Origin of the sequence: Pontibacter beigongshangensis, from assembly GCF_014332515.1 — a bacterium.
Lineage (GTDB): Bacteria > Bacteroidota > Bacteroidia > Cytophagales > Hymenobacteraceae > Pontibacter > Pontibacter beigongshangensis.
Map to the genome: position 1 here is coordinate 115,344 of NZ_VFSD01000006.1, position 57,671 is coordinate 173,014.

General features: G+C 50.8%; 43 protein-coding genes and 1 tRNA gene (2 of these 44 cut by a window edge). 27 read left to right on the forward strand and 17 right to left on the reverse strand.

Annotated features, from left to right (window positions below):
* Nucleotides 1–282, reverse strand: the 5' portion of a protein-coding gene (locus tag FJM74_RS07290; protein WP_187261931.1) for a hypothetical protein. It extends 84 nt beyond the left edge of the window; 282 of the gene's 366 nt are visible here — the first part of the coding sequence; the start codon lies at nucleotides 280–282; its stop codon lies beyond the left edge, outside the window.
* Nucleotides 283–585: 303 nt separating this feature from the next.
* Between FJM74_RS07290 and FJM74_RS07295 the strand changes: the two genes are divergently transcribed.
* Entirely contained in the window at nucleotides 586–1,167 is a 582-nt protein-coding gene (locus tag FJM74_RS07295; protein ID WP_187261932.1) for a YMGG-like glycine zipper-containing protein, read from the forward strand.
* A 119-nt stretch (nucleotides 1,168–1,286) separates the two neighbouring features.
* On the forward strand, nucleotides 1,287–1,745 hold the full coding sequence (locus FJM74_RS07300) for a YybH family protein (RefSeq protein ID WP_187261933.1): 459 nt from the start codon (nucleotides 1,287–1,289) through the stop codon (nucleotides 1,743–1,745).
* Between the two features lie 242 nt (nucleotides 1,746–1,987).
* Here the strand turns inward: FJM74_RS07300 and FJM74_RS07305 are convergent, their stop codons facing one another.
* Nucleotides 1,988–2,815: a membrane or secreted protein gene (locus FJM74_RS07305; protein WP_241738984.1), complete on the reverse strand. Its 828-nt coding sequence runs from the start codon at nucleotides 2,813–2,815 to the stop codon at nucleotides 1,988–1,990.
* A 345-nt stretch (nucleotides 2,816–3,160) separates the two neighbouring features.
* Between FJM74_RS07305 and FJM74_RS07310 the strand changes: the two genes are divergently transcribed.
* A complete protein-coding gene (locus FJM74_RS07310; protein WP_187261934.1) occupies nucleotides 3,161–4,039 on the forward strand; it encodes an SMP-30/gluconolactonase/LRE family protein in 879 nt (292 codons plus the stop codon).
* A gap of 532 nt (nucleotides 4,040–4,571) precedes the next feature.
* Here the strand turns inward: FJM74_RS07310 and FJM74_RS07315 are convergent.
* Entirely contained in the window at nucleotides 4,572–5,042 is a 471-nt protein-coding gene (locus FJM74_RS07315; RefSeq protein WP_187261935.1) for an SRPBCC family protein, read from the reverse strand.
* 254 nt (nucleotides 5,043–5,296) lie between these two features.
* On the opposite strand from FJM74_RS07315, the gene FJM74_RS07320 reads away from it, so the two are divergent.
* From FJM74_RS07320 to FJM74_RS07335, 4 genes are all read left to right on the forward strand, one after another.
* Nucleotides 5,297–6,037, forward strand: a complete 741-nt coding sequence (locus tag FJM74_RS07320) for a hypothetical protein (RefSeq protein ID WP_187261936.1) — start codon at nucleotides 5,297–5,299, stop codon at nucleotides 6,035–6,037.
* A gap of 194 nt (nucleotides 6,038–6,231) precedes the next feature.
* Nucleotides 6,232–9,012, forward strand: coding sequence for a TonB-dependent receptor (locus FJM74_RS07325; protein ID WP_187261937.1), 2,781 nt, complete (start codon nucleotides 6,232–6,234; stop codon nucleotides 9,010–9,012).
* A 5-nt stretch (nucleotides 9,013–9,017) separates the two neighbouring features.
* A complete protein-coding gene (locus tag FJM74_RS07330) occupies nucleotides 9,018–10,172 on the forward strand; it encodes a DUF4249 domain-containing protein (protein WP_187261938.1) in 1,155 nt (384 codons plus the stop codon).
* A 17-nt stretch (nucleotides 10,173–10,189) separates the two neighbouring features.
* A complete protein-coding gene (locus FJM74_RS07335) occupies nucleotides 10,190–12,658 on the forward strand; it encodes a hypothetical protein (RefSeq protein WP_187261939.1) in 2,469 nt (822 codons plus the stop codon).
* 150 nt (nucleotides 12,659–12,808) lie between these two features.
* On the opposite strand, the gene FJM74_RS07340 is transcribed toward FJM74_RS07335, so the two are convergent.
* Nucleotides 12,809–13,054, reverse strand: coding sequence for a hypothetical protein (locus FJM74_RS07340; RefSeq protein ID WP_187261940.1), 246 nt, complete (start codon nucleotides 13,052–13,054; stop codon nucleotides 12,809–12,811).
* Between the two features lie 691 nt (nucleotides 13,055–13,745).
* Entirely contained in the window at nucleotides 13,746–14,024 is a 279-nt protein-coding gene (locus tag FJM74_RS07345; RefSeq protein WP_187261941.1) for a hypothetical protein, read from the reverse strand.
* An 895-nt stretch (nucleotides 14,025–14,919) separates the two neighbouring features.
* On the opposite strand from FJM74_RS07345, the gene FJM74_RS07350 reads away from it, so the two are divergent.
* The 4 genes from FJM74_RS07350 (at nucleotide 14,920) to FJM74_RS07365 (ending at nucleotide 24,984) form a co-directional block, all read left to right on the forward strand.
* Entirely contained in the window at nucleotides 14,920–19,443 is a 4,524-nt protein-coding gene (locus tag FJM74_RS07350) for a PAS domain-containing hybrid sensor histidine kinase/response regulator (RefSeq protein WP_187261942.1), read from the forward strand.
* A 385-nt stretch (nucleotides 19,444–19,828) separates the two neighbouring features.
* Complete coding sequence (locus tag FJM74_RS07355; protein ID WP_187261943.1) at nucleotides 19,829–23,227, forward strand: DEAD/DEAH box helicase; 3,399 nt, start codon at nucleotides 19,829–19,831, stop codon at nucleotides 23,225–23,227.
* A gap of 228 nt (nucleotides 23,228–23,455) precedes the next feature.
* The gene (locus tag FJM74_RS07360; protein WP_187261944.1) at nucleotides 23,456–24,097 is read left to right on the forward strand and encodes a phosphoribosyltransferase; all 642 of its coding nucleotides are present in this window, start codon (nucleotides 23,456–23,458) and stop codon (nucleotides 24,095–24,097) included.
* A 269-nt stretch (nucleotides 24,098–24,366) separates the two neighbouring features.
* Nucleotides 24,367–24,984, forward strand: a complete 618-nt coding sequence (locus FJM74_RS07365) for a trimeric intracellular cation channel family protein (RefSeq protein WP_187261945.1) — start codon at nucleotides 24,367–24,369, stop codon at nucleotides 24,982–24,984.
* A 212-nt stretch (nucleotides 24,985–25,196) separates the two neighbouring features.
* On the opposite strand, the gene FJM74_RS07370 is transcribed toward FJM74_RS07365, so the two are convergent.
* Nucleotides 25,197–25,376: a hypothetical protein gene (locus FJM74_RS07370; RefSeq protein ID WP_187261946.1), complete on the reverse strand. Its 180-nt coding sequence runs from the start codon at nucleotides 25,374–25,376 to the stop codon at nucleotides 25,197–25,199.
* A gap of 207 nt (nucleotides 25,377–25,583) precedes the next feature.
* Between FJM74_RS07370 and FJM74_RS07375 the strand changes: the two genes are divergently transcribed.
* From FJM74_RS07375 to FJM74_RS07405, 7 genes are all read left to right on the forward strand, one after another.
* The gene (locus FJM74_RS07375) at nucleotides 25,584–26,120 is read left to right on the forward strand and encodes a YceI family protein (protein WP_187261947.1); all 537 of its coding nucleotides are present in this window, start codon (nucleotides 25,584–25,586) and stop codon (nucleotides 26,118–26,120) included.
* Nucleotides 26,121–26,258: 138 nt separating this feature from the next.
* Nucleotides 26,259–27,194: a ring-cleaving dioxygenase gene (locus tag FJM74_RS07380; protein ID WP_187261948.1), complete on the forward strand. Its 936-nt coding sequence runs from the start codon at nucleotides 26,259–26,261 to the stop codon at nucleotides 27,192–27,194.
* 103 nt (nucleotides 27,195–27,297) lie between these two features.
* Complete coding sequence (locus tag FJM74_RS07385; RefSeq protein ID WP_187261949.1) at nucleotides 27,298–27,927, forward strand: alpha/beta hydrolase; 630 nt, start codon at nucleotides 27,298–27,300, stop codon at nucleotides 27,925–27,927.
* Nucleotides 27,928–28,030: 103 nt separating this feature from the next.
* A complete protein-coding gene (locus FJM74_RS22355; RefSeq protein WP_187261950.1) occupies nucleotides 28,031–28,939 on the forward strand; it encodes a DUF5996 family protein in 909 nt (302 codons plus the stop codon).
* A 549-nt stretch (nucleotides 28,940–29,488) separates the two neighbouring features.
* Nucleotides 29,489–29,728: a hypothetical protein gene (locus FJM74_RS07395; RefSeq protein WP_187261951.1), complete on the forward strand. Its 240-nt coding sequence runs from the start codon at nucleotides 29,489–29,491 to the stop codon at nucleotides 29,726–29,728.
* Nucleotides 29,729–30,032: 304 nt separating this feature from the next.
* Nucleotides 30,033–31,436, forward strand: coding sequence for an APC family permease (locus FJM74_RS07400; RefSeq protein WP_187261952.1), 1,404 nt, complete (start codon nucleotides 30,033–30,035; stop codon nucleotides 31,434–31,436).
* Between the two features lie 238 nt (nucleotides 31,437–31,674).
* A complete protein-coding gene (locus FJM74_RS07405) occupies nucleotides 31,675–32,229 on the forward strand; it encodes a class I SAM-dependent methyltransferase (protein ID WP_187261953.1) in 555 nt (184 codons plus the stop codon).
* 196 nt (nucleotides 32,230–32,425) lie between these two features.
* On the opposite strand, the gene FJM74_RS07410 is transcribed toward FJM74_RS07405, so the two are convergent.
* A complete protein-coding gene (locus FJM74_RS07410) occupies nucleotides 32,426–32,992 on the reverse strand; it encodes an NADPH-dependent FMN reductase (protein ID WP_187261954.1) in 567 nt (188 codons plus the stop codon).
* Between the two features lie 179 nt (nucleotides 32,993–33,171).
* Complete coding sequence (locus tag FJM74_RS07415) at nucleotides 33,172–35,388, reverse strand: DUF7133 domain-containing protein (protein ID WP_241738985.1); 2,217 nt, start codon at nucleotides 35,386–35,388, stop codon at nucleotides 33,172–33,174.
* 629 nt (nucleotides 35,389–36,017) lie between these two features.
* Between FJM74_RS07415 and FJM74_RS07420 the strand changes: the two genes are divergently transcribed.
* Together FJM74_RS07420 and FJM74_RS07425 are read left to right on the forward strand one after the other, a co-directional pair.
* Nucleotides 36,018–36,212, forward strand: coding sequence for a hypothetical protein (locus tag FJM74_RS07420; protein WP_187261956.1), 195 nt, complete (start codon nucleotides 36,018–36,020; stop codon nucleotides 36,210–36,212).
* Nucleotides 36,213–36,218: 6 nt separating this feature from the next.
* The gene (locus FJM74_RS07425; RefSeq protein WP_187261957.1) at nucleotides 36,219–36,389 is read left to right on the forward strand and encodes a hypothetical protein; all 171 of its coding nucleotides are present in this window, start codon (nucleotides 36,219–36,221) and stop codon (nucleotides 36,387–36,389) included.
* A 142-nt stretch (nucleotides 36,390–36,531) separates the two neighbouring features.
* Here FJM74_RS07425 and FJM74_RS07430 read toward each other — a convergent pair whose 3' ends face one another.
* Entirely contained in the window at nucleotides 36,532–37,893 is a 1,362-nt protein-coding gene (locus FJM74_RS07430) for a hypothetical protein (RefSeq protein WP_187261958.1), read from the reverse strand.
* A 166-nt stretch (nucleotides 37,894–38,059) separates the two neighbouring features.
* Complete coding sequence (locus tag FJM74_RS07435; RefSeq protein ID WP_187261959.1) at nucleotides 38,060–38,821, reverse strand: ABC transporter ATP-binding protein; 762 nt, start codon at nucleotides 38,819–38,821, stop codon at nucleotides 38,060–38,062.
* 352 nt (nucleotides 38,822–39,173) lie between these two features.
* Here FJM74_RS07435 and FJM74_RS07440 point away from each other — a divergent pair, with 352 nt between their 5' ends.
* The 3 genes from FJM74_RS07440 (at nucleotide 39,174) to FJM74_RS07450 (ending at nucleotide 42,968) form a co-directional block, all read left to right on the forward strand.
* Nucleotides 39,174–41,444 carry a TonB-dependent receptor gene (locus FJM74_RS07440; RefSeq protein WP_187261960.1) on the forward strand — a complete coding sequence of 757 codons (2,271 nt, stop codon included), beginning with the start codon at nucleotides 39,174–39,176 and terminating at the stop codon, nucleotides 41,442–41,444.
* A gap of 119 nt (nucleotides 41,445–41,563) precedes the next feature.
* Nucleotides 41,564–41,645 (forward strand) — tRNA-Leu (locus FJM74_RS07445).
* A gap of 261 nt (nucleotides 41,646–41,906) precedes the next feature.
* Nucleotides 41,907–42,968, forward strand: a complete 1,062-nt coding sequence (locus FJM74_RS07450) for a calcium:proton antiporter (protein WP_187261961.1) — start codon at nucleotides 41,907–41,909, stop codon at nucleotides 42,966–42,968.
* A gap of 186 nt (nucleotides 42,969–43,154) precedes the next feature.
* Here the strand turns inward: FJM74_RS07450 and FJM74_RS07455 are convergent, their stop codons facing one another.
* Nucleotides 43,155–44,516 (reverse strand): leucine-rich repeat-containing protein kinase family protein, encoded by a 1,362-nt coding sequence (locus FJM74_RS07455; protein ID WP_187261962.1) that lies wholly within the window; start codon nucleotides 44,514–44,516, stop codon nucleotides 43,155–43,157.
* A gap of 219 nt (nucleotides 44,517–44,735) precedes the next feature.
* On the opposite strand from FJM74_RS07455, the gene FJM74_RS07460 reads away from it, so the two are divergent.
* Together FJM74_RS07460 and FJM74_RS07465 are read left to right on the forward strand one after the other, a co-directional pair.
* A complete protein-coding gene (locus FJM74_RS07460; RefSeq protein WP_187261963.1) occupies nucleotides 44,736–45,215 on the forward strand; it encodes a GNAT family N-acetyltransferase in 480 nt (159 codons plus the stop codon).
* A gap of 55 nt (nucleotides 45,216–45,270) precedes the next feature.
* On the forward strand, nucleotides 45,271–45,813 hold the full coding sequence (locus FJM74_RS07465) for a succinate dehydrogenase assembly factor 2 (RefSeq protein WP_187261964.1): 543 nt from the start codon (nucleotides 45,271–45,273) through the stop codon (nucleotides 45,811–45,813).
* Nucleotides 45,814–46,044: 231 nt separating this feature from the next.
* Here FJM74_RS07465 and FJM74_RS07470 read toward each other — a convergent pair whose 3' ends face one another.
* The 5 genes from FJM74_RS07470 to FJM74_RS07490 form a co-directional block, all read right to left on the reverse strand.
* Nucleotides 46,045–47,616, reverse strand: coding sequence for an NFACT RNA binding domain-containing protein (locus FJM74_RS07470; RefSeq protein WP_187261965.1), 1,572 nt, complete (start codon nucleotides 47,614–47,616; stop codon nucleotides 46,045–46,047).
* 358 nt (nucleotides 47,617–47,974) lie between these two features.
* Nucleotides 47,975–48,736, reverse strand: a complete 762-nt coding sequence (locus FJM74_RS07475; RefSeq protein WP_187261966.1) for an MBL fold metallo-hydrolase — start codon at nucleotides 48,734–48,736, stop codon at nucleotides 47,975–47,977.
* Nucleotides 48,733–49,005, reverse strand: a complete 273-nt coding sequence (locus tag FJM74_RS07480; protein ID WP_187261967.1) for a hypothetical protein — start codon at nucleotides 49,003–49,005, stop codon at nucleotides 48,733–48,735. Before FJM74_RS07480 ends, FJM74_RS07475 begins: the two co-directional genes overlap by 4 nt.
* Nucleotides 49,006–49,015: 10 nt before the next feature.
* Entirely contained in the window at nucleotides 49,016–49,396 is a 381-nt protein-coding gene (locus tag FJM74_RS07485) for a response regulator (RefSeq protein WP_187261968.1), read from the reverse strand.
* An 8-nt stretch (nucleotides 49,397–49,404) separates the two neighbouring features.
* Nucleotides 49,405–54,639, reverse strand: a complete 5,235-nt coding sequence (locus FJM74_RS07490) for a PAS domain S-box protein (protein WP_187261969.1) — start codon at nucleotides 54,637–54,639, stop codon at nucleotides 49,405–49,407.
* A gap of 179 nt (nucleotides 54,640–54,818) precedes the next feature.
* Between FJM74_RS07490 and FJM74_RS07495 the strand changes: the two genes are divergently transcribed.
* Nucleotides 54,819–55,925 (forward strand): glycosyltransferase, encoded by a 1,107-nt coding sequence (locus FJM74_RS07495; RefSeq protein WP_206684011.1) that lies wholly within the window; start codon nucleotides 54,819–54,821, stop codon nucleotides 55,923–55,925.
* Nucleotides 55,895–56,821, forward strand: a complete 927-nt coding sequence (miaA, locus tag FJM74_RS07500) for a tRNA (adenosine(37)-N6)-dimethylallyltransferase MiaA (RefSeq protein ID WP_187261970.1) — start codon at nucleotides 55,895–55,897, stop codon at nucleotides 56,819–56,821. Before FJM74_RS07495 ends, miaA begins: the two co-directional genes overlap by 31 nt.
* 277 nt (nucleotides 56,822–57,098) lie before the next feature.
* Here miaA and pfkA read toward each other — a convergent pair whose 3' ends face one another.
* Nucleotides 57,099–57,671, reverse strand: the 3' portion of a protein-coding gene (gene pfkA, locus FJM74_RS07505) for a 6-phosphofructokinase (RefSeq protein ID WP_187261971.1). Its footprint extends 399 nt past the window's final position; 573 of the gene's 972 nt are visible here — the last part of the coding sequence; its start codon lies beyond the right edge, outside the window; the stop codon is at nucleotides 57,099–57,101.

The window sequence follows — 57,671 nt, forward strand, 5'->3', positions numbered from 1 at the left end:
ATCCTCGTTAACAACAAAGCCAGGGGCAGCCGGGTCAGCATCTATCGAATATTCCCCGCCATCTCCCTTAATCGATTCCATGGTCTTAGCGCCTGTTTTCTGCAGTAGTGCTCTGGCCCGCAGATCCAGCGCAGTCCAGACAAGTTTTTCGGCTTCAGACCTTGCCCTCATTTTTTCAGAGTGATTTTTCTGCGCCTCCGCCCGTACCGTTTCCGGGTCCAGTTCATTCACCTCGCAAATCTGCTTAAATATGGCCAGACCTTTATTTTGCTGATTTTCCATTGTTGGTAAAGTTTTTTAAAGTTCTTACGAAAGACCCGGCAGAAAGTCAGCTGAGACCTGCTTATGATCAGGAAATCACCTGTTTAAAGCCACGGCAGCAATTTGGTTCTGTAGCCTGAAGTTGTGGCCAACAACCGTTTATACCACAGTTTTGTTAGTGCTTTTTTTAGATTTAGCGGCGCTTTAAATTAGATTTAATGAAGATGTCCCTTGGTATGATAGTATAAAAAGAAGATTATGGCACGCCAATTGCAAATGCTCCGCTATATAGCAAATAAGTTTTTCAACTTAATGAATGATGTTATGAAAAAGGTCACCTTAATAATGAGTATGATGCTGATGGTAGCCATCGCAGGTACCAGTGATGTACAGGCTCAGGAAAAGAAAAAGTGGAGCCCCCAGGCAAAAGGTGCTGTAATAGGTGCCGGCACCGGCGCTGCGGCGGGTGCTGTTATCCATAAAAGAAACCGCGTGGTGGGTGGTGTTGTAGGTGGTGTGGTTGGCGGCGGCGCCGGGTATGCCATTGGCAAGCACATCGACAATAAAAATAAGGAAAAAGAAGCAGAGGCCGCCCGCATAGCCGCTGCCAACCGAGCCGCCGCCGATAGGGCTGCTGCAGAAAGAGCCAGGTCAAACAGGGCCGAAACCAGCCGGGCTGTGGCCACCAGCAAACCTGCCGCTCCAGCCAAAAATGTTTATACAAGCCAGGCCTATGCTGCTGCCCCAGCACAAGGGGAGTTCGAAATGGCCAATTTCACTTCTGTGTATGATGCTAATGGCAATATTGTGCCAAACATGCTAAGTGCAGCGTACCTGCCTAACCCAAACTATGGCGATCGCACCAAGCCTTATGCTAGCTCGGAGTACAGAAGGAAAAGCTGGTAAGCAGAAGTTTTACTATAGCGTTAGCCCAGGCGCGTGCGCCTGGGTTTTTGCATAGAGGCAGCTGCCGCCTTTCAATTAAGGTAGTAATCCTGCCTATTCTCAACTAACAACGTAATGTTATGAAATCAATACTCTATAGTTTCGTTATAGCCCTCGTTTTTGTATCCTGCTCCGGCAAAGAAGAAGCGGTGAATGTGCAGGCGCTGAACCAGCAGTTTATCAGCGCCTGGAATAATAAAGATGCCTCGGGTTTGGACGCCATGCTGGCAGATGATGTGCACTTTCTGCAGGGAGAGGTGCACTACCGGGGCAAGGCAGAAGTTGCGCAGCAGTGGGTGCGGGAAACAATTGGCACCATCACCGACCTGAAGACCAATGTCGTTAGCTCCGGAACCGATAGCCAGCTTGCCTACGAAGGAGGCACTTACTCTGTGGATGTACTACCTGCCGGACCAGATCAGCCTTATGGTATCGGGGAAGGGAATTATATCCTGCTCTGGAAAAAAGGAGCTGATGGCGCATGGAAACTCAGCTATGCCCAACTGGAAGGGCTGCCGGTGCAGGTTAAAAATCAATAAAGACACCTTGAACAGGAGAAAACGCATGGCACCAAAGGCATAGAAACATCTATGCAGGAGCGTCTACAACAGCAAAGGCCGGCATAATTGCCGGCCTTTGCTGTTGTAGACGCTCCTGTATGTGGCAGATACAAACGGCTACCGGTTAGGAAGAGAGTAACGAGGCAGGCTGCAGATGAATTATTCAAATAAAAATGCCCCTCCAGAGCTTATTCCTGCTGCACGATGCCGGTAATGCAAGACTACTTGGCTTCCTGCCGGCGTCCTGATTTTGATAGGCGCTGCCAGATTTCATTTATCTTGTTGCCGGTGCTGCTGAGGCCGCTGTGGTGCCAGTCGCCCTCTTTCAGGTCATAATCGAAGGTGAGTTGCTGGCCAACTCTGCTGGAGTCGCGGGAGAAGAACTCGATGTTTTCGGTGTACTTGCCATTACGGGTGGTGTAGGTGCCGCCGCCGGTACCAAAGAATCCTGCCGTTTCGGAGTTGAAGGCGATCCATTGGAACCTGTTGCCCGCCAGCATCTTAATAGTTTTGCGCGGGCCGGGGGTAATGGTGCCCATCTGGCCTTCCTTTGTTTCGCGGCCGTTGATGCGCCAGGCCCCTGTCAGCGGTGTCTGGTCGTTTCCAGCCGGAATTTTCTCCCAGGTTTCGGTGGTTCCCGCTCCTGAATTTTGCTGCAAACTGTTTTTTTGCAGCTTATACGAACTGGTAACGGTGTTGCCAACAGCGGTGGAGTCGAGGGTGTTGAATTCGAATTTTTCTATCAGCCTGCCATTCTCTACGGTATAGGTGCCGCCATAAGTGCCCTTGAAATTTTTCTGTTCCTTGTCGTAAATGGCCACCGAGAAGAAGCCGTCTGCCACCAGTTTTACCGCTGTTTCGCCGGCTGTAGCCTTGCCGTTGTTGCCTGTGCGATTGCTAAGTTTCCAGGCTCCCTCCAGTGCTGTGGCCGCTTTAGTGGACTGCTGTGTCGTGAGCAGGTTGTCTGGTGTTGCTACGGTTTCTTTTTCAGGCATGGTAAAGCCCATCAGCAGGACCAGGCACAGGCATAGCATCTTTTTAACGGGCATTCGTCTATAGGTTCTCATAAGAATATTTCAATTGGCTTTTAAGTACAACGAAACGAATACATTGAAGTTCGCTTATAGTACTGGTTTGCAACGATCTGTGTTGCCGCAGAACACGGCTGGGAAGACCGCCTGTCGAATTATTTAAATGAAACAGGGCCCCACGACCCTCTGATGCTGCTCCTGCCTGTAGACCCGTTAACAGTATGAGACGGCTTTTTGAGCTGGAGATTACCCGTGCCACCAGTGCGGGCGGCATAAGAATTAATATCTTTATTTTGCTATTTCTATTAACTGTTGGTAATATTATACATTGTTAATCTAAAAAGCTTTTTTTAAGACTTTGCTATGAAAAGAATATTTGTAATTGCTGTAGCTTCGGCTGTTTTCTATTCCTGCTCTACCCAAACCGAAAAGCAGGAAACAGAAGAGACAGCGGTGGCCGAATCGGAAACGCTCACGCCGACACTCACCAAAGTTTGGGAAACGGACAGTGTGATGACAACAGCTGAATCGACGCTGTACGACAAAGACTCCAAAATAATCTATGTCAGCAATATCAGTGGCAATTCGTCAGAGAAAGACGGGGTGGGGTTTATCTCTACCATGAAATCGGATGGTGCAATAACTGAGCATAAGTGGGTAACCGGCCTGAATGCCCCCAAAGGAATGGCACTAATGGGCGGCAAACTGTTTGTGACCGATATAGATGAGTTGGTTGAGATTGATGTAGCCAGCAGAAAAATAACCAAGCGCTACCCCGTGCAGGATGCTGTATTCCTGAACGATGCGGCTACAGACGGAAAAGTGGTTTATTTCTCTGATTCCAGAACAGGCAAGGTGCATTCGCTTGAGAACGGCACGGTGACGCTGGTGGCCGAGGGGCTGGAGAATATTAACGGACTCGCCTTTAACGACGAAGGACAACTGTTTCTGTTAGATGGAAAAGGGCTCCACCGCTACATAATGGCCGATGAAAACACCGAGACGCTGAACGAAGCCGTAACCGGCGGAGACGGTCTGGTGATTCTGGACGACAGCACCTTTATTGCCAGCCGCTGGGATGGCGAGGTTTATTTAATCCGCAACGGAAAAGAGCACCTCCTGCTCGACACCAAAGACCAGGGAGCCAACACAGCCGACATAGATTATATAGCAGACGAGCAACTGGTGCTGGTCCCTACCTTCCGAAACAACAAGGTGGTGGCCTATAAGCTCAGATACTAAGGTACTGCTAAAAGCTGAACAGCACTTTTGCTGCACAGGGGCTACCTAAGCGGAGGCAGCTGTTTACTAATTTTGCTCCAACAGGGCAGGCTATCTTGAGCCTGCCCTGTTGGCTTTTAGGCCTGTGAGTATAGGTATTCAATTCAAAGCAAAGGTGTTATTGAGAAGATGTCAGATAAAAGACTTCAGCCTTCCTTCTCGGATCCGGGAGCAATTATTCGAATGAATAAGGCCCTCCGGAGGATTTTTGGCATGTATGGCGCTAGATGCTTTTTGCCTGGACCTTTCTATAGGGTTCTACCCCAAAGATTTACAGGATTCTCAGGATTAGTGCAGCATAAGAGGTGCCGCAGCCTTCCAAAATTTCTAATTTGGCGTAGCCCCTAAGCGTAGCCTCGCTGAGATTGTTTTCAGCTGAAAACTGTACACGCTGTCGTACACCCGAAAAAAGACAAGTATTTCTTTAAGGCTGCCTGGTCATCCGTTTTCAAATTTTCACATCTTCAAGTGTCCAAATCGGGAAATCTTCAAATTAAAAAACTTCGTGCCATTTCCCGGTTTCGGCATATTCTTTAATCACCTGGTTTCTTTTCCTCAGCAGCCGGGTCATGTAGTGCTCCAGTAGAAGCTTGTCGGCCAGCGACCCTAACAGGCCTAAGGGGGAGGTGAAGTCGAAGATGTCGGTCATGCGGGTGCCGCCTGCCACCTGCTCGAACAGGTGCTGGTGCCGGAAACTTTTAAAAATGCCGCTGACCATTTCATCGGCGAAATAATAAGGCCTGTTGTAGGCTGTGATTTTACTTGTCAGGGTTTGCCAGATGCCAAAATGCCGTGCCCGCCAGGTTACGGTTTCGTGCAGCCCGATCAGGCCTGTGGTTACGCCAGCTATGGCACGCTCCCCTGTGTGCCTGGTAGAGATAACGTGCAGCTCAATGCTTCTGGAAAGGTCGAAGCAGATTTCAATAGGGGCGTTTACTATAAATTGCTGGGTAATGAGGGGCATCGTCGGTTTAAAGGTTACGGGCTGGTGAACCGAGCAGGTAGTGGCCGTTTTTGTGCAAATATACTACATAAACTCTTGTTCCGAACCCTGGCATGGCACCTTCCACCTATAGCTTCCTCTCCAAAGTAAAAAAAGAAATTATAAATTTTATGAATATTCGTCCGGATACTATTTTTGCTAATAAAAATTAAATTCATATATTCACAAGTTCCTAGCAAATGTTTGTTCAAGATAGAGCATGATATCAGCAGATTATGAAGGTTAAAATCTCCTGTTCTTTCGGAAGCCTGGTGGCAGCGGTTTTGGCGGTGCATGCCGCTTTTGCGCAGTCTGCCGCACCCGACACAGCTTTTTTAAGTCCGGCAAAGGCGCAGGCCCTGGCGGTGTACCGGCAGGCGGTGGGGGAGCAGTCGCATCTCTTTAATGGGCCGGCGTATATCAACCACAGCAAGCACTACTTCAGAGATCACCAGTTTTTCATAACAGATTCGCTTTCGGAAGGGGCTGCTTTTTACGACGGGGCCTGGCACACCGGGGTTCCTTTGCTCTACGACCTCATAACAGACGAGGTGATAACGGCCAATCAAGGTGCCCTGCAAAAGCTGCTGCCTGAGAAACTGACTTCCTTTTCTATAAAAGGTCACACCTTTGTGCACTTGCCGAAAGACAGCCTGGCAAATACGCCACTCCAGCCTGGCATGTATGAGCTGCTGTACAGCCAAACTACAAAAGTATATGCCAAACGCTCCAAGCAGCCGCAGGAACTGGTGGAAAAAGGGCAAATGACCGGCTTTTATGTACCGGTAAACAAATATTATATCCTGAAAGACGGCCGCTACCACCCGGTAGGCAGCCAAAGCGCTGTGCTGAAAGTGTTTAAAGACGAGAAGAAGCCGCTGAAAAAGCACCTGAACGCTCAGAAACTACGGTTCAGCAAGCAAAAAGAGGCAGCCATAATAGAAGCTGCTACATTTTATGATGCGCAGCAGCTATAGCATGCAGGGCCTGCCACGCAATTATTCTAATGAAAACGGCCCTCCCGAGGTAAATGTAGCTGCTGCTGTACCTCTGGTCGCTCAATTATTCTAATAAAAACAACCCTCCGGAGGCAAAAGCTGCTGCTGATGCACCTCCGGTTTTTAGTAAGCAAAACACTTTTTTTAGAAGATACTACTTTCTGAAACGCTACATGAGGCAATTCTACAGAGGCATTTTACTGCTCCTACTTACAGCTATCAGCTGCCTTCCGCACGCCTTTGCCCAGGAGGCGAAGCAGCCGCCAGTAAGTGTAAGCCTGAACCAGCAGCCATTCCCGGAGTTTGTCAGGGCAGTAGAGGCTGCCACAGACTACCGCTTTTTCTACAACCCTGCCTATTTAGACAGCCTGACAGTGACGGTGCAGGTGAAGGATAAGCCGCTGGAAACGGTGCTGGAGCAGGTGCTTGGGAACACAGCCTTTAAATTTGCGATCGATGCCCAGAATAAGGTGTACATCACCAAAGGGAAGCAGATACAGGTGAACCTGCCGGAAGGCTTCTTCGAAATACAAACAGGAACCACGGAGAAACGGCCAGTGTTGGCGTCAGACTTTATGCCTGCTGATGTGGGGAGCAGACGAAGGGCATCTTCTGAACTAAAACTTTATGAGGTCGGCGTCAGATCAGCTAAAGCGGCTGGTAAAGCAACTCTGTCGGGGCGCCTGCACAATGCCGCCACCGGAGAGCCTGTGATTGGGGTGTCGGTGTACCTGGAGTCTCCCATGATCGGCACCGTGTCGGATCAGGATGGGTTCTACACGCTCAGTTTGCCGGTGGGCCGCCATCAACTGATCATAAAAGGGATGGGCATGCAAGCCACCAAACGCCAGATACTGCTCCACTCCGACGGCAAGTTAGACATAGCCCTGGAAGAAGATGCCCGAATGCTGAAGGAGGTGCTGGTGGAGGCCGACAAAGACAAAAACGTAACGGGCCTGCAGATGGGGGTGGAGAAACTCGATATCAGAACCATCAAACAGGTACCGACTGCCTTCGGCGAATCCGATATTCTGCGGGTGGTGCTTACCTTGCCCGGTGTGAAATCAGTGGGAGAGGGCAGTACTGGTATGAATGTGCGGGGCGGGTCCACCGACCAGAACCTGATTCTCTTTAACGGTGCCACTATTTACAACCCCTCGCATTTGTTCGGTTTCTTCTCGGCTTTTAACCCCGATATTGTTCAGTCGGCCGAGTTGTTTAAAAGCGCTATTCCGGCTCGCTATGGCGGGCGGCTGGCTTCTGTGCTCGAAATTAAAACACGCGAAGGAAACAAGAAGAAACTGGCAGGCGCTGGTGGCATCGGGCTATTAACGAGCCGGCTCACCCTGGAAGGGCCTATCGTATCAGACAAAACATCCTTTATTATAGGAGGCCGAAGCACCTACTCCAACTGGCTGCTCCGGCAGTTGCCCAGCGATTCTTTTAACAGCAGCACCGCCTCTTTTTATGATGTAAATGCACACATAAGCCACGAGATCGATGAAAAGAACAGCCTCAGCGTGACCGGCTATACCAGCAAAGACGCCTTCCGGCTCAGCGCCGATACCTTGTACCGGTTCTCAAATCATAATGCCAGCGTTAAGTGGAACCGCACCTTTGACGAAAAGCTGTTTGGGGAGTTTACAGGAGCCTTCAGCCATTACGGCTACGGCATTACCAGCAACAAAAACCCTGAGAATGCTTTTGAGCTGGACTTTGGCATGAACCAGGGCAATGTGCAGGCAGACTTTACGTATTTCCCGAATCCGAAGCGAACAATCAATTTTGGCATCAACTCCATTCTATACAGTGTCTCTCCAGGCAGCTTTATGCCGAACAGCCCAGAATCGTTGGTAGCTCCCGATAAGCTGCAGAACGAGAAGGCATTGGAAACAGCCATTTACCTGTCGGAGAAGTTTGATCTCACCGATCGTCTTTCGGTGGAGGCAGGACTCCGTTATTCGCTTTATAATGCCCTGGGGCCGAGGAGGGTGCTGAGCTACGCCACCGATGCGCCCCGAACAGAAACTACCGTGCAGGACACTGCCTACTACAAAGCCGGCGATCCGTTTGCCACTTACCATGGCCCGGAGTACCGGCTCTCAGCCCGCTACGGGCTGTCAGATAATTCGTCGGTAAAACTGAGCTATAACCGGCTGCGGCAGTACATCCACATGCTCTCCAACACCGTGTCTATGTCGCCTACAGATGTCTGGAAGCTGAGCGACTCCAATATACGGCCGCAGGTGGGCAACCAGGTGGCATTGGGCTATTACCAGAATTTCAGAGCGAACACGCTGGAGCTGTCGGTAGAGGGCTATTACAAAACCATGCGCGACTTTCTGGATTATAAAAGCGGAGCTTCCCTTTTTATGAACCACCACATAGAAACCGACGTGGTAAACGCGCAGGGCAAAGCCTACGGCGCCGAAGTGATGCTGAAAAAACTGTCGGGCAGGCTCAACGGCTGGATCAGCTATACCTACTCCCGCACCCTGATCCGGGTAAACACCTCGGCAACGGCCGAGGTGATCAACAACGGCGCCTACTACCCGAGCAATTTCGACAAGCCGCACGATTTTACCCTGATCAGCAACTACCAGTTCAGCAAGCGCATCAGCACCTCGTTTAACTTCACCTACAGCACCGGCCGGCCCATTACGCTGCCCATAGCCAGATACCAGTACGGCAACAGCCAGCGCGTACTTTATTCCGACCGCAACGCTTACCGCGTGCCAGACTATTACCGCGCCGACATCGCCATTAACCTGGAAGGAAACCACCGCATCCAGAAACTGGCCCACAGCTCCTGGACACTGGCCGTTTATAACCTGACCGGGCGTAAAAATCCTTACTCTGTTTTCTTTAAAGCAGAAGAGGGTGAGATCAGAGGGTACCAGCTCTCTATTTTCGGCCAGCCTATCCCGACTTTAACCTATAACTTTAAATTTTAAGCCGCATGAATATTCAGCTTCGCACGCCTGTTCTCTGGCTCTTCCTGCTGCTGCTTGGCAGCTGCATCGATCCGTTTCAGCCGGAGGTGGTAGAGCGGCCAAATAATTACCTGGTAGTAGATGGCTATATTAACAGCGGCGGCGAACTGACCACCTTCCGGCTATCGCGCACCCAGAACCTGACGGAGAAAGGGGAGCCTGCTGCAGAATCAGGTGCCACGGTAGTGGTAGAAGAGGAGGGAGGCGCAGGGTATGCGTTGCCGGAGCTAACGGCAGGTGTGTATGCTGCCAGGCTTCAGTCGCTAAACCCGGAGCGGCAGTACCGACTTTACATTAAAACAACTAACGGCCGGGAATATGCCTCCGACTTTGTACCCGCTACGCCTACACCCCAGATAGATGAGGTGGCCTGGCAGGCAGAGAGCGATGGCCTGCTGATAACCGTCAGCACGCACGACGATCAGAACAACACCGGCTATTACCGCTGGGAGTACGAAGAAACCTGGGAGTTTACAGCAGCGGAGAAAGCCACCGTGGAAATAGTAAACGGCCAGGTTCGGGACATTACGCCTGAGAGCGAAAATATTTATACCTGCTGGAGAACGGAGCCGTCTACCACTATTCGTTTGGGTACTACTACAAAAAATGCCAGTGATATTCTCCGCAATTTCCCAGTTCATAAAATCGCGTCAGATTCAGATAAGCTGCGCATCGGGTACAGCATTCTGGTGAGGCAGTTTGCACAGACCCGTGCGGCATACGAGTACTGGGAAAACCTGAAGCGAAACACAGAAGACATCGGGAGCCTTTTCGACCCGCTGCCATCGCAGCTCACAGGTAATATCCAAAGTCTTTCGGAGCCGGACGAACTGGTGATAGGATTTGTGAGTGCTAATTCTGCAACAGAGAAGCGGATGTTTGTGAGTAAATCGGAGCTGCCGAAAAACTGGCAGGCGCCCCGCCTTCTCTGCGTGGCAGATTCGACTAATCTGCCAGTAAATGGCGCCGTAGAAAAAATGAAAAACGAAAAATATTATGTGTTGAAAAAGCGAATTTTGGGCGAAGGCAATGTGCTGTTGGGCTATCAGGCCAAGTTCAGAGGCTGTGTGGATTGCAGAGAATACGGCACCAATGTAAGGCCTGAATTCTGGCCGCAGTAATTTCTAACCTGATAACCATGAAGGCGAATTTAATCTCTCAAATAATAGCACGCGCAAGTAAACCTGTCAGCCGTCACTCTCTGAAGTTAATCAGGTGCCTGCTCTTTCTTGTTGCCTTTTGTGCTACAGGTAGCAGGACGGTTGGCCAGGGGGCGAACCCGCTTACAAGCATCGTCAGCAGTTTCGACAAGCACCGAAAAGAGATAATGCAGGAAAAGCTGTTCCTGCACATCGATAGGCCGTCGTATGTAAGCGGAGAAACCATGTGGCTTAAGCTTTACAACCTGGACGGGACGCTGCACCAGCCCCTGGACCTGAGCAAAGTTGCGTACGTGGAAGTGCTTGATACTGCCAACCAACCGGTGCTGCAGGCAAAAATAGCCCTTAGAGAGGGTATAGGGCATGGTTCTTTTGTGCTTCCTCTCACACTTGCCTCCGGCAACTACAACGTGCGGGCGTACACAAGCTGGATGAAGAACTTTAGCCCGGATTTCTATTTCGAGCAGCCTGTAACCATCGTAAATACGTTTACTAACCTTGGCTTAAAACCAGTTAAAGACACAGCGGCTTTTGCCCTGCAGTTTTTCCCGGAAGGCGGCCACCTGGTAAGCGGCGTAGAAAGTAAGGTCGCTTTTAAGGCAGTAGACCAAAAGACTGGAAAGGGCCTAAACTGCGAGGGAGAGGTGGTAAACCAGGAAGGAGAAGTAGTAGCCCGGTTCCGGACACTGAAATTTGGCATGGGGAGCTTTTTGTTTACGCCAGCCGATAACCAGACGTACACAGCCCTTGTTAAGATGCCGTTAAGGGGGGCGATGCTTACACAAGCCTTACCTGCAGCCAGCGCGCATGGTTACGCGGTTCAGGTAGAAGACGCATCTGCCACAGACCTTAAGGTAACGGTGCAGGCTACCAGCCAGCAGGCGGAGCCGGTGTATCTGTTGGGCCATGCCCGGCAAATGATAGCCGTAGCGGAGGCAGGAATGCTTGCCGGCGGTAAGGCCAGCTTTACGGTAAAGAAAGCTGCGCTGGCAGATGGAATAACACACTTTACTGCATTTAATGCGTTGAAGAAGCCGGTAAGTGAGCGTCTGTATTTTAAAAGGCCGGCCACCAAACTCGAAATAGAAGCAAAGGCTGAAAAAAGTTACTTCAACACACGCGATAAAGTGACGCTGGAGCTCCTGACCACAGCCGGTGCCGGAAAAGCAACACCAGCCAATCTTTCCATGGCAGTTTACCGCTTGGATCAGTTGCCAACCGTTGCTACGCCAGCCGATATCAGCAGTTTTATCTGGCTCACCTCCGACCTGAAAGGAACGATCGAGAACCCGGCCTACTACCTGACCGCAACAGGCCCGGAGGCTGACGAAGCACTCGACAACCTGATGCTGACACATGGCTGGAGCCGTTTCCGCTGGGAAGATGTGCTGGCAGATAAAACGCCTGCCTTTGCGTTTGCACCTGAATACGACGGACATTTTATCCGGGGCAAGGTGACGCATAAAGTTACGGATGGCCCTGCCCCAGGAGTTACCGCCTACCTGGCTGCTCCTGGCCGGCACGTGCGCCATTATAATGCCACGAGCTCCGCCGATGGCACCATACAGTTTGAGGTAAAAGACTTTTTTGGCCCTAAAGAAATTGTGGTGCAAACCAATACCTTGCACGACAGCAGCTACCAGCTACAGGTGCTGAGTCCTTTTTCGGAGCAGTACAGTTTTACAAAGCTCCCTGCCTTTGCCGTTTCAGCACGCCAGGAGCAGGAACTGGTGCAACGGCACTTGGAGGTGCAGGTGCAGCAGGCTTTTTACGAGGACAAACAGCACATTTTCCGCACCCCAGGAGTAGATAGCACCGCTTTCTTCGGTACTCCGGCTGAGCGTTATCTGCTGGATGATTACACACGTTTTAAGCAGCTGGAGGAGGTGCTGCACGAATACGTGACCGCCGTGCGGGCCCGTAAACGCAGAGGCGACTATCACCTTACCGTGCTGGACCGGCCGGGCAACACCATTTTTGCCGATAACCCGCTGGTGCTGCTCGATGGCGTTCCGGTATTTGATATGAACAAGGCAATGGCCATCGACCCGCTTAAACTACAAAAGCTGGAGGTGGTGGCTGAAAAGTATTTTCATGGCCCCATGGTGTATAAAGGTATCGTGAGCCTCTCTACCTACCAGGGCGACCTGGAAGGTTTTCAGCTGGACCCGCGCTCGCTGCTGCTCGAATATGAAGGCCTGCAGCTGCAGCGGGAGTTTTATGCGCCAGCTTATGCCTCCGAACCTGAACAGCGGAGCCGCCTGGCAGACCAGCGCAAACTGCTGCACTGGGCTCCAGACATTGCAACAGGTGAAAACGGGAAGGCAACGCTTGAGTTCTCTACATCAGATCAGGCAGGAACTTACCTGGTAGTGCTGCAGGGTATATCGAAAGCGGGACTGGCAGGAAGCAAAATATTTTCAATAGAGGTAAAGCAACCGTTATAGGAGGCAACTGAAGCCACAGATCTTTTTATGCCCGCTGTGCTGGTTAGCGGGCATAAAAAGAGGGAGCAGATGCGTAGGCTCTGCTCCCTCTTTTTTGCCAGTAGCTCCGGAGCAGGATGCTTCAGAGCTACTGGTAAATGACCAGAAAAATCAATTCTTGCGGTCATCACGGTCGCGCTCACGTTCCGGATCTACGGTACGCCTTCTGGTGGTTGTGTCGTACTCCACCACCGTTTCCTCCACATCATACTCGGTCACGATAGTGTCGCGGGCAACTACTTTTTTATTGTCTTCATCGTCCAGCACGGTTGCGTCATCGCCTCTGCCTTGTCTCTCGCACGAAAAAAGAAATATGGCACCAAGCGCAAAAAAACCCGATAATAATATATTTTTCATATGCTCTTAACTAAGTTAAACGATATGTGAAAGGTAGCAGGATCTCAGTTGAAACAGACCTGTTCACAATTTCCTATAGTACGGCATTAGGCCAGGAAATGATTTGAGCCCCTGTTTAGGTGTTAGTGTAAGGCAGCAGCGTTCCGCATGATTTTTTATGTATGGCGGTTCAGGGAATAATGTTGTGGAGAAGGGTAAGCCTGATGCCTTTCGGGTACGGAGGATCTGGGTATGGACCATATTGCTGGTAGGGCAGCTCCGTTATTATCCCGAAACCATAATCAGACAGATTGCCATTCCGGTTTCGGGGATGTCAGGGCCAATCTGCAGCACTCGGGCCTTAACTCATTAGCTGATGTTACGCACCTTGATCAATAGCTTCCTTTTCAGGCAATTATTTGAATGAAAGAGGCCCTCGGGAGGCTACTGTTGCTCTCTGCAGCGGCGTCTCCCTGTAACGTGGTTGGATAATGAACCAATGCGCGATCTGTTCTGGGAAATGATTTGATACCCACGCAAGCTCCAACAGCTAAGGCTAAACGGCTTCGGCCTTACAAGGTAAGACCGCTACAGCAGGACTTCCTGATAATTGGTGCGTACCATTTGTTTCTAATTTGGAGCAGCACTAGAAAAAAGCACTTCCAAAATTTCTTTTGAAAGTGCTCTAGAAAGGACATTATTGACCGGGAAATTATACCAGTTGTTCTTTTAAGGCAGGAATCAGCATGTTTCTGGCTACAGACTCCATCAGGTTTGCCTCGTGAGAATATGGCTGCACGCCCTCCATAAAAGTGTAGGTGATTTTCTCGAACTCCACCGCTCTTTCCGTGATTTTACTCACGGCCATGGTACGGATATCTGTGCATTGACCTACCAGCACTGCTTTGCCATTTAAATATAAAGCATAAACATATGTGCCTTCGCCTGGCGTATCGTTTTTTCGTTTGTTTTCGTTTGAGCTAATGATCATAAACAGGTTATATTTTGAAGGAGAATTGTTTAATCAATTGAAATACATTCGTCGACATTTTTAAGTTCAAGCAAACTCATAATTTTTTAAGGAAAAATGATGTTATAACTGCAAGTAAATCTGAATCTTAGAACTTGATTTGTTGTACACAGTAGCTTTCTTGTACTTGCATAATTCGACATAAATATATTAAAAAATGATTAAATAGTATGCATGTTGAAAAATAATCAGTAGAAACACTAGAAGTTTGGTTGTTTCGTAATCTAATTAAGATTCAACGCTCCGTATTCTTAGGTACTTATATAATTAGTGTTTTTTATACGTTAAATCAAAGAGCTGGACTGCTGAATAAAATAATCCGAAACAAAAGGAAGCGAAAATGAATTAAAAGCAAAGTTTAGAAAGTATGCTAACACAGGGTGCATAATTATTCAAATCAAACTGCCCCTCCGGAGGTTTCTGCTGCTGCTCCCAAGGCACCTGGGTTTCCTGCAGCTCAGAAGAGAACAGCACTTTTATTAGTCTCACTCTACTAGTAAGGTAAGCTATGTATAGATTAAATTATGTTAAAATTAGATAAAAAAGGGAGTGTGGGAAGGTGCCTGCTTTGAAGCAGGTAGTGGATCTTTTATAGGCAGGCATGTGCAGGCGGTACAGAATCAGGCTAGATTGACAGTTTGTCTGGTTATGGGTAAAGAAGCTAAGTGATTTCCTTTCAACTGTTTAATTTTTCAATTTAAAATAACTTACTTTGTACATTGCGATAATTGCATTTACTGAAGTTCCTTTAAAAGAAAAAATCAGAAGGTACGGGTGGGCAGGAGAGAAAAAAATTGGACAGGGCAAATGTAATTTCTCAATAGTAACTCAACCAGTCAGGCTGTCTCAAAACGCTATGCTTAATCAAGATCAGAATCAGAACGATGCGCTTCTGGCAATGCTTTTTCGAAAACTACAGTATGGCGCCCTGGTAACAGATGCCAGTGGCAGGATTGTATTAATGAATGCGGAACTCGTCGGCTACCTTGGCCTGCCACATCCGGCCAGCTATTATGCGGGGCTTCCAATAAGCTCGCTTGCTGCGTATGCCTTCCTGGCGACACCCCCTAAAGTTACTTTTAGCGAAGCAGCCGAAGCGAAAGATTATGTATCTGTGGGTGCCCGTACCTTTGAGCGTGAAAGGATGGCCAACATGCAGCTGCCAGGCTTCGGCCAGACCGGAACAGCCTGGCTGTTCCGGCAAGTTCCTTCGGCACATGCGCAACCACCAAAAACTGCCGGCCCGGCAAGTGAGTTTGCCGGCAACCGCCCCAACCCGATCCTGAGCCTGAGCAACCACGGCAAACTGGTACACCGCAACGCTGCTGCCCAACTGCTGGTGCAGCAACTTTCTCCTAAACGGCAGGAGGCATTCGGGAAACTGTTGCTCCGCAAGATACAGCAGGCTGATGTAACCCTGAAAGCCGGCAAGTTTGTGGTTTGCTCCGCCCGCCAGTTCTTTAATGTTTCGCTGACCCACGATCCGGCAAATAGCCTTATCTGGCTATACCTGACGGACATTACAAACAACAGATCAGCGCAGCTGGCGCTAAAGGAAAGTCAGAAGCTGCTAGACAGTATTACCCGGACCTTTCCGGGCATTATTTATATTTATGAGCTCCCTGCGGGAAAAACGCTGTATACGAACAGCTACATGGAACATGTGCTGGGTTATAACAGCCACGAGGTGGAAGCCAAGGGAGGGCCTTTCCTTTTCAGGGTTTTAAGTGAGGAGGAAAAGGAGCGGGCGGAGCATCATCTGGCAAAAATGGTCCGGGTGCCTTCCGGCCAGGTGGTCAGTAATTCCTACAAAGTCAGAGATAAGCAGGGCCGGGCAAAATGGCTCGAGTGCCGGGAGACGGTGTTTGCCCGAAACAAGGCCGGTGAGGTTACACAGGTTTTAGGCACTGCTGTAGATATAACGGAGCAGAAACTGCAACACCAGCAACTAGACCGGCAAAAGGCCTTCTACGAATCTATCCTGGACACAGTTCCTTCAGAGATTGTTGTTTTTGACAGCGAGCTCCGGTACAAATATGTTAATCCTGCCGCTGTAAACGAGAAAGAGATACGGGAATGGATGCTGGACAAAGCATATGGAGCCTATGCCGCGCACAGAAACCTTCCGAAAGAGCGGTTTTATAACCGGGCCAGACATCTCCAGAAGGCGTTGGAACAGAAAATCTCTGTGCAGATGACGGAAACCATCCACGACCCGGAAGGAAATCCCTTACACTTTATTCGCGAAATATCCCCGCTACTAGATGAGCAGGGGCAGGTGAAACTGTTGGTTTCTTCGGGGCAGGAGATTACAGCTCTTCGTAACGCGCAGGAAGAGGCGCTGGCCAGCGAGGCCAGCAACAGGGCCATTCTACAGGCCATTCCTGACTTGGTGTTCATCCTGAACCGGGAGGGAAAATTTACAGGCATCAACAAATCGGCCCATACGCCGCTTGCACTACCGGAAAACAAGGTCATCGGCAAAAACATACGGGCATTTACAACGGTGGAACTGGCTAATAAGATGCTTACCACTTTCCAACAGGTGCTGCAGACCGGGCGACTCGCCAGCATCGAATATGAAACCAACGAGCCGGAGGGGCTGCAGTTCTGGGAATCGCGCATCATCAAGTACAGCGATGACCAGGTGATGATGATGAGCCGCAACATCACGGAACAGCGCGAAAACGAGCTCTTGCTAAAGGAGAAAGATGAGCTGCTCCGTCAGATCATGGATACCAGCTTTAACCTGATTTACGTGAAAGACTCCCAGGGCTATTACTCGTACGCCAACACCACTTTCTCTGAGTACGCAGGCTATCCGGTAGAAGAGATCATCGGGAAAAAGGAAAAGGATTTGCTCCCACTGCTTCATGATTCGGCCGTTATAAGCAGAACAGACCAATTGGTATTAGATACTTTGCAAAGTCATACCCTCGAGCAGCTTTTCACACTGAAAGATGGGCGGCAGGTATGGCTCCGGATAGTGAAAAAGCCCCTTTTCATGCGCTCCGGTAAAGTACATGTGCTGAGCATTGGGTCTAATGTTACCGCAGAAAAGCAAGCCAAGGAAGAACTGCAGAAAAGCGAGGAGTTATACCGGCTGCTTTCCGAAAACTCTAAAGACATTGTTTGCCTGCATGAGACAGACGGCACCATTATTTTCATTTCCAGGTCGGTAGAAGATATGTACGGCTACACGCAGGCGCAAATGGTGGGTACATCTCCCTTCGATATCATGCACCCCAACGATGTGCAGATGGTGCAGGAAGAAGGTTTGAAAAAAGTGCTGGAGAAAAAAACCAACGTGGTGCTGGAGCTGCGCCAGAGAAAAAAGAATGGCGAATATGTGTGGGTGGAGGCTGTCATTAAACCAATTCTGAAGAACGGCGAGGTGTATAAAATCCAATCCTCCATACGGGACATATCGGAGCGTAGAAAAGCCGGTGAAGCCCTGAAGAGAAGCGAGAAAAAATACAGGGAACTGATAAAGCACAGCCAGGCTTACATCCTGACGCACGATCTGCAGGGCCATATCCTGACGGTGAACCCTTACATGCTGCACCAGCTGGGGCTCCCTGAAGAGGCGGTGCTTGGCAGGCATTTTCAGGAGTTCTTTTCTTTTACCGGTTCCGGCAGCTTTAACGAGTACCTGCAGGAATTTGAGCTGGAGGCTGCCGCCGAAGGTTTACTGACCCTGGTAGACAAAGAAAATGAAAAGCGCTACCTCTACTGCCAGAACTACAAGGTGCAGGAGCAGGGCGAGTTGCCCTACGTAATCGCCATTGCCCAGGATATAACCGAGCGCATCCTGATTGAGGAGGAGCTGAAAAAGGCAAAAGAAGTTGCTGAGGAGTCGGCAAGGGTAAAGGAAAATTTCCTGGCCAATATGAGCCACGAGATCAGAACCCCCATGAACGGCATTTTGGGCATGGCCGGGCTGCTCGGAAAAACGGAGTTGAACGCCATCCAGCAAAATTACCTCAACATTATCAGGCGCTCCTCCGATAACCTGCTGGTCGTGATCAACGACATCCTGGATTTCTCTAAGCTGGAGGCCGGAAAAATTTGTCTGGAGCGGATTCCTTTCCGCCTGACAGACACGGTGACACAGACCTACGAAACGCTGCGGTATAAAGCCGAGGAAAGGGATATCAGCTATACCTTGCAGCCTTTCCCATTCGATGACTTAACCGTGTGGGGCGATCCGTACCGGCTGAACCAGATTTTGCTGAACCTGCTGAACAATGCCATCAAGTTCACCGAAGAAGGACGTGTGGAGCTCTCGGTGCAATTGCTGGAAGAGACAGCGGAAATGGTCCGGCTTGAGTTTAAAGTGCAGGACACCGGCATCGGCATTCCGGAAGATAAACGGGAGAGCATTTTTGAAGGGTTCACGCAGGCCTATAGCAGCACCACCCGCAAGTATGGGGGCACAGGGCTTGGGCTGAACATTAGCAAAGCCCTGGTGGAGCTTCAGGGCGGCCGCATCTGGGTGGAAAGCAGAGAGAAAATAGGCAGCACCTTCCTGTTTACCATCACCTACCAAAAGAGCCAGCTGCCGGTAGAGCAGGCCCCCCTGGCAGAGCCAGTCTTTATGCAACTCAAAGACCTGAGGGTATTGCTGGCCGAAGACAACGACATCAATGTTTTTCTGGCGCAGGCTATCATAGAAGGATGGGGGGCCACGGTAGACATTGCCCTGAACGGTGCGATGGCCGTAGAGATGGCCGCCGGAAATTGCTATGATGTTATTCTGATGGATATTCAGATGCCCGAATTAAATGGACTGGATGCCACGCAGCAGATCAGGCAGTTTTCAGACCAGAAAAAGGCTGGCGTCCCAATAATCGCGCTCACTGCCAATGTGATCAAAGGCGATGCCGAAAAGTACCTCGATGCCGGCATGAACGACTTTGTGTCGAAGCCGTTTCAGGAAGCTGAGTTGTATCAGAAAATAAAACACGTGCTGCCGGCAGCCTTACCCGATGAGGCAAAAGAACAGCCCTTGCCGGTTGCAGAGAAGCCTAAAGCAGAAACAAACCTGCCGCTCTACAACTTGTCGCTGCTGGAAAAGATGACACGCAGCAACGAAACCATGATCAGGAAGACCAAACAAATATTTGTAGATACGGTGCTCCAGACAGTAAGGGAGCTGGAGCAAAAGTACCAGGCGGCAGACTGGCCCGGCGTGAGCCGGGCGGCCCATAAACTGAAACCGACCTACGACCTGATAGGTGTTGAAAAACTCCACAAGGTAATTCGTGAAATTGAGCAAAATGCCATGGAGCAGACAAACCTCTCCCGTATGGGGGAGCAGATTCAGCTGGTTGCCAGCGTATCGGAGCAGGTGGTGGCGCAACTACAGAAAGAACTGTGACCTGGTTGTTGGTTGTTGATGGACTTTTAAGTGATGGACTTCTATAATTAACAACCTTAGCAATTCAGAAAGCAATTATTCTAATGAAAAACGACCTCCGGAGCTGATCTGATAGTCTGCTGCTCCTGCTGCTCCTTTTCGATATTAGATTTGAGAGGAAAGACTGTTTTTGTCAGAATCAGAATTTACAGAATTAAAGAATGTGCAGAATGATCTTTACTGTGCCTATATTGAATAAATTTAGCTGTGCGTAGTCGGAAACTAGGTACAGCGAGAGATGGAATTTATCTTTAAATTTTCAAATTGACAGACCTTCAAATTGAAATATCTCCAAATTGAAGAATTAGCACATCAGCACATTAACTCATTAGCACATTAAGTACACATGTCAGAGAAGCAGCCGGATTTAGAGCAGGAGCAACAGGAGAAGGAGCATCCGTTTGTGTATGTGCTGGAGGATTTTTCATTTGCGAGCCTTAGCAGCACCTACCTGCTGCATCACAGCCTGGAGCCGGTTTCGACAGATGCCAGAGATGTAGCCGGTATCCATCCGCAGTTTATCGAGGTGAATTTCGGCTCCTTTACCAGCCCCTCCAGCACCGTCTATTTCCCGATGGTAGAAGTGAGCCGGCAGGAGAGGGCGCTGGTCTTTACCTGCGGCTGCAGAACTCCGAAAAGGAAACTGTGCGAGCACCAGGCACAGGTACTCCTGCTCATCATGAGCCGGAACGAGATCCGGGTGTTTTTTGATGAGGACCTGCGCGAGCAGAAATTCAGGCAGGCAGCGCTCAGCTACGGACTCGAAAAGGAAGCCAACCTGAGCGATTTCTTTGAACTGGAATATGCCGGCCGGACGCTCCAGGTAAAGCCCCGGCTCAAGGAGTTGCTATCTTCTGATAAGCTGAACGAGGCCTATCTGAAAGAGCGCTTACTGCCAAAGCAGCAAAGTCAGGGGCCTGAAGTCGGGCAAAAGGAAAGCACGCGCATGGTAGCTGTCCTGAGCGAACACCGGTACTACAGCCACCTCTGCGTGGAGCTCTTCGAGGCTCATCTCACCCGCGACGGGAAAGTTAAAAATCCGCTGAAACCCGTCGACCCGCTGGATCTGATCTGGGGCACCGACAAAAGCGAGGAGTTGAAATTTTACACAGGAATTTCCAAATTTCATAAAAACTACACCACCGGCAAGCCCGCCTCAGACCTCGAGGCGCTTAAGGCCATTGTTCGGAACCCGCTCCAGCTCGATTTCTTCTGCCACAACCTGAGCGCCTCAGCAAACATTACGGCGGCCTCTGTGGTGCCGGTGCGGCTCACAAACCAGCCTGTCAATCTCCGCCTGGCCGTGAAGGTTAAGGAAAGCTTTTATGAGGTGACGGGGCAGCTGGAACTGGAGGGTAACACCTACAATCTGGAGAAGCTGCAACTCCGCTACGATTTTTTTGTGCTGCTGCAGGGCAGGCTGCACCTGGTCGATAACCCTCACTTTCTGCGCATCATCGGGTTCTTTAAACAGCACCACAACAAGCTGCTGCTGCACAAGTCTAAGTTCGAGGCCTTCCGGCAGCAGATTCTTTCCGAGCTCGAAAGCCGGGTGCACATTTCCTACTCCTACCTGAAACCGGCCACACCCAGGCAGCTGGAGCAGCAGGGGTATACAAAAGCCCCGGAGAAGATCATCTATCTTTCCGATTCAGAAAACTATGTGCTGCTGACACCTGTGCTGCGCTATGGCCACACAGAAATTCCCGTGCTTTCCAAAAAACAGGTGCACGCCATAGACGACCAGGGGAACGCCTTTCTGGTGGAACGTGATGTGGAGCAGGAGCTGCATTTAACCACCACCCTGCTGCTGCAGCACCCCGACTTTGAGGAGCAGCTGCACCGCGACCACTTCTCGCTGCACAAAAAACATTTCCTGGATGAGGATTGGTTTTTAAATGCTTTTGAAGTGTGGCAAAATCAGAATATCACCATCCTCGGCTTTAACGAGATCAGTAAGAACAAGCTGAACCCGAACAAGGCCAGGATCTCCATTATCGTGACCAGCGGCGTAGACTGGTTCGATACTTCTATTGAGGTGCGGTACGGGAAACAGCGAGTGGCGCTGAAACACCTGCACAGAGCCATCCGGAACAGGAGCAAATACGTGCCCTTAGGCGACGGAACCATGGGCATACTGCCGGAAGAGTGGCTGGAGAAATTCGCTGGCTATTTCAAAACCGGCGACATCGTGGAGGAGCATCTGCGCATTCCTAAAATCAACTTCTCCGGCATTTCCGACCTGTACCAGGAGGAGCAGCTGACAGAGGAGGTAAAGGAGCAACTGGCCTTGTACCGCTCCAGGTTCTCCGGCTTCGAAGCCATACGGGAGGTGGAGGTGCCCCGGGAGCTGAACGCCACGCTGCGGGAGTACCAGAAGCAGGGGCTGAACTGGCTGAACTTTCTGGATGAGTTTAACTTTGGCGGTTGCCTGGCCGACGACATGGGCCTGGGGAAAACGGTGCAGGTACTGGCCTTTATATTGTCGCAGCGGGCAAGGCAGCAGCACAATACCAACCTGGTAGTAGTGCCAACATCGCTCATCTTTAACTGGCAGGCCGAAATAGAAAAGTTTGCGCCCTCCCTGAGGCTGCTCACCTTTTATGGCGCTGGCAGAGCCAAAGGATCAGTCGAATTCAGCCAGTACGAAATCGTGCTCACCTCTTATGGCGCCCTACTCTCTGATGTCCGCTTGCTGAAGCAGTACCGGTTTAACTACATTTTTCTGGATGAGTCGCAAAACATCAAGAATCCGGAATCGCAGCGGTTTAGGGCGGTGCGGCTGCTGCAGGCACGCAACAGAATTGTGCTCACCGGCACCCCGGTCGAGAACAACACCTTCGATCTGTTCGGGCAGTTCGCTTTTGCCTGTCCCGGTTTGCTCGGTAGCAAGCAGCATTTCAAGGAGCACTATTCCGCGCCCATCGATAAATTTAAAGACAGCCAAAGAGCTCGGGAACTGCAGCAAAAGATAAGGCCGTTCCTGTTACGAAGAACCAAGCAGCAGGTAGCCTCCGAACTCCCCGATAAAACAGAAATGGTGCTATACTGTGAGATGGGAGAGGAGCAACGAAAAGTGTATGATGCCTGCGAAAAAGAGATACGCGATTTCCTGACAGACCAAAGCGAGGAGAACCTCCCGAAAACGAGCATGCAGGTGCTGCAGGGGCTCACCAAGCTCCGGCAGATCTGCAATTCTCCGGCCTTGCTCCCTGACGAGCATTTTTACGGAAACACATCAGCCAAAATGGAGGTGCTGCTGGAGCAGATCGAGAGCAAGTCAGGGCAGCACAAAATCCTGGTTTTTTCGCAGTTCGTCTCCATGCTCAACCTGATTGAAAAGGAGCTGGCAGCCAGGGGTATTGCCTATGAGTTCCTGACCGGTAAGACCCGCAACCGAGCAGCCACTGTAGCGGAGTTTCAGGGCAACCCTGCTGTGCGTGTTTTCCTTGTCAGCCTGAAAGCCGGTGGCACTGGCCTCAATTTAACCGAGGCTGATTATGTGTACCTGGTGGATCCCTGGTGGAACCCCGCTGTGGAGAACCAGGCCATAGACCGCACCTACCGCATCGGGCAGAAAAAGAATGTGGTGGCGGTGCGCCTGATCTGCCCCAATACCATCGAAGAGAAAATCATGAAGCTGCAGGAGGCTAAAAAGCAGCTGGTGCAGGACCTGGTAAAATCGGATGCCTCAGTGTTTAAATCGCTCACAAAGCAGGATCTGCTGAGCCTGGTAACACGTTAGTGCTCCGCCAACCTGATTTTGTGGAAAGGTTCGCTGCTTGTAAAGCAGCCAGAAAGCATAGCTGCCACTATTTCTACTTTTGAATTTCAGGTTTATAATTTAGACAAGCACAAGATAGTTGAAAGTTGAAAAGCCTGAGTTAGATAAGGTTTTGTGTATCAGTATGATACATCAATTCCTTTGTTTATTCGTACAGATTAGATAGAGTTTTATCCAACTTGCAGGCCTATGTTATTCAGCAGCAGAGAAGAGGCTGGCCTTGTGCTGGCACAGCATTTATCTAAATACCGGGGCACAAGTTCGGTAGTAGTCGCTCTGCCGAGAGGCGGTGTGCCATTAGGCCATATTATTGCCCAGGAACTTCACTTTCCGCTAGATATCATCCTGATTAAAAAAATTGCCTACCCCGGGCATCCAGAGTACGCCATAGGCGCCGTTAGTCTGCAGAGCATGGTCCTGAACCCGGACATCGACCTGCCGGAAGACTACTATCTTGAACAGACCGAAAACATCCGGTCTGAGCTGCAGAAGCGGTATGAGCTCTATAAAGGCGCCCGCCACTCGATCGACCTGAAAGGCAAGACTGTATTGCTGGTGGATGATGGCATTGCCACCGGCTACACCATAATGGCAGCGGCCCAGCTCATTCGTGCGGCTGAGCCGGCCAGCATTGTTATCGCCGTGCCGGTCGCCTCTCCCAGTGTCCTGGATAAGCTCTCGGAACTTGTGGAAGAAATTATTTGCGTTTATGCACCCTCAGAGTTTAAGGCAGTAGGGCAGTTCTACCAGGATTTCTCTGAAGTGACCCACGACGAAGTAATCCGGCTGCTGGCAGACCGCGACATAGAGCAGGACGAAGGAGACTATTGATTAAATTTAATATGCCTCCACCTGGTTTGACCGGTCGGATAAGGCAATAGGGGGCCGCCGCGCCAGACTGCAGAGGAAAACTGCAGGTGCTAGCTTGGGCTGGCGACATAGCTATGGTTTACATGGAGCCCGGAAACAGGACCTCTGCCGGCTGCAGGGTAATAAGAATCATTCTATCCGCTTAATCTCCATTAGTGATGTACCAAAAGTCTTAATACTTTTGTGCCTTACAGCAGATGGGCGCCATAGTGCCTTATTCCTGAGTTACAATGAGTATACAACTGATTTTTGAGTTTCTGGGAACATTTGTTTTTGCCATGTCTGGCGCGCTGGCCGTGGGGGAGAAGGGGCAGGAGCACGACTGGTTCGGGGCCAGTTTTATCGGCTTTGTAACTGCGATTGGCGGGGGCAGCCTCCGTGATGTGTTGCTGGGAAGTTACCCGCTGGTGTGGGTGCAGGATGTGCGGCTGCTGTATATTATTCTGGCAGGCATTGTGAGTGCCGGTCTCTTCTACCCGGTAGTAGTGAAACTTAAGCGCACTTTTCAGCTGTTCGATACGCTTGGCATTGCCCTTTTTACCATTGTAGGAACCGAAAAGGCCATTAGCTTGGGCTTTAGTGCTGAGGTGGCCGTGATTATGGGGATGTTCTCTGCCGTAATGGGAGGCGTATTGCGCGATATGCTTACGAACGAAATTCCGGTGCTCTTCCGGAAAGAAATCTATGCCAGTGCCTGTATGATGGGCGCTATTATTTACCTGGTGCTCATGGACCTGGGGGTTGAACGCAATACAACTTTTCTGGCAGCGGTTATCTTCATCATCATCACCAGGCTGGTCGCCATCAAATACAACCTGAGCCTGCCAAAATTCGGGCGCCAGGTGTAGAAACTAATTAAGTCAGAAATTCAAAATCAGCACCTACTACAGCCTGCGACTTAACTTTCCGGAATCATACAGGGCATCACCCTGAGAAAAACGACGCACGTTTCACGATACATGACATTTTATTAGCTGTCTAAAAGGTGAAGCAAATTCCGGTAAGTGGTGCCGCTGTCTATATTTAAAAAAAATCAAATTCAATAAAACCAATCATACCACTACTCTTCGTACGGGCAGGTCGGGACCTGTTCAATCATTTCCCAAAATTCTTCCCCAAAAATCCTTCCTCCATAAAATTTCCTTATAAACTTCCCTGCAAACATTATCCTCCATGGCAGCAGGATAGCAGAAACAGCAGCAGCAGCAAAGCATTCTAGCGTCCGGAGGTCTATTTTCATTAGAATAATTTCTTCATGTGCCAGGTGGGGCGTGTGCTGATGTACTTGTTTTATAACCTCTGCTTTCCTTTCCTCTGTTCCAACGTGCTTTCTCGGTGAAAAAGAAAATTATGAATCTTTTTGCTTTAATACTTGTATATACATTAAATGTACATACATTTGTGCATCAGATTAAAAAATTAGTTTTATAACCTAAAGAAAAATATCATGGCAAATGTTAAATGGGCAGTAGACCCCACCCACTCCGAAGTTCAGTTTAAAGTAAAGCACCTGATGATCACAACAGTGACAGGTTATTTTGAGAAATTCGACGTGGAGGCGGAATCAGAAGATGAGCAGTTCAGCAACCCGCAGAATGTGGTCTTTACAGCCGATGTGAACTCAATCAGCACCAACAACGAGCAACGCGACACGCACCTGAAATCAGCCGATTTCTTTGAAGCGGAGAATTACGGCGAGATCCGCTTCAACGGAACCAAGTATGAGCAGGTAGATGGCAGCAATTACAAACTGCACGGCGACCTTACCATTAAAGGCACTACCAAACCAGTAATCGTGCATGTTGAGTTTGGCGGCATCGTGGTAGACCCCTATGGCCAGACAAAGGCAGGATTTACTGTTTCAGGCAAGATTAGCCGCAAAGAGTTTGGCCTTACCTGGAACGCTGTAACGGAGGCTGGCAGTGTAGTGGTTAGCGACGAGATTAAGCTGCAGGCAGAAATACAGCTGGTGAAGCAGGCGTAGTAAGAGTAGTAGCAGTAGCGGCGGAGGTTTTTTCGGCTGCTGCTACACTAATTTTTTTTGGACGGCAGTCAGTTGTTCAACCGAATGTGAGGCTTACGTATTACTAAATATGACCTGACAACCAAGGAGATATAGATTATGGAAAACAGAATTTTAGGCCTGCACCATATTACGGCAATTGCCGGCAAGGCCAGACAAAACCTGGAGTTTTATACCAACGTGCTGGGGCTGCGGCTTCTTAAGAAGACAGTTAACTTCGATGATCCGGGCACCTATCACCTCTACTACGGCGATGAGGTGGGCAGTGCAGGCACGATTATCACGTTCTTCCCGTATGAGGGCGCGCGGCTGGGCACAGCAGGCGCAGGTATGGCCACGCACATCAGCTATACCGTGCCAGAAGGAAGCCTCGGTTTCTGGAAAAAGCGTTTCGACGATTTCAGGATAAGTGCTGGGGAGCCGGCAGAAAAGTTTGGGGAGAAATACCTGCCTTTCACAGACCCTGACGGGCTGCAACTGGAGTTGGTGGTGCCGAAAAACGGCGATAGTCGTACACCCTGGTCTACCCAAGAGGTTCCTGCTGAGGTGGCTATCCGAGGTTTCCATGCCGTAACGCTTACGCTGCGAAACATCAAAGCCACCGCTGCTATCCTGACAGATATTTTTGAGTACCAGTTGCAGGAGCAGGAGGGCAACCGCTACCGCTACATAACCAATGCCGTGGAAAATGCCGCTATCATAGACCTGATAGAGGCGCCTGACGCAAATAGAGGAGAAGGCGGAGCAGGCACTAACCATCATATCGCCTTCCGGGTGAAAAATGAGGAGGTGCTGATGCAGTTCCGGAAAAAAGTGGCCGGCAGCGGGTTTAACATCACCGAAAAAATAGACCGCAACTATTTCTACTCCCTCTACTTCAGAGAGCCGGGCGGCGTGCTCTTCGAAATAGCCACCGATAACCCCGGTTTCGGCATCGATGAGCCTTTCGACCAGTTGGGGTCGAGCCTGCTGTTGCCTCCGCAGTACGAATCAAGGCGGGCCAATATTGAAGCGGTACTGCCAAAGCTGGATTAGACCCGATCAGGTGAGAATAGGTCGGGGAGCACCTGGCACTTTTTAATACAGTTTCTGCTTCTGGTTCTATCCAGGAATTTACCGGAACCTCATTTACTCTAGCATGTACACACACGAAATAAACATTAAAACGTATGGCAGGCCACTAGAAGAAACCGGCAAGGCCATGGTACTGGTGCATGGCCGGGGGGCTACAGCCGAGAGCATCCTGACGCTGCGTCAGAACCTGGATGTGGCCGACTTCTCTCTTTTGGCCCCACAGGCTACCAACCATAGCTGGTATCCGTATAGCTTTATGGCCCCGGTGAGTCAGAACCAGCCAGCGCTTGACTCGGCGCTGGCGCTGCTCGATGAGACGGTGCAACGCATAAAGGCGGCCGGCATAAAGAGCGAGCATATTTTCCTGCTCGGCTTTTCGCAGGGGGCCTGCCTTAGCGCAGAATTTGCGGCCAGGCAGGCGCAGCGATTTGGGGGCCTGCTGCTTTTTACGGGTGGCCTGATAGGCGAAAAGATACATACAGACAACTACAAAGGCAGCTTTGAGGGAACTCCTGTATTAATCACCACCGGCGACCCGGACCCCCATGTTCCCGTTAGCCGGGTAAACGAATCAGTGCGGATTCTGGAGGAGATGGGGGCTGTAGTTACTAAAAAGATCTACAAAGGCAGACCGCATACTATCCTGCAGGAAGAACTGGATCTGGCAAAAGAGATCCTTTCAGGAGCCCGTTAGAAAAAGGCTGTACTTACCTACCTAAAGGTGCAGGCCGGGTTCATGAGGAGAGCGCATGAAAGCTGAGGAAAAGCGACCTGTTTAAACTTTTAATGTACTAATCATGAAAAACGAATGGCCCACGCTTTCTTATGCAGATGCTAAGGACACCTACCAGACACTGCACCTCTTAACCCAGATCGTTGGGAAGATTAAGCTCGCTAAAATGCCTTGGGTAAATCATTCCTGGCACGTAACGCTCCTGGTAACCCCCACCGGACTTTCTACAGCCGACATAGCAGACGGCGACAAGCATTTCCAGATTGATTTCGACTTTTTGCAGCACCAGCTACAGCTCAGGACCAGCGCCGGGCAAACACGCTCCTTCGACCTGGAAAAGCTATCGGTGGCCAGTTGCTACGAAAAAATAATAAAGGCCCTGGCTGACTGCGATATCCAGGTGAAGCTGAACCCGGTTCCAAACGAGCTCGAGAACCCTATTCCATTTCATAAGGATCATCTGCATGCCACCTATAATCCGGACCACGCTGCCCGGCTGCATAAGGCCCTGCTGCTGACGCAGGGCGTGCTGCAACAGTTCCGGGCAAAGTTCAGAGGCAAGAGCAGTCCGGTTCATTTTTTCTGGGGAAGTTTTGACCTGGCTGTGTCACGCTTTTCGGGTCGGGAGGCGCCCAGGCACCCGGGTGGGGTTCCGAACCTGCCCGACTGGGTAACCCAGGAGGCCTACTCGCATGAGGTGAGCAGCTGCGGATTCTGGCCCGGAAACGAGGCGGTGCCATTTGCCGCCTTTTATGCCTACATCTACCCTGAACCGGAAGGGTATAAAGAGGCCGCCGTGCGCCCGGCACAAGCCTACTACCACCAGGAAATGAGGGAGTTCATATTGCCCTACGAGGCCGTGCAGCAGGCGGAGAACCCGGCCGGCATGCTCCTGGAGTTCCTGGGCAGCACCTATGAGGCGGCCGCCAACCTGGCGCAGTGGGAGAGGAAGGCCTTAGAGGTAAGTAGCTGATGTTTAATGCATCCTGATTTATTGAGTGCACCAAACCCTGCACAGGCAGCAGACGTTTTTCCATCTGAAGGCCTGTTTTGATTAGAATAATTTGGTGGTTGGTTGTTGAATGGTTGATTAAGACTTTGAGGATGACCAGCGAAATATTATTAAAATCTCAACTCTTAACTTTAGAAAAGTCTTAAGTCTAAACAGGCTCCGGAGGGCTGTTTTCATTAGAATAATTGCCTGTGGGGTCGTGCCGCAGCGGAGGGTCCTGTTTATTTGGCCTGATTCTAAATTAATCAATTGAATTAGGCACTTGTTTAATAAGATTCAAATAGCTATAAATCAAATATTTAACATAAAATCTCAGAGCCAGTGTTAAACCAATATACACATTGAGGGTGGTCCTCAAAACCAGTAGTTTGGTAATTTTTTAAAGAAGGCACTATTGGCTATTAACTAAGTGCCTAATTCAATTAATCAAAAAGCAGGTCATGCCTACATCCATTTCGGCAGATTGGCGGTATACTTCACTGTAACAAATGTCTCATTTAAAAAAACGTTATGGAAGCGACCTGCAATCATTGCACCCACTGGGAGCAAGACCCCAATAAGGTAGAGATTCAAAGCAAGGACTTTGGTGTTTGTGACGAGTTAACCGGGCAACATGCCATGGATCCGGAGTATGTGCTGCCACTGGTGCACGAAGTATCGGGCACCGACAACAAGCCGAAACAGTTCGAGATGATTACAGGAGCCATGTTTGGCTGCAATCATTTTTCCGAACGTAAACGTTGGGTATAAAGCCTAAACAGTAAAGAATATAGTAAAACACACATCTCCCTGTGCGACTGCTTCTGGTTTTTTTATCAGAGCAGGCAGTCGCACAGGGAGATGTGTGTTTTATCCTTGCCATGAACTGCAGCAACAGTTGTGCCTTTGGGCGCCAGCCAGGCGGACTTTCCGGCTCCAGCTTTTGCTGCCATTTGCATGCCTGCCGGGTAGTGCACCTGGCACCATTTCCTGATAACGCAGCGAGGGTATCTTCTTTTTGGTCAACATCTTATAAAAAAAAACGTACCTATAGCCCACTTCCAAACACGAGCTTATGTATAGAGAATCAGGCTTCCCGAACAGAGACGTGAAGAAAAACGAGGCGATCCGGCAGGCAGAGCCCAAACCTGCCCTGGGCATGACCGACGCCATTTCGATGATTGTGGGCATCGTGGTAGGGGCAGGCATTTTCCGGACTCCCTCGCTGGTGGCTGCCAATGTGGAGGGGAGCGGCATGTTTCTGCTGGCCTGGGTGTTGGGTGGTGTAGTGTCGCTAATAGGAGCACTTTGCTATGCCGAGCTTACCACCACCTATCCACACACGGGCGGCGATTATCATTTTCTGACAAGGGCATTCGGTAAGCGGGTGTCCTTTCTTTTTGCCTGGGCCCGCATGAGCATTATCCAGACGGGTTCTATTGCCTTGCTGGCTTTTATTATCGGCGATTATGTAGCCCAGATCTACAGCTTCGGCCAGTTTTCGTCGGTGGTTTATGCGGCCCTGGTGGTGGTGGTGCTCACGGGCATCAATATTATCGGCGTTAAGTCGGGGGCGGCCACTCAGAAACTATTGATTGTCCTGGAAATTATCGGGATTCTGCTCATTGTAGTGGCAGGTCTGTTTTTTGCCCCTGACCCGGCTACCGGCGCTGCTGTGGCTCCTGAGGCATCGGCAAGCGGAAACTCCCTTGGGTTAGCCATGGTGTTTGTGCTGCTTACGTTTGGTGGCTGGAACGAGGCCGCCTATATTTCTGCAGAGTTGCGCTCCGGTCGTAAAGGCATGGCCAAAGCACTGATCCTGAGCATCTTTATTATTACGGCGATTTACCTGCTCATTAACCTGTCTATGCTCCGTGCGCTGGGCCTGGAGGGCATGGCGCAATCGAGTGCCGTAGCAGGCGATCTGATGCTGGTAACCTTTGGAGAGGGTGGGCTTGTGCTGATCGGGATTATAGTGGCTGTGGCGGCACTTACGTCTGTTAACGCCACCATTTTTACCGGAGCCCGCACAAATTATGCCTTAGGCAAAGATTTTCCGGTCTTCGGTGCGCTGGGCAAATGGAATGCCCGCACCTCCTCGCCCGTTAATGCTTTTTTGGTGCAAGGAGCCATTTCGCTTACACTTATCGGGCTGGCACTGTTTACCCGCAATGGCTTCGAAACAATTGTGGAGTACACCGCGCCTGTGTTCTGGTTTTTCCTGCTGCTGGTGGGGGTGGCGCTGTTCGTCCTGCGCCGAAAGGAGCCTCAGCGGGAGCGACCCTTCCCGGTGCCGCTCTACCCGCTAACCCCCCTGGTCTTTTGCCTGACGAGCGCCTACCTGCTTTACTCCAGCCTGGCCTATACCGGACTTGGCGCCCTGGTAGGGGTAGGAGTACTGCTGGTGGGCGTGCTACTGCTGATGGCACTGCCTACCTTAGAGAAGTGGCTGCACCGGCAGCCGGGAAATCTTGTTTAGCTGGTGGCCCCCTGAAAAAAAATACAGGAATTTCAGCTAATTGTATAACTGAAATTTAGCGCCATTCGTAGTAATATGATTTATTGTAGAGGTGCCGTTAGAAGGAAAAGATCCAGGATGCAGGTAGCAGGTTGCAGCCTAACCTGTTGCGCTGTGCCATATTCATAATATGATGCTATAGCTTAATTATTAAATTGAATTCTGACTATATTATTGGTAAAAACTTAACGCTACAAAAATGAGAATTTTCAAAAATACACTGTGCACTTTGCTCTTTGCAATTGTTGCCGTATCTTTTGTGCAGGCCCAGACTACTACGGCCAGCCGCCCTGTACTGGATGTTCCGTATGTGCCTACACGCCAGGTAGTAGTAGATGCGATGCTCGAATTAGCGAAAGTTTCTAAAAATGATGTGTTGTATGACTTGGGTTGCGGCGATGGCCGAATAGTGATCACAGCGGCCAAAAAGCACGGCGCAACCGGCACGGGGGTAGACATTGATCCTGAGCGCATAAAAGAGGCAAACGAAAACGCACGCAAGGCTAATGTAACCGGCAAAGTTAATTTCGTGGAAGGCAACTTGTTTGATATGGACTTTAGCAAAGCCTCTGTCGTGACGCTTTACCTGCTGCCCGACATTAACCTGAAATTGCGCCCGCAGCTTTTGGAGCAGTTAAAGCCAGGAACCCGCATCGTGTCGCACGCCTTTGAGATGGGCGATTGGAAGCCGGAGCAGACCGTGAATGTAGACGGAGCCACCATTTACCTCTGGACAGTACCCCAGAAGAAATAATAAAAAGGACACAACTAACAGGACACAGGATATGAGAGTCGTTTATCAGAAGAAGTTATATCACGTGGTGGCCTCTGTCATGAATCACCAGGATACATAAAAGCCCGGTTAGAGATAAGAAAACAGCGCTGCCTGGTACTTCATTGTACCAGGCAGCGCTGTTTTGGTTTATAAGATCCTACTGCCTTACTTATGCTCAGGAGTCGTTATCCATCTTGCCTTTGGCATCGATGCACCACCGCATCTCCTCCATAAAAATAGCTGCATGCTTTTCGGTGTTGGCTCTATCGGTCGGGGTACCGTCTATGGCGTAGTTCTCCTGCACTTTTGAAACCGGGAATTTGGCCGGTACCACCCAGGCCCGTATTTTCCAGAGGGTAAATTGGAGGGAGGCCATTACCTGTGTGCCGCCAAACTGTCCATCCGATACAGTAACCAGCCCGATCGGCTTCCGGTACCACTCTTGGTAGAGCAGGTCTACCACATTTTTGAGGCTGGCCGGGTAGCCGCCATTATACTCGGGTGTGGCAATGATAACACCGTCTGCCTTCTTTATGCTGGCAGCGAAATCCAACACCTGCTCTGTTGGCTCCTGTAGGTGTTGGAGTCGTTCCTCAAATATCGGGAAGTTGTACTCCTTCAGATCAAGCAGCTCAACGGTGGCGAGGTTGTTTTCGGTAATATATTTTTGAAAGAACAGGGCTACGCGGTGTGTGTTACGACCAGTTCGTACACTGGAAGAAATGATGGCAATGTGCGGCATATAGAGCTAGGGTTGGTGTTGAGATAGATGGTACGGTTCCTGTTTGGCAGAGTTATATGTCCGGAGGCTGCGCAAACCTGTTCGTAATTTGGCAGAGCCTGTTCCTTCAGCAGCAAGGCAGGTTACTGAAAGGCAATTATGCTAATGAAATGAGGCCTCCGGAGGCGCTGCTACTCCAACTACGGCAGCGCATTTAACTCTTCCATGGTAAAAGCCTCTTGCCGGTCTTTATACTTTTCGCGTGTTTTCCTGATCTCTTCTGTTGTTACACGGTCCGCCTGGTTGTTCCACGACCTTCGGATATAGCTGGTAAGTTCTGCCAGGTCCGCATCGCTGAGCTCGCTGTTTTGCGCTACGCCCGGCATGTCTCCATTTATTTCTGGGGCCTGGTACAGTTTGTTGTTTACCAAAATGGGGCCCGTTAAGCCATAGAGTATAATAGGTAAAAGCCTGCTTTTCGGCCCGACCACCCACTCTGAGTTATTGAGAGGTGGTGCCAGCGCTTTCATACCGCCGCCGTCGGCACCGTGGCAGGACTGGCAGATGGTGGTGTACAAGGCAGCTCCGCGCGGGAACTCCCGGGCGAGCAGTTCCTGGTTTCTTCTTGTTTTAGCATTAGCAATGGCTTGTAGCACCTTCTTAAACTGCACTTGCATGGCCAGGCTGGTATCAGGATGAAGCGCCTGCACTTTTTTGTAGAAAAGTTCTTCACGCCCCTGCAGATTGCTGATCACGGCATCGGCCACCAGGTTGTTATCGGGGTGCTGTTTCATCAGGACCTCTAACCATCGATCTGCCGTTGCCTTGCTGAACGGGCGGACAGAGCGGGCAAGGAGGGCGATGTAAGGAGCCGCCAGCGTATCCTGTTGCTGCACCAGTTGCTCCAGGGCGGGCAAATAGTTGCGGTAGCTAGCTTTTGTCATCACAGATGGCAGCACAGCCAGCGCCTGCATGCGCACAGGCCAGTCAAGGTGCCGGAGTAGGGGTAGTACGTCGGCTGTACGCAAGGCTCCCAGCCCTTCCAGCGTCCAGAGGGCGTGCAGGCGGGCCAGGGGCTGGTCCTGCTGTTGCAGCAGCTGGCGTAAGGCGGGTATGGCTTGTGTCTGTTCTTTGTCGATGAGCAGTTGTTGGGCCTTGTCGCGCACCCAGCCATTGGGGTGCTGCAGCAGGAGCACCAGCTGTCCGGGAACTTGAGGCAGCACCACCGGCATCGCTTTTTTTCCCTTCGGCACAATCCTGTAAATGCGGCCGCAGGACAAAGGCTGTTGCAGCCCCCGGTTCGTAATTTCGTGGGCCAGGTAGTCTGTTAAAAAGTGTTTGTGTTGGATAATGCCCCTGTACATATCCAGTACATACAAGGCGCCGTCGGGGCCACTGTAGAGATTAACCGGCCTGAAGCGTTCGTCTTCGCTTGCCAGGAATTCCCGCCCGGCATATGCCTGCTCTCCCAGCACCTCAAAGCCCTGTTGCCAGATAATGTTCCTTTTGATCAGGTTGGCGGCAGGCTCTGCCACAAAGGCGTTCTGGTAGTACTCCTTGCCAAACAGCTCCCCACGGTACAGGGTCGGGCCGCAGGCAGCCGTCACGTTTACCAGGCGCAGCCCCTCATCCAGGATCCCCTCCATGTAGCCCCGGTTAACGCCGGTGGTCGGGCGGGCAGGGTACACGCGGTTGTCTGGCACTATATTTTCGTTGTAGCCTGCCATGCTGCGCTGGTTGCGGTTGGCGGGTCCAAAGCCCGGAGCCAGATAGTCGCCGAGCAGGTTCTGGGAGTTGTTGTTGTAGAAGAGACGGCCATAGTCGTCCTGGGCAATGCCCCACTGGCCCCTGAAGTGGGTGTCTTCCACAAGCCACTCGCTGCCTTTCTTTCTGTACCTGGTGCTCGATTTGGCATTGTAGATCCAGTTGTCGAGGGCGCGCAGCAGGCCGTTGGGCTCGTGCTCCACATTACCGCCCGAGGAGAATTTGTTGTCTACGAGCGTCTTTTTGCCGGGGCGGTCGTTGCGGATCTCCACAAACCACAGGTTGGGCGGCTCCGCCACCAGCAGGCCATCCTCTATCAGGCAAAGGGCGCGGGGGAGCACCAGCGAATCCAGAAAAACTTTGCGGTTATCGTAGAGGCCGTCGCCGTTCAGGTCTTCCAGTATCACGACCTTGCCGGTTGGCAGGTCCTCGCCGGTGCCGGCTGTGTCGGGCATGTAGTTCATCATTTCCACTACCCACATGCGGCCGCGCTCGTCGAAGGTCATGGCAACAGGGGCGATCACCAGCGGCTCTGCAGCGGCAAGCTCTACTCTGAAGCCATCTTCCAGGTGCATCTTTTCCATAGAAGCAGCAGGAGAAAGCACCGGCGACGAAGCATACATCTGGCGGATCGCCAGGGAATCGGGCTCCATGGGGGCAGGCGGAGTGGCTGCTTCTGTTCCTTCGCTTGTGGACCGGTTCTCAGGCTGGCAGCCCTGCCATAATAATAAGACGGAAATTGAAAATAACAATACAGCGATAATGCGTTTCATGCCAAGCGTTAAATAGCCAGTCCCTCATCAACCTTTTTAAAGCTGCCGCCTACCTGGCGGAAGCCTAAAAGCTCTAACAAGCGTTAGGGGCTAAAATAAGTGATTTTCCGGACTTAGGGCAGTTTGTCAGGAAAATAATATGGCGGGGCAGTCATTTTCTATGAACTGTAAGGTGCCACAGCTGACAGCAGTATTGCCTCCGGAGGGCTGTTTTCATTGGAATAATTTGATATGTGATGATGATGAGGGTATTTAGATGCGGGCAGGCAAAAGACCCTGCCTGCGTTTTGTGTCTCAGGCATTTCTTCTGCATCCCTGCTTTGCAAGGTTGATTTTTCAGGCGGCTAAAAGATAACCTTCTCTATCTGCTGTTTCGTATGGAAGGAAGTACTGCAGTTGCTGGCCGGAATAAAGCTTGTCTGCTGTTCTCAGGTAAATGTGGAAAGTGCAATATATGCCAGGCTAACATTCCGGCAGCCAAACATTCACGAAACACTAACTAAACACAAATGGACAACAAGAAAAAAATCAAGCCGCTATCTAGCCTGCTCCAAAACCCTTCTGAAATCCTGGAAATTGCTAAAAATCCGGGTAAATATGGTCTGGATACCTTCCGGTCGCTCTCTAACCAGCAAAAGCAGTATGTGGCCTTTGCCGCTGCGGCAGGCCTTGTGATCTACGGCTTTATGGTAAACCGAAAATAGACCGGTATGACTGCTTTAAAAGCCATTGCTACTCGCAGCAATGGCTTTTGCTATCCGGACTTTCTCTATTATGGCCTCCTTGCTATCGGAGTAGGCTTCTGCTATGATGTTGCTTTGTCCGTTAAAAAGCTGGGTTGCACGGGAAATGTGAAGAGTTGGTATTTTGAAAAAGAATGACTGGAGCTGTTTTATCTAGTGCCTAAAGAGCAGCAAAAGCAGCAAACCCTCCGGAGGGCGGTTATGATTCAAATAATTCATTTGTGATGAATAGGTCACTCAATCACTCTTCCGCTCCCCCCTTCAAAAATCACTCATTCAATTAAGCTTCTGTCTTGTACAGCGTCTCAAAGAGCTTGTATTTATACCTGGGGTATTCCCGGATCACGGCTACCATCGCAAACAGCGACATGCCGATTACCACCGGGTACACCAGGTACAGGATCGGGTGCAGCAGGGGCAGGAAGAGCAGCCCGATCAGGATTACCGCCAGCACACTGTACAGGTAAGAGGTCTTGGCACTGAAACTCAGGATGCCGCCTTTCACGGTTTTGGGGCTGGTAAAAGAGGCGATGATGCCAATAGGCGTGAGCACCAGCACGGAGGCCGCATACATCAGCAAAATAAAGGTAGACTGCTCCTGGTTAAAGAACAGGACATAGGCTACCACGAAGGCCGCGTCTATGAGCAGGGGCAGGCGGAGTGGCATCAGACTGATCTTCAGAAAAGCTTTAAAGTCGCTGGTGGTGCGCTCGGTGGTGAGCCACAGGTTCTTATAAAAGCCCCACACGTTGTTGAACACGTACGTATAGATCACCAGCGGCCCCACAAACAGCCACAGCGACAGGTTCTTGTCGAACATGTGCAGGCCTTTGGCCATAAATACAGTGGCATCCGCCCCCAGCATCAGCAATTTAAAACCGAGTCCGAAGAGCAGCAGTTGCCTGGCCATTTTGTGATTGTTGAACAGGCGCCAGCTCAGGCTGCGGCGGGCGTTGTGGCTATAGTTCACCACTCTTCGTTTGGGCTCGAAGGCCGCCTGCTCCAGCAGGTAGTTAGAAACCAGAAAAGCCGCTACAGCTGCCAGGTGCACCACCAGCATCATGGCCGGATCAGCGGGCTCAAACATGGGCGCTTTTACTTGCAGGGCCACAAAAGCACCTGCCATCACCGCCGAAGAAACAAACAGCCTGCTAAGCCACTTTATTTTGCGCTCGATAAATATCTGGAGCGACCTGCGGGTAAGGTGAGCGGCAAAAATAACCAGGATGCTTTGCAGGAAATGCGTGAAGCTATAGTCCGGCGACATCAGGAACAGGATGATCACGAAGTTGAGCAGCACAAAATAAAACGGCGACACCATCTCCACCACCAGTTCTGTCCAGAAGCGCTGCAGCGGCCTAACCGGGAAAATCCGGCTGATAAAATCTGCTTTCGGAATATAGGCCGGAAAAAAGCCCCGCATGATGGTAATGGCTATCAGGGCAAGGTTGGCATAGCTCAGCACCTTGTCTACACTTGGGTTAATGCCGCCTTCGTGCGCTTTTTGGAGCAGAAACGTAAATACCCAGCTATAAAAGCCCGACAGCACGACGCCCACCGCCAGAAGCAGCGCACGCTGCGTCCGTTGCTGACGAAAGTAGCTGTTTAAGCGGGCCTGGCAGGAATATATGATCAAATCCATTTTCTGAGTTAGAAAGTTAGAGAGGTGTTAGTAAGAAAGTCTGTTCGTGAGAGGGGGGTAAGGGAAAAAGGTATGTTAGTATTTGGTGAAGATGAGCGGTTGCTTATGCTCTTCTTCAAACTCCTAAACATTAACTCTCTAACTTACACCTCCATGACTTTATAACTTAAGTGAGCATCCAGTCGATGTCGGCATCGTTGGTGTGGTGGTGGGGAAGGAGCAGCTGAAACAGCGCCTGGTCTATCAGGCTCTCGCCGTTCATGGTAAACTCCTGAATAGAGCCGTTGTACATCAGGTGCCCGTCGTTGAGCACGCCAATATGCGTAGCCACCCGCTCCACATAGTTCAGGTCATGCGACGAGATGAGCACCACTCTGTTGGGGGTGCTGTAGCTGCGGATAAGTTTTACCAGCAACTGCGCCGCTATCGGGTCCAGCCCCGTAAAGGGCTCGTCGAGTATCAGCACGCGCGGCTTGTGCAGGATAGCGGCCACAATGCCCACCTTCTTTTTCATGCCGGTAGAGTAGCCGGCAATGTTTTTCTGCAGCGACTCCGTTTCAGAAAAAAAGTAATCGGTCAGGCTGCTGATGCGCCGATCCGCCTCCTCCTGTGGCAGCTTGTAGAGTTTGGCCACAAAGTTCAGGTATTCCAGCCCGGTAAATTCTTCAATCAGGGGGTTGTCTTCACAAAGGGCGCCCAGATCCTGCTTCACTGCCAGGTTATCCTGCGTATAATTTTTGCCGAACAGGCTGATGCTGCCTGCGTCTGGCTTAATTAAGTCCAGAATGGAGTTCAGAAACGTGCTTTTGCCTACGCCATTTTTTCCTAAAAGGCAATAGCAATGCCCTTGTTCTATCGTGAGGTCAAGCGCCTGTAACACCTGTTTCTTTCCAAACGCTTTAGACAACCCTCTGATTTCGATGCTCATATATTTTATGATTTGGCTAAAAGAAATTTGCCATTTACTTAACGGCCGCTGGGAGCTAAAAATAAGAAGAAGCCCCGGAAAGTCCTGCAAGGTAAATGGTTATAGTCACAACGAAAAAATGCTGCACCTGTTGCCCACCACATTTCTTTCGACTTACTCAAGAACAACAACCTTCTCACCCAATAAGGTTCTATTCAGTAACCAGTAAATTCCAATTTACTCATTCCTAGATAAATATATTTACTAATCCGGTAAAATGAAAATGTTAGAGTTGTAGATAATTTAAATTTAGGTTTATCTAAAAAAATATTTAAATTTGGTTTCGAAATAAATTTAGATAGATCATATAACTATGAGAAACACATTTACGCTTATCCTGGTGTGGCTATCGGCGATGTCGGGTATTGCTCAGACGGGCGCTATCCGCGGTAAAGTGACAGGAACTGGTGCCCCGGCGTCGTTTGCGAGCATCGGGCTGGAGGGAACAGTTTTAGGTGCCACTTCTGATGCCGAGGGTAATTTTGAGCTGAGGCAGGTGCCAGCCGGAAGCTACAGACTGCAGGTACGTGCTGTAGGCTTTGCCCCTTACGATGCCGCCGTGACCGTTATGCCAGAACAGACGGCGTGGGTGGAGGCTACGCTGCGACAGCAGGCGGCCAGGCTGCGCGAGGTGGTGGTGACAGGCACTATGCGCGAGACATTCTCGCTGGAATCGCCGGTGCCGGTGGAGGTTTACACCTCCAAATATTTCCAGAAAAACCCGACGCCGGCCCTGTTTGAAGCGCTGGCACAGGTAAACGGAGTGCAGCCGCAGATCAACTGCAACGTGTGTGGCACCGGCGACATTCATATAAACGGTATGGAAGGCGCCTACACCATGGTGCTGATAGATGGTATGCCACTTGTGAGTGCCCTCTCTACGGTGTATGGCCTGAGCGGCATACCCAACAGCATGATCGAGCGGGTGGAGGTGGTGAAGGGGCCAGCCTCTACGCTGTATGGTTCTGAGGCCATGGCAGGGCTGATAAACGTAATCACTAAAAGCCCGGCTAAAGCGCCCCTTGCTTCGGCCGATGTATTCTTTACCAGCCACCGGGAGCTGAATGCGGATGTGGGCCTGAGCCGCCGCTGGGGCAAGGCCTCCACACTGCTAAGCACCAACTACTACCGCTTCCAGAACCGGCGAGACGTGAACCACGACAACTTTACGGATGTGCCGCTGCAGCACCGGATATCACTCTTTAACAAATGGGCTTTCCAAAGAAAAGACAACAGGCTTGCCTCGCTCGCGGCACGATATTACTACGAAGACCGCTTTGGCGGAGAACGACAGTGGGCACCGACCTACAGAGGAGGCGACAGCATCTACGGCGAGTCGGTGTATACGAGGCGCTACGAACTGATCGGGACGTACCAACTGCCGGTGCAGGAGCACCTGATGCTGAGCTACTCCTACAACGACCACCACCAGAACTCCGCCTACGGCAACACCTCCTACATCGGGCAGCAGCGGGTGCTGTTTGGGCAACTGGTCTGGAACAAGGAGCTGAACCAGCGTCACCACCTGGTGGCCGGCGCCACCTACCGCCACACCTACTACGACGACAACACGCCCGCCACCGAGCAGCAGAGGCCGCAGGGGGGGCAGAACGAACCAGTTACCACGCGGCTGCCAGGCGTTTTTGTACAGGACGAGCTAAAGCTCTCTGCTGCCACCACCTTACTGGCCGGGCTGCGCTACGACTATAATACGGAGCATGGCAGCATTTTAACACCTCGCCTCAACCTGAAGTGGGCACCAAACGACGATCATGTTTTCCGGATGAGCCTGGGCAAAGGCTACCGTGTCGTGAACCTGTTTACCGAAGATCATGCCGCTTTAACCGGTGCCCGTGAGGTAGTGATCCGGAATGAGCTGAAGCCGGAGGAGTCTTATAACGCCACCCTGAACTACCAGCACTTCCTGAACCTGGCACAGGGTTACCTGAACCTGGAGGGAAGCGCCTTCTACACCTACTTCACCAACAAGATCGTGGCCGACTTCCTGACCAACAACTATCAGATCATCTACGACAACCTGAGCGGCCATGCCGTGTCGAGGGGAGTGGCCTTAAATGCCGAGATGGCGCTTACGGCACCTTTGCGGGTGCATGCGGGCCTAACCCTGATGGAAGTGTACCAGGTGCAGCAGCCCGAGGGCAAACAGCAAGACATAAAAGTGCCGCAGCTGCATGCGCCTGCCTTGTCGGGCACGTTTACAGCCTCGTATAACTTTCCGGCAGCCAGGTTGCTGCTCGATTATACCGGCACCTTCAGCAGCCCGATGCACCTGCCGGTGCAGGAAAATGATTTTAGGCCAGAGAAGTCGCCGTGGTTTACGCTGCAGCATGTGCAGCTCACCAAAAGCTTTGGCAAAGGACTGGAACTGTACGGGGGCGTAAAGAACATCTTCGACTTTATGCCACGGCACCCGCTCATGCGCCCCTTCGACCCCTTCGATAAGCAGGTGGAGGTGAACAATCCTAACAATTACTCTTTCGACACTGAGTACAATTATGCGCCCCTGCAGGGCCGACGCACCTTTATTGGATTGCGGTACACGCTGGCGGAAACTAAAAAGTAAGCGGCAACTGCTGGTGTAGGAGGAATTAATTTAATGGCAGCAGAAATATTTTGTGCAGATAATGCATTAGCTGTTGCAAATGTGCCAACTGCTTTCTACTTTTGCCCCACTATTTACCTGCGCACGTGGTGAAACTGGTAGACACGCCATCTTGAGGGGGTGGTGCCTTCGGGTGTGGGAGTTCGAATCTCCCCGCGCGCACTTCTTCATAACCCCCGACTTGCTTTTCAGGCAGGCCGGGGGTTTCTGTTTTATCAGGTCCCCCTTTCTGAAAAGTGCAGCATTCTCTTTTTTGTGCCCGCCAGGGAGATACAAAATGTTGAGCAAGAAGGAGAAATGAATTAATTATTCTAATCAAAACGGCCCTCCGGAGGCTATGCAACTGCTGCGCTACCGCAGAAGCCATTTTTCTAATGTTAGTAAACCCTTAAGTACATTATGCTGCTATTACAAGTCAAAAAAATGCGGGTCCTACTTCAATGGACACTGATTTTCCCGGTTCTGGCCTGGGTGCTGTTCTTCTCAGGACTGATCCCAGGCAACGATATCTTTAAATTTATAGCAAGCGCTCTCCTGATCCTGAGTGTGATGTCGGCTGTTCATCATTCTGAAATTATTGCGTTCAAGGTTGGAGAACCGTATGGCACCATTATCCTGGCGGTTTCGATAACGGTAATTGAGGTCTCCATCATTATTTCGCTTATGATGTCGGATGGGCAGGAGGCTGTTTCGCTGGCCAGAGATACCGTGTATTCGGCCACGATGCTTATCCTGAACGGAATTGTAGGGCTGTGCCTGCTTATTGGGGGCCTGAAGCACCATGAGCAGAATTTTTCCAAACCTTCCGTCACCATCGCCCTGGTTTCGCTGATCTCCATTGTAGTTTTTACCTTGGTGTTTCCCACCTTTACCAAGAGCGTTGTAGGATCTTATTACTCAACGCCTCAACTAGTTTTTGCCTCTATAGCCTGCCTGGTTATTTACTCTTTCTTTTTATTTGCCCAGACCAAAAGGCACAGGCAATACTTTCTTACCACAGGAGACAGTGAGGAAAGTATTGAAATCAGCAAATGGGTGTTTCTGACAAGTCTGGTTTTTCTGCTGATCAGTCTGGGCATTGTGGTGCTCCTGGCAAAAACGCTCTCCCCAACCATTGAAACCATAATTGCAAACAATAACCTCCCGAAGGAATTGGTGGGTGTTATCATAGCAGCGATAATTCTGTTGCCGGAAGGTGTGGCAGCCATAAATGCGGCGCAGAAGAACAGGCTTCAGACCAGCCTGAACTTGTCGTTGGGTTCTGCGCTGGCCAGTATCGGCTTAACCATCCCAAGTGTGGCGATCGTCTGCATCATCTATGACATGAAAATTATTCTGGGCCTCGACATTAAGTCCATTATCCTGCTGGGGCTATCCGTGTTCACGGTCATGCTCTCGCTCAACAGCGGTAAGACGAATATTGTGTATGGGGTGGTACTTTTAGTAAACTTGTTCGCCTTTATTTTCCTGCTTATTTTTCCCTGAGGTTCCCTAAAAACGGCCCCTGGCGCTATAAGGGGCAGGATACGGCACGAACAGTGAGAGCACGACCATCAGCCTGTTGGATACAGGAACGGCGGCTCCGCAAAGGGTGTTGTTGATTATTTGAATGAAATAGCCCCTCCGGAGCTTTTTTGCGACCGCGCCTGCTGGCACAACTAGCATTATCGGCTACTGGTAGCCGTCAGTTACCGCGGTAGCTTGCCGGTGCATTTTTGCAGCCTGTTCCAGCTTTTCAGCAATTTGCCTAAAGCCGGGCCGTTGCAGAACGTCCTCCTGCAGGCATGCTTCTTTTAGCTGTACGAGTGCGAGGCAGGTAGCTTGGTCTGTATCTGCAGGAGCCAGGTGGGTGAGAAGATCATCGAGCAGGTAGCCAAAGGCTCTAACCTCGATGCGCTCCAGGGCAGGTGCCCAAGCTGTGATTGAGTTGCCGTAGCTTGTGGCAGCTCCAAAATCGCCTAGTATTGGGTAGGCCTGCTCATTTATTAATACATTGTGTGCGTACAGGTCGCCGTGCATTACATTCTGCGTATGCAGATGTGCTGCGGCAGCGGCAACCCCTGCTGCAATGGCTAGAGCTGCTGTCAGGGAGAAACTGGTGCCTCCGGGGTAAGTATCTCTGGTACAGGTTTCGAAACTTGGAGGTCCGCCTAAATTCTTAAACGAAGGCGGAATTAAGTTCAGGACCAGCCCCTGTTTTTGCTCCGGATGGTTGCAAATCTTCCCGAGAACCTGCACAAAATTCGGGTGAGTGCCTGCTGCAATACAGGCATTCAGTTCATCAGCCGGTGATCCATCGCTGGTCACTTCTCCCTTGAAAATTTTTATGGCAACCTGTGCTGCATTTTTGTCCACATCAGCATGCCGCCAGTGAGCTTTGTAAATTACGCCAGAGGCACCCTCACCTAACCGCGTGTCAAGCTCAAAGTCTGCCCAATCTAGTTCCTGGAGCGTATTATCCGTTTGCTGCAACGGGCAGCAGGGGTTGCCGGAAAAGGCGAGCCACGATAAATGCGGAAGCGAGAACAGCCAGCGTGGAAGCGTTTCTAGTTGGTTGGCAGAGATCCGGAGCAGCTGCAAGTTGCGGCATGCAGCCATTTCGGTGGGGAGTTCTGTCAGTTTATTTCCTGCCAGCATGCATTTCTGCAACCTGTGGCACTTGCCGATAGACTTGGGCAGGTACTCGATCTGGTTATTGGTTAAGATAAGCCAACGCACCTGTGCCGGAATGGCATCTTCGGCTATAAAAGAAATTCTGTTGGCCTTAAAACCAATCATCTCCAGGTGGGGGCACTGCGCAAGCACGGGAGGGAAGTGGTCGAAGTCGTTTTCTGAGAAAAAGGCAATTCGCAGCTTCTTCAGTTTAACAAGGTCATCTGGCAGTTGTATTAAATGGTTTCCTGTTAAATCGAGGATCTCTAACGAATCGGCCAGCTCAAGGATTTCGGCAGGAAAATCTGTTAAGCCGCTTGCTATTTTTAATCTTTTTATACCTTTGAGTTGTCCGGATTTAAGTTGTTCCAGGGTATGCATGGCGCTTTGAAAAGTTAACAGGAAGGGGAAGCATAGTGGCAGTCGGTTTATCAATAGATCCGTCTGATTGCCAGTTTCTGATCTTCCGGGTTTGATTTAAACCATAAAAGTAAGCATGCCCGCAGGTAAAACCATGCAACCGTACTTATTCCGTTATTTTCTTTTTAATTTAATCGTGCCAGCTACCTGGGTTTAGACAACAAAAGCCTCCAATAAACAATGAACCTGCAGAGAACCGATTCCAGAAACCCGGATTTTATATCTCTTGTACAATTGCTCGACGCGGACCTTGCCAGAAGAGACGGAGACGACCATCCTTTTTATGCGCAATTCAATAAAATAGATAAACTAAACTATGTAGTAGTGGCGTACAATGGGGAGGAACCTGTTGGTTGTGGCGCCATGAAGGAGCTGGAGCCTGGCACCATGGAAGTTAAACGAATGTACGTTGCGCCCGACTCCAGAAAGAAGGGGTTTGCCTCCCAAATCCTGGCTGAACTGGAAAAGTGGGCCTGCGAATTGTCTTACAATAGGTGTGCGTTAGAAACTGGCAAAAAGCAACCGGAAGCGATCGGACTGTACCAAAAGAGCGGTTACCGGCTTATTCCTAATTACGGACAATATGCCGAAGTTGAGAACAGTGTCTGCTTCGAAAAGAAACTGGAGCCTTCAGAGGCGGCGGCCATTTTTGATAGCTGATTTTATGCTAAAAAGCATTTCCCTCTAAAAAATTACGGTTAAAACTGGATACGAAATGTTGTTACCAGAATCAGAATATAAAGAGTTCTTAGAATTGCACATGCCTCTGCTTTATTTTGTAGGGCAGCAAACGGCTATAGTTTCTGCCGCCATGGATTTTCAGAGCTTTACACAACTTGATCTTAAGGTGAAATTCAAATGCCGGGAAGCCCTGCTGGAAAATGATCAGCTACTGGATGATTATTTGTCCCGGAACGCCGACCGACTAACAGCAGAGCAGGCAGAGCTGCTAAAGGGCTTTAAAAGATGCATAAAAGGCAACTTCATCATTCTGAAATGCCTGAAGAACCATGCTGTTTTTCTAGGCGCAGAAGACAACCAGTTTTATGCGGTGAAAGCACTGGGTACCCGGTTCCACGAATTCTTTGGGAACTTCCCGGTTTTGGTATCAGCAAACATTTTGCCGTTTAAAGACAAGATTATTTACGATGGTTTTCTTCAATCCAATAGCATTTATTTTGAAAAGGAAATGACTGCAACGATGAATGAAAACTATAAAGAAGCAAAAAAAATGAAGCAAATAAATACGACGCTCTGAGTGCTGCAGCAGTTTTAATGTGCTGATGCTTCCATTGGATGATTTGGAGATTTGAAAATGAATTTCCGGGGCAGGCTTTGGAAACAATCAACTCTTCACTCATAACAATCCCTCGTCCTGATAGCCGAAGATTCCGAAGCATTTCGGGGAGACAAAAAGTCTATTATCTTACTTTTATGAAGAGCAGCGGCAGGTGCTACAAGCTCTTGAGGGGCATTTTTATTGGAATAATTAGCCTCGCCGTTCAAAGGGATTGTCCGGTTTCACGAGCAGCACCTTTTCCCGCTCCACCACCACCGAGCCCGGAGCAGAACCTTTAGGCTTACGGACATATTTTTTGGGCGTGTACAGCACCGGACAGAGCGAGTCGCTTTTGCGTTTGCTGTAGTAGGCAGCCAGCTGCGCCGCCTTCTCCAGCACGGTAACCGGTACGGTTTTGCCCGCCTGGTGCTTGATCACCACATGCGAGCCCGACACATCTTTGGCGTGGAGCCACAGGTCGTCTTTGTGCGTGTGGCGCTGGGTGAGCACATCGTTGTTTTTGGCGCTTTTGCCTACCAGAATCTTAAAGCCTTCCGACGCAAACACCCTAAACGGAATTTCCGGCTGCGCCTGCTGCTTGGTAGAGAACAGGTGCGCATATTCCCGCTGGAAATTCTTCAGGGCCTTAAAGCCTTCCACTGCCTCCAGTGCTGCTATGGCATCTTCCAGTACAATAATTTCCTCCAGTTTCCGCTCTGCTTTTTCCTCCAGCTGCCTCACCTCCAGGTGCTGGTTTTTGGCTTTTCGGTATAGGCGCTCTGCCTGCTTCTGAGGTGTTTCGTCTGGCTTAAGCTTATAAGAGCGGGTTTTGTCGGTGTAGAAGTCGTAAAGCTCAACCTCGGTGCAGCGTGGCGGTATGTTGGTGAGGTTGGCCATGAGTACGTCGGCGGTTTGGGAGTAGGAGCGGTCGTGGCGAAGCTCCTGCAGCTTGCTGTCGGTTTGAGCCAGCACAGTGCGGGTGCCGTTGAGTTTTTTGGTGAGCTGCTGCAGGGCCTGCTCATATTGCCGCTCAAAGCCGGTTTCGTAGAGGTAGCTGCGGGTAAAGGCGTTCAATGCCTCCAGCGGGTCGTGCAGGGTGTGTTGCACATCGCCCAGCGGTAGCAGCGACAGCCGTGTTTTGCCTTCCAGCTTCGTGATGTAGTAGGCCTCGGGCTGCTCGAGCTTTTCGAGGAGTGCCTGCACCAGCTCCCACTTTTCCTCCAGCGCCAGGTTTTCGTATTGTTGCGCTGCCAGGTACAGGGCCGGCAGGTCGCCAAAGGTGGGGTAAATCTTCTTCAGATGTCCATCTGCTGCAGCAAAGGTAGCAAAGTTCTGGGGCAATGGCCTGTCCATCTGCAGCGGGTCTAGTTCCAGGTCGGCCCCAAACTTCTTGTGGAACAGGTCAACCGGTTCGCCATCCTGAAAGAGCACGATGTTAGCACGGTTGCCAAAGAGCTTAAAAAGCAGCACAAAACCACCGGACAAACGCAGGTAAAAGCTGCGCTCGTTCTGATGCTGCACCACTTCCTGCACCACCTGGCCCAACATAGGCTCCAGCAGCTCCACACTATTGGCCCGCGCCCGTTTAAACTCAGCAGGGAAGGAGAGGGCGGAGAAGTGGGAGGTGAGCATGGCACGGATATAGAACTCCTCTCCGGCACGGGCAAAACCCAGTATCAGCTCGTCTTTGTTCTGGCTGTAGCAAGTGGCCACCTGCATGCCTGCCAGTTGTGTGTTCAGCCGCAGCGTCAGTTGCTTCAGGAAGTAGTAGTTCTGGTGCACAGGTTGGTTGTTAATTGTTGATTGCTAAATTGTTAAATTGCTGTTTATAGGATTTTGAGGATTGGTTGAGTTGGTACAATTCTTCTAATCAAAAAGCCCTTCCAGAGGTTTTTCTGCTGCTGATGCCACTGCTGCTCTGGAAAAGTACATAAGAGGCAGGACTTATGCTGATGAGTATCACCTACCTTCCAGGGTAGATTTTCTTACAATAGTGCCTCGTGCACATGGCGGGCTCCCGCCTTATTTTTTAGAAGCAGCTGTCAGTGATTTAGTATAATAAAAAACTGCCAATAATCAACCATTTAACCATCTGCAACCACCAACCACCAACCACCAACCACCAACCAACAACCAGCACTCAAATCTCAAGCTGCAGGCCATCGTGGGCCAGGCTGATAAAATCGGGGAGTTGCTCCTCTACATGGCGGTGCCGCCCCATCAGGTGGCTTATGTGCGTGATGTAGCCTTTTTCCGGTTGAAGTTCAATGAGTATATCGAGGGCTTCCTGGAGCGAGAAGTGGGAGATATGTGGCTCGTGCCGGAGGGCGTCCAGCACCACCACCTTCGAGCCCTTTATCTTCTCCATTTCTTCGGGAGCGATGTAATTGGCGTCGGTAATATAGGTGAAATCTCCGATGCGGTAACCCAGCACCGGCAGCTTGTAGTGCAGCACCCGGATAGGTGTAACCAGAATGCCATCTACCTCGAAGGGGGCCTCGGTGATAGGATGGAGCGAAACACGCGGGATGCCCGGGTAATTGGCGCCGGAGAAAATATAAGGGAACTCCTGCTTGAGCTGGTTCAGCACCCGTTGCTCCCCATAAACTGGCATGTCTTTTTTTTGCAGAAAGTTGTAAGCCCTGATGTCGTCGAGGCCGGCGGTGTGGTCTTTGTGCTCATGGGTAAAGAGCAGCGCGTCGAGCGTTTTGATGCGTTCGCGCAATACCTGCTGCCTGAAGTCGGGGCCGGTATCGATGATGAGGCTTCTCTGGCCTACCTGCAGGTGCACCGATACGCGCAGGCGTTTATCGCGGTAGTCTACAGAAGAGCACACCTCGCAGGTGCAGCCGATCACGGGTACGCCCTGCGAGGTGCCAGTTCCTAAAAACGTTATCTTCAATGGGTTTCCTCGTTACGTATTTGCAGATACAACTGCCTGTTCTTGTCGCTCAGGCGGCTCTCATCTACCGAAATAGTTCGCAGAATATCGTAAAGGCAGTTAACTTTCCCTTCTAAGCTGAAATATTTGTTCACGACGGCCACTTTCATATCTTTCAGGATACAGTAGCCGGCTTTAAAATTCCCTTTCTCGTAGCGCAGCACAAATTCAGACTCCGCAAAAATATCTTCGAGCTTGCTGAGGAAAGGCCGCGTGTACTTTAACTCCATTTACTTCCTGTTATTCCCCGAGGTGTTGTTTTACGGTTTGAACCAGCATATCAAAATCAAGCGGCTTGGGGAGGTAAGCGTTTATGCCCGCTTCCTTAAAGTCTTCCATCGAGTAATTGTTTGCATTGCCTGTCACGGCGATGATCGGAATGCCGGCAATTTCCTTGTTGTCGTGCTTACGTATCTCGCGGGTACATTCCATGCCGTTTTTTACCGGGATGTTCAGGTCCATCAGAATAGCATCGATCTTGTTGCTCTCTACTTGCTTTAATACTTCGCCACCGTTTTTGGCAGTCAGTATCTTATAGTTCTGGAGCTCCAGAATCTTCTTCGTCAGGTTAAGAATTACTGAACTGTCTTCAGCAATCAGAATGGTTTTGCTATCTGCCATAAGAATAGTTAAATGATTATTTCTTTGTAAGCCTTTTTATAGTTTTCGTATTGCTCCAGAAGTTTGGAGAAGTTGTCGTCCACAGCTTCCAGCACATTGTTTTTGATGTCGTGCTCCAGTTGCTTTGCCAGCTCGGCCATCGGGTTAATTCCCAAAGTGAAACCGGTGCCTTTTAACTGATGCAATGTACTTAAAATGCCGGTGTAATGTTGTGCTGCCAGCTCTTTTTTGGCTTCCTCGAGCAGGCCGGCGGCCTCTTCCTCAAAATCGGCATACAGCTGCCTTATAAAATCAGCGCCCCCGATCTGTTTCAGCTGTTCCACCACCGCCTCGTCTATGATAAACGGCTCGTCTGGCTGGCTGCTGTCCGCAGTGGGGTCCGTGTCCGCATCGGGTGCATCGGTTTTCAGCCAGCTGCTGTTCTCCCATCTGCTCATTACGGCGTAAAGGTCGGAACTTTTCACGGGTTTCGAAACATAATCGTCCATTCCCTCCTGTATAAACTTAAGGGCATCGTCTTTCATGGAGTAGGCCGTCATGGCAATAATAGGAGGGCAGGCGGTGGTTAACTGCTCCCTTATCTTCTTCATGGCGGTGACCCCATCCATTTCCGGCATCTGGATATCCATGAAAATGATGTTGTAGCGGTTGGTAGTGGCATATTTTATGGCCTCAAACCCGTTGGAGGCAATGTCGATACGGCAACCGAGGCGCTCCAGCTGCTTCTCGGCCACTTTCTGGTTTATCTGGTTATCGTCTACGAGCAGTACATAGGGGGCACTTTCAAACACCTCCACCGCGTTGCTCTGCTGCTGCTGCTCTATGTTGGTTTCCACTTCCCTGGCGTCGGCGAGCCGGGTTTTAATGCTGAACCAGAAGGTGCTCCCCTGGCCCGAAACAGACTCCACTCCAATATCGCCGCCCATCAGGTTGGTGATCTGCTTAGAGATGGCCAGGCCAAGCCCGGTGCCGCCAAATGTTTTGGTAGACGAGTTGTCGAGCTGCATAAAGTCGGTGAACAGCACCTGCTGGTCTTCCGGGGAGATGCCTATGCCAGAGTCTTTTACCCGCACATGCAGCATGTAAGAAGTTTTGCTCAACAGCCTGCTCCTGACAAAGATGCTGATCTTGCCCTCGTTGGTGAACTTAATGGCATTAGAGACCAGGTTAGAGAGAATCTGCAGAAACCGGATCTCGTCTGTGAAGATGTAACGCGGTGTGCCAGGCTCAATATGGTACGTAAACATGAGGTCTTTCTGCTGCGCCCGGTTCACGAACAGGGCGTGGATCTTACCCAGAGTGTCGTAGAGGTCTATGCCGCTCTCGCTGATCTGGAGTTTGCCTGCCTGCATTTTAGACAGGTCCAGGATATCGTTGAGGATGGCCAGCAGCGCATCAGACGATTTCCGGAGCGTTTCGATGTACTCTTCCTGCTCCTTGTCGGTGTTGATCTGGCGGAGCAGGTCTATCATGCCGATAATGCCGTTCATGGGGGTGCGGAGCTCGTGGCTCATATTGGCCAGAAACTGGGTTTTCACCTTCAGCAGGTTTTCTGCTTCTTCTTTGGCTTTGAGCAGGGCTACCTGGGTGCGCTTAAGCTCCGACACGTCGCGGGCCACACCTTCCAGGCTAATGGGCTTGCCTGCGTCATCGTACACTACTTTGGAGTCGAGCAGGATGGTTTTCTGAGTGCCGTCCTTGCAGATCATCACCGCCTCCACATCACGTATCGACTCCTGGCTGAGCACACGCTCCCGCATGAACAGGCGCTGGGCAGGGTGCACAAAAAATCTGCCGCTGTCGTACCCGATGGTCTCTTCCTCGTTGTAGCCCAGCAGGCTTGCAATAGAGGGGCTTACAATCTCTATAATCCCGTCGAGGGTTGTGCGGTAGTACACATCCTGGAACGATTCAAATATTCTCCGGAACTTCACCTCGCTGTTTGCCAGCGCCAGCTGCGACTTTTTCTTGTCAGAAATATCTAGCGCGATGCCGGATATTTCCTCAAAGGTGCCGTTTTCCAGGTAAATGGGATTCAGGTATACTTCCAGCCAGCCTTCAGTCTCGGGTATGCTGATCTCGAACTGCTGGGTAGCGCCCTCAAAAGCCTGCTTGTATTTCTCTTTCCAGAATTCCAGATCGCTTTCGTGCGTGCCAACCGGTTTAATGGCCTCAAGGGCAGTAAACGGAATAAGTTCCTCACCCGGTCTGGAGAAGGTTTTGGAGAAGTTACGGTTAAAGGAGGTGAGCTCGAACTCGCGGTTCACAGACCACATGTGGTGCGTGCCACTCTCAAAGATTGCCTTCAGCCGGGCATTCTGGTTATTTATCTGCTCCTCGTTGCGCTTACGCTCAATGGCAAGTGCCACCTGGTTCGAGATAAAGTGCAGGATCTCGATATCGGTATGCACATAAGCATCCGGGTTCTGGTAGTCCTGCAGCGTAATCACCCCGATGATGCGTTCGCCTATAGCCAGGGGAGAGCAGAGAATTACTTCCGGCAGGGCACCGTGTATGGTCAGATTTTGCTTTTCGGCCAGTTCTATCAGTTCCTGCTTCTGCATGTAAAGCGGCTTCCCGGTTTTAATAATATATTCCGAAAGACCCATGGTAAACGGGCGCCTTATCTCCACCTTGGTAGATTTGTCGATAAACTGATCGACCAGGTACACAAAATGCAGGTGATGGAAATCATAGTCGCAGAGCGCAATATAGATGTTGCGGGTCTCGATGATCTTGCTCAGTTCCCGGTGGATGGCGCCGTAGAGCGAGTTCAGGTCTTTGCTGCTGATGGCCAGGTTGGCGATGCTATAATACACCTTCTGCAGGCGCTCCGCCTTAATACGGTCGGTTATGTCGTGCAGGATGGCACGTGTGGCCACCGGCTTGCCATCCTGCCAGCTGCAGGTAATACTGCCGATCAGGTGCACGGGCTTGCCGGCCTTTGTCAGAAAAACCGTCTCTATTTTGTTTACATGCTCGCCCTTGTAGAGGTTCCGTAGCTGGTAAATGAGCTTGGCCTTGTAATACGGGTGCACGATGTCGTTCAGGGTGAGGGTTTCTATATCCACATCGTTGTAGCCCAGGCGGTCTTTCCAGGCCTTGTTCACGAAGATGAACTTATTGTCGGCCGAGATATTCTGGATCAGGTCATGGGCATTGTCGAAGAGGTCCTGCAAACGGATTTTGTTATCCTTCAGCGCCTCCATGGCAATGCGTTTATCGGTCATGTCCTTGCCCACAATGGTGACCCCCTTTATCTCGCCATCGGGTCCGTACTCAAACATGCAGTCCCAGCGCAGGGTTTTTACCTGGCCCGACTTCATAAGCAGGTCCCGCTCGTAGTAGGAGTTGAGCTGCTTCGTCTGGATAGATCGTATAAAGTCCTGCCTTCTTTTCTCCCGTTCATGCTCCGGCACCAGCAGGTCGTGGTAATTTTTCCCGATCAGCTCCTCGCGCTCATACTCCAGGTAGTTCAGGAAATAATCGTTGGAGTACACAATCGTGCCCTCCGTGTCCATGCTGAAATAAACCAGGTTCACTTTCTCCAGAAAGCTGCGGAAGTGCTCCATCGACTCGCGTACCACCTCCTCGCGGCGCTTGGCCAGCTGTACAAGCTTGCGTTGGGTAATGTCGCGCTTAAAAGCCTGTATATAGTACTGGCCGTCGATCTTGATCCGGTTCAGGGTAATTTCCGCGTCGAAATACGTGCCGTCTTTCCTTACGTTTTTCCATTCGAATGCCACGGGCGCATCTGTGGTGAGGACCCTGGTCAGGAGCATGCTCGTTTTCTCGGCAGAGGGCGTTCCGTCGGGCTGAAGCTCAGGTGAGAATCTTGCCGGCGATTTGCCGATCAGGTCCTCTCGCTTGCACCGGAAAAGTTGCGTGGTCTTGTCATTGCAATCCACAATTTTTCCGCTTTCATTAAAGAGCAGGATCGCATCATAAGATGCCTCGAAAAGCATCTTGTACTTGTCTTCTGAGTGTATGAGCTGCTGCATCAGCTCGTGCCGCGAAATATAATTGCCGATAGCACTGCCTATAAAATCGAGCAGCGATAAAAAGGAAGGCGTCGTCTTTTCTCCCTCCTCCGGCCACAGCACGATAAGGGCCACCAGGTTTTTTTCGTTCGTAATCGGCAGCAGTGTCAGGTTCCGGCCTATCTGCTTCTCCAGATCCGAGCAGATCGCGCGGATAATGTGGCGCTTGTCGGGTGTCAGGATCTGGACAGCCCTTTCATAGTCTAGGGCGAACTCCTCAGGCAGGCCCTGGCTATTGTCCTCGCCTGCTGAATAAGACAGGGTGGCTGTCTCTGTGTCGGGGGAGTAGGTGTAAACGCAGCCTCCCTTCATGTCTGTTTTCTGCAGCAGTTCCTCTACCGTGGTGTTTAACACCTCCTGCTCGCTGTTGGAGGTAGAGAGGTTGGTGATCAGGTGGTTCACAAATTCCAACTGATGATTGCGGAAACGGATTTCCTGCTCGGAGCCAACCAACTCATACAGGTTCCTGGCAGAACCGAACAGTACTTCCTGCTCATCAAACTCCCCTTTCTGCAATAAAACCTCGATCGGGAGCAGGTCGTTGGTCTTTTCCAGGAGCCACCACTCAAACTTCTGCGCCTTGCCTTCCATGGCCTGCTTCAACTGGCCTCGCAGAGCCACCCGCTCAAACAGGTTTAGGCCGAAGCTCCTAAAGATGGAATTGCCGATCAGGTCTTCTTTTCGCTGATCGATTAGTCTGAGCGCCGTTCTGTTGATATCAATAAAAATGCCTGAGCTGTCGAGGATAAAGAGCGGCTCGGTGCTGTACTCAAACACATAGCGGTAATTGTCTCTCTCCGAGAGTGCCACAGCCTCCGCTTTTGTAGGCATAATCTCTACACTCACAAACTTTTCATTTTCGAAGTGCAGGAGCTGGCATTTATACTGGGCCAGATGCAAAGAAGCTGAGGTGGAGATAATGCCGCTGCTTACCTTTTTCTTCTGCTGCAGTTCTTTGAGCAGGTTGGCAAAAGCCGCCTCGCTGCCGTTGCACAGGATATCCTGCAAGCGGTTAAAGTTGAATTGTTCGTTTTCGGGATTGAGGAGCGCATGCGCAGGGCAGTTGGTGGCCAGCACCTGACCTGTTGTGTCTGCCACCAGCAAGGCCTGGTCGGGCTTTGCCAGCTGTGCAATCACCTGAAGCAGGTTGTTGGCCTGCAGCGTCAGTTGTTCAGGGGGTTGCCTGTCTGGTAGTTGGGGCATAGGAGTAGGCTAGTAGGTTTTGGCAGTTTATGTTTGCAACAGTTGGTTACGAAGTTTACGATTTAAACTATAAATTAGCAAAAAATAACGAGGAGGCTATTTTTGAAGCATAGTTTCTTTTCGGGATCTTACCTAGGAGGGTTATTCCGGGCCTTTTTGCGGAGTGCCCTTGCTTTTATATGAAGAAAATCTGCTTTACTGTCACCACCGACCTTAATTACGACCAACGCATGCAGCGCATCTGTGGGTCTATGGCCAAAAAGGGGTATGTAGTGCAGCTGGTAGGCAGGGTGCTGCCGGTTTCGCTCCCTTTGCAGCCGCAGCCTTATGCGCAGCAACGGCTCAGGTGCTGGTTTAACAAAGGAAAGCTTTTTTATGCGGAGTATATGCTCCGGCTGTTCTTTTACCTGCTCCGCCAGCGCTCCGACGCTTACTGCGCCATCGACCTGGACACGGCGCTGCCAGTTTTTTTTATAGCGCTTCTGAAAAGAAAGCCTTTCGTATATGATGCCCATGAGTACTTCCCGGAAGTGGTGGAGGTGACCCACCGCAAAACCATTAAGGCAATCTGGGCGGCAGTGGAAGGCTTCATAATACGCAGAACCGACCATGCTTACACGGTTACGGCCTCAATTGCCGGAGTGTTCAAGCAGAAATATGGTGCCAGCTTCGAGGTGATCCGGAATATGCCCCCCCTGTTGCCTTACCAGGAGCCTGCAAAGGAGCCGGCCACTATTCTGTACCAAGGCGTGGTAAACGAGGGGCGGGGGCTGGAGCCGCTGCTACGGGCCATGGCAGGAGTAGAGGCAAAGCTGGTGATCTGCGGCCACGGCGATATTTTTGAGGAGCTGGTGCAACTGGCCCATACACTTGGTGTAGCCCACAAAGTAGAATTCAGAGGAAAAGTGCTGCCGGCCGATCTGCTGGAGATAACACGCACGGCTACCATCGGGGTCATGCTGCTCGAGAACAAGGGGCTGAGCTATTACTACTCCCTGGCCAACAAGTTTTTTGACTATATACACGCCGCCACTCCCCAGCTGGTGATAAACTTTCCGGAGTACCAGCGGCTGAACCAGGAGTATGGCGTGGCATTGGAGAGCAGCCTAGAAGTGCAGGAGCTGCAGGATAAGCTGAACCTGCTCCTCACCGATAAGGCCTTGTACCAGCGGCTGCAGCAAAACTGCCGTGCGGCCAGGGAAGAGCTAAACTGGCAGCAGGAGGAGCAGAAGCTCTGGCGTTTTTACAAGCAACTATGGAAAACCCGGGAAAAGCAAATTATTTAGTAGTGGTGGTGGGGCCAACCGCTGTTGGCAAAACAGACCTGTGCGTGCAACTTGCCCGGCACTACAACACCGTTATCCTGTCGGCCGACTCGCGCCAGTTCTACAAGGAGATGAGCATTGGCACTGCAAAACCAAGCCAGGAAGAGCAGCAGGGGGTGCCGCATTATTTCGTCGACTCTCACAGCATTACCGAAGAGTATAATGCGGGTGCCTATGAGCAGGATGTGCTGCAATTGCTGGAGAAGCTATATCAGCAGCACGAGCTGGTCATCCTGACAGGTGGCTCCGGCCTGTATGTGCGCGCCGTATGCGACGGGATGGACGACATGCCGGATGCCTCCCCTGAAATCCGGCAGCAACTCACCGACCAGTACGCGCAGCAGGGGCTGGCACCCTTGCAGGAGCAACTGCAGCAGCTCGACCCGGCCTATTACCAACAGGTGGACCCTGCCAATCCGCAGCGGGTTATCCGGGCACTGGAGGTTTGCCTGGCAAGCGGGCAGCCTTACTCCTCGTTCCGGAAGCAGCAGCGGCCGGAGCGGCCTTTCCACATCATCAGGATAGGCCTGAACCGCGACCGCCAGGAACTCTACCAGCGCATAGACCAGCGCATGGACATGATGTTGCAGCAGGGGCTGCTGGAGGAGGCGAAGGCGCTCTACCCATACCGGCACCACAATGCCCTGCAGACAGTTGGCTACAAAGAGATTTTCGATTTTATGGAAGGCGCCACTGATTGGGAGGAGACGGTGCGGTTGCTGAAGCGCAATAGCCGCCGCTATGCCAAACGGCAGCTCACCTGGTTCAACAAAACCCCCGCATACACCTGGTTCCACCCGGAGCAGTGGCAGGAGATCCTTCATTTTATAGAGCAGCAGCGGCAGCAGAAGCCTTAAAGGCTCCGGAGGGCATTTTTTATTGGAATAATTGCTGGATGTTAGTTGTTGATTGTTGAATTGTTAACCTGTTCAATGGTTTATTTGGGAATAAGAAAGTTTGAAGAAGAGAGGCGGTTATTATAAATGAATTACCATAGCGCTCTGATTTGGCGAAGTTCCGAGAATAACTTTATCAGTAATTATTCCAATAAAAAACGCCCTCCCGGGCTCTCACAGGCAGCAACATAATTATTTGCCTGCGAGAGCCCGGGAGGGCGTTTCCTAAACGGTTTACTTATACCGAAAGCACCTCCACCATTTTGGTGAAGTTCGGGTTGATCAGTTTTCTTTTGGTGAAGGTCTCTTCGAAAGGCGTGTACACCAGCTTGGAGTTGATGAGGCCGGCCATCATGCTCTTATGGCCTTCGAGCAGGCCTTCTACGCAGGCAATACCCAATCGGCTGGCCAGCAGGCGGTCGAAAGCCGTTGGGGCACCCCCGCGCTGCACGTGGCCTATAATGGTAACGCGTGCGTCCATATCGGGCAGGGCCTCCTGCACTTTGGCAGCCACCTTCATGGCGCCGCCTTCCACCTCGCCTTCTGCAATAATCACGATCGACGATGTTTTGGAACGGTTCCAGCCGGTGCGCAGGGCCTCGATAATGCTTGGTATGGTGGTCTCGGTTTCGGGGATCATGACGATCTCGGCCCCGCCGCCAATGGCGCAGGGAATGGCGATATAGCCGGAGTCGCGCCCCATTACTTCCACAAAGAAAACACGCTCGTGGCTGTCGGCCGTGTCGCGGATCTTGTCGATGGCATCGAGGGCGGTGTTCACGGCCGTGTCGTAGCCAATGGTATAGTCAGT

Coding starts and splice junctions, on each gene's coding strand:
- FJM74_RS07430 (WP_187261958.1), bottom strand. CDS start 37,893: ATGGATTTGATCATATATTCCTGCCAGGCCCGCTTAAACAGCTACTTT.
- FJM74_RS07320 (WP_187261936.1), top strand. CDS start 5,297: ATGAAGGTTAAAATCTCCTGTTCTTTCGGAAGCCTGGTGGCAGCGGTT.
- FJM74_RS07300 (WP_187261933.1), top strand. CDS start 1,287: ATGAAATCAATACTCTATAGTTTCGTTATAGCCCTCGTTTTTGTATCC.
- FJM74_RS22355 (WP_187261950.1), top strand. CDS start 28,031: ATGAAAAACGAATGGCCCACGCTTTCTTATGCAGATGCTAAGGACACC.
- FJM74_RS07360 (WP_187261944.1), top strand. CDS start 23,456: ATGTTATTCAGCAGCAGAGAAGAGGCTGGCCTTGTGCTGGCACAGCAT.
- FJM74_RS07465 (WP_187261964.1), top strand. CDS start 45,271: ATGTTGTTACCAGAATCAGAATATAAAGAGTTCTTAGAATTGCACATG.
- FJM74_RS07295 (WP_187261932.1), top strand. CDS start 586: ATGAAAAAGGTCACCTTAATAATGAGTATGATGCTGATGGTAGCCATC.
- FJM74_RS07480 (WP_187261967.1), bottom strand. CDS start 49,005: ATGGAGTTAAAGTACACGCGGCCTTTCCTCAGCAAGCTCGAAGATATT.
- FJM74_RS07450 (WP_187261961.1), top strand. CDS start 41,907: ATGCGGGTCCTACTTCAATGGACACTGATTTTCCCGGTTCTGGCCTGG.
- FJM74_RS07335 (WP_187261939.1), top strand. CDS start 10,190: ATGAAGGCGAATTTAATCTCTCAAATAATAGCACGCGCAAGTAAACCT.
- FJM74_RS07350 (WP_187261942.1), top strand. CDS start 14,920: ATGCTTAATCAAGATCAGAATCAGAACGATGCGCTTCTGGCAATGCTT.
- FJM74_RS07310 (WP_187261934.1), top strand. CDS start 3,161: ATGAAAAGAATATTTGTAATTGCTGTAGCTTCGGCTGTTTTCTATTCC.
- FJM74_RS07405 (WP_187261953.1), top strand. CDS start 31,675: ATGAGAATTTTCAAAAATACACTGTGCACTTTGCTCTTTGCAATTGTT.
- FJM74_RS07340 (WP_187261940.1), bottom strand. CDS start 13,054: ATGAAAAATATATTATTATCGGGTTTTTTTGCGCTTGGTGCCATATTT.
- FJM74_RS07305 (WP_241738984.1), bottom strand. CDS start 2,815: ATGCCCGTTAAAAAGATGCTATGCCTGTGCCTGGTCCTGCTGATGGGC.
- miaA (WP_187261970.1), top strand. CDS start 55,895: ATGGAAAACCCGGGAAAAGCAAATTATTTAGTAGTGGTGGTGGGGCCA.
- FJM74_RS07365 (WP_187261945.1), top strand. CDS start 24,367: ATGAGTATACAACTGATTTTTGAGTTTCTGGGAACATTTGTTTTTGCC.
- FJM74_RS07315 (WP_187261935.1), bottom strand. CDS start 5,042: ATGCCCCTCATTACCCAGCAATTTATAGTAAACGCCCCTATTGAAATC.
- FJM74_RS07395 (WP_187261951.1), top strand. CDS start 29,489: ATGGAAGCGACCTGCAATCATTGCACCCACTGGGAGCAAGACCCCAAT.
- FJM74_RS07345 (WP_187261941.1), bottom strand. CDS start 14,024: ATGATCATTAGCTCAAACGAAAACAAACGAAAAAACGATACGCCAGGC.
- FJM74_RS07415 (WP_241738985.1), bottom strand. CDS start 35,388: ATGGAGCCCGATTCCCTGGCGATCCGCCAGATGTATGCTTCGTCGCCG.
- FJM74_RS07375 (WP_187261947.1), top strand. CDS start 25,584: ATGGCAAATGTTAAATGGGCAGTAGACCCCACCCACTCCGAAGTTCAG.
- FJM74_RS07485 (WP_187261968.1), bottom strand. CDS start 49,396: ATGGCAGATAGCAAAACCATTCTGATTGCTGAAGACAGTTCAGTAATT.
- FJM74_RS07490 (WP_187261969.1), bottom strand. CDS start 54,639: ATGCCCCAACTACCAGACAGGCAACCCCCTGAACAACTGACGCTGCAG.
- FJM74_RS07370 (WP_187261946.1), bottom strand. CDS start 25,376: ATGAAAATAGACCTCCGGACGCTAGAATGCTTTGCTGCTGCTGCTGTT.
- FJM74_RS07355 (WP_187261943.1), top strand. CDS start 19,829: ATGTCAGAGAAGCAGCCGGATTTAGAGCAGGAGCAACAGGAGAAGGAG.
- FJM74_RS07460 (WP_187261963.1), top strand. CDS start 44,736: ATGAACCTGCAGAGAACCGATTCCAGAAACCCGGATTTTATATCTCTT.
- FJM74_RS07380 (WP_187261948.1), top strand. CDS start 26,259: ATGGAAAACAGAATTTTAGGCCTGCACCATATTACGGCAATTGCCGGC.
- FJM74_RS07330 (WP_187261938.1), top strand. CDS start 9,018: ATGAATATTCAGCTTCGCACGCCTGTTCTCTGGCTCTTCCTGCTGCTG.
- FJM74_RS07400 (WP_187261952.1), top strand. CDS start 30,033: ATGTATAGAGAATCAGGCTTCCCGAACAGAGACGTGAAGAAAAACGAG.
- FJM74_RS07425 (WP_187261957.1), top strand. CDS start 36,219: ATGACTGCTTTAAAAGCCATTGCTACTCGCAGCAATGGCTTTTGCTAT.
- FJM74_RS07420 (WP_187261956.1), top strand. CDS start 36,018: ATGGACAACAAGAAAAAAATCAAGCCGCTATCTAGCCTGCTCCAAAAC.
- FJM74_RS07385 (WP_187261949.1), top strand. CDS start 27,298: ATGTACACACACGAAATAAACATTAAAACGTATGGCAGGCCACTAGAA.
- FJM74_RS07435 (WP_187261959.1), bottom strand. CDS start 38,821: ATGAGCATCGAAATCAGAGGGTTGTCTAAAGCGTTTGGAAAGAAACAG.
- FJM74_RS07440 (WP_187261960.1), top strand. CDS start 39,174: ATGAGAAACACATTTACGCTTATCCTGGTGTGGCTATCGGCGATGTCG.
- FJM74_RS07495 (WP_206684011.1), top strand. CDS start 54,819: ATGAAGAAAATCTGCTTTACTGTCACCACCGACCTTAATTACGACCAA.
- FJM74_RS07325 (WP_187261937.1), top strand. CDS start 6,232: ATGAGGCAATTCTACAGAGGCATTTTACTGCTCCTACTTACAGCTATC.
- FJM74_RS07455 (WP_187261962.1), bottom strand. CDS start 44,516: ATGCATACCCTGGAACAACTTAAATCCGGACAACTCAAAGGTATAAAA.
- FJM74_RS07410 (WP_187261954.1), bottom strand. CDS start 32,992: ATGCCGCACATTGCCATCATTTCTTCCAGTGTACGAACTGGTCGTAAC.